The following is a 57,671-nucleotide window of genomic DNA, read 5'->3' on the forward strand; positions in this document are numbered from 1 at the left end:
CACACCGACTAGTCGGCGTTCGAGAAAGAGACCGAATGACACGTCATCTCACCCGTCGGGGCACCGCTGTGGCTCTCGGCGTCGCACTGAGCGTCACCCTGGCAGCGGGCTGCTCGAGTTCCGGCGGGGCTCCGGAGTCCTCCGGTGACGGCGGCGGCAACGCCGGCACGGCCGACACTCCCAAGGCGACCATCGCGATGATCACGCACGAGGTTCCCGGCGACACGTTCTGGGACCTCATCCGCAAGGGCGCCGAGGCTGCGGCAGCGAAGGACAACATCGAGCTGCGCTACTCCTCCGATCCCGAAGCACCCAACCAGGCCAACCTGGTCCAGAGCGCCATCGACTCCAAGGTCGACGGCATCGCGGTCACGCTGGCCAAGCCCGACGCCATGGCGCCGGCCGTCGATGCCGCGACCGCAGCGGGCATCCCCGTCGTCGCGTTCAACTCCGGGTACGACGCCTGGAAGGATCAGGGCGTCCAGCAGTACTTCGGCCAGGACGAGACCATCGCCGGCCAGGCAGTCGGTGAGCGCCTGACCACCGAGGGTGCGAAGAAGACGCTCTGCATCATCCAGGAGCAGGGTCAGGTCGCCCTCGAATCCCGCTGTGCCGGTGTGACACAGGGCTTCACCGGTGGTTCCACCGAGATCCTGAACGTCAACAGCAAGGACATGCCGTCCGTCGAGGCCACCATCACGGCCAAGCTGCAGCAGGATCCGTCCATCGACCACATCGTCGCGCTGGGCGCCCCGATCGCGCTGACCGCGGTGCAGTCGAAGGCTAACGCCGGCTCCGAGGCAACCGTCGTCACGTTCGACACCAATGCCGCACTCGTGGAGGCCATCCAGGGTGGCGACGTAGCGTGGGCCGTCGACCAGCAGCCTTACCTGCAGGGCTACCTGGCCATCGACTCGCTGTGGCTGTACCTCAACAACGGCAACACCATCGGTGGAGGCACCCCGGTTCTGACCGGACCGGCATTCATCGATTCGACCAACATCGACGCGATCGCGGAATACGCCAAGGGCGGCACCCGCTAGTCCCGTCACGCACATGGATCCGGTGCGGAAATATTCGCTGAGCGAACATTTCCGCACCGGATTTCTCGTGTCTCGGGCCGTCAGGCCATGTTCACGTTCCGGGTCTCCACCAGCGCCCGGGTACAGAACAGGCTCAGCACCGACAGCAGGGCGAGCATGACGCCCACGGCGATGCTGCCGAACTCCGCGGTCAGCGGGGCGGCGAGCAGCGGCGGGATCGCGCCACCGAGAACTCCGGCGAGGTTGTAGCCGAGACCGGCGCCCGTGTATCGGAATCGGGTCTGGAACAGCTCCGGCAGCATCGCTCCGGTCGGGCCGTACGCGATGCCGAAGATGGACAACGTGACGCACATGGCGACGACGTAGGCCGCGCTGGACCCGGTGTCCAGCAACGGGAACAGCACCAGCGACCACGGGACGGCCACCGCGCACGAGACCATGATGACGCGCCGCCGGCCGACCCGATCCGAGAACGTGGCGGACAGCGCGATGGTGATGCCGAAGATGACGGCGCCGACGATGCCGGTCCACAGCACGAACGGCCGGTCGAATCCGAGCGTCTTGGTGCCGTAACTCGTGAGATATGCAGTGCCCATGTAGAACAACGAGAACAGTGAGGCGAGAGCACCCGCCGCGAGCAGCACTTCCCGCTTCTGCACGTGCCACGCCTCGAGAACCGGTAGCTTGCCGGGCACCTTCTGTGCGGCCGCCGCCTGGTCCGCTCGGAAGATCGGCGTCTCCTCGATCGCGAGCCGCATGTACAGGCCGATCAGCACGAGGACGGCGCTGAACAGGAACGGGATGCGCCACCCGTAGTTCAGGAACGTCTCGTTGGTGTCGCCGAAGACGGCGCCGGTGGCCAGGAACGTCGCGCTGGACAGGATGAAGGCCGCCGACGGTCCCAACTGCGGGAACATTCCGTAGAAGCCGCGGCGCTTCGCCGGCGCGTACTCGGCCGTCAGCAGCGTCGCCCCCGCCCATTCGCCGCCGACCGCGAAGCCTTGGCCGAACCGCAGGACGACCAGGATGATCGGGGCCGCGACACCGATGGTCTCGGCGCCGGGCAGGAGACCGATGACGAACGTCGACACACCCATCAGCAGCAGTGTCGAGATGAGGGTCTTCTTGCGCCCGATGCGGTCACCGAAGTGTCCGAACAGCACGGCACCTGCCGGACGTGCGATGAACGCGACGGCAAAGGTCGCGAAGGATGCCACCGTCCCCGCCGTCGCCCCGAGCGCGGGGAAGAACACCGTCGGGAACACCAGGGCGGCAGCGGTTCCGTAGATGAAGAAGTCGTAGAACTCGATCGTGGTGCCGATGCCACTGGCAACCGCCACCTTGCGCACGCTCGTCCGCGGGGTGGTGGGTGGTGCTGCGACGCGCGCGGTCGCGTCGTCGGGCGAAACTGTGGTCATGGTTCTCCATCCGAGGTGAGGAACGTCCGAATGGTCGGACTTGCGAGGAACCGTATGTGACCTGAACCACTCCCACTACCCTCCGAAGAGGGGGTCGGCGACGGCGGGCGAGATGCCGCTCACAGCTACCCTCGACTGATGATCGTCGATGCACTGCTCGCCGAACTCCCCGCCGATCGGGTCGTCCTGGACCCCGACGTCATGGCGTCGTACCAGCACGACGAGGCGGAGTGGGCGCACTCCGTCGCTCCGCTCGCCGTCGTACGGCCCACCACCGCGGAGGAGGTCCAGGCGACCGTGCGCGCCTGTCTCGCGACCGGCACGTCGGTGGTGACTCGCGGCGCCGGTACCGGGTTGTCCGGCGGAGCGAACGCGAGCGAGGGATGCATCGTTCTCGCTCTCGATCGGATGACAACGATCCTCGAGATCGACCCGCTCGAGCGCTATGCCGTCGTCGAACCGGGCGTCGTGAACGATCACCTGCGCGCGGCCGCCTCCGAGGTCGGGTTGTGGTACCCGCCCGATCCCGCCAGCTCACCCTGGTCGACGATCGGTGGGAACGTCGCCACCAACGCCGGCGGACTCTGCTGCGTGAAGTACGGGGTCACCCGCGACTACGTCATGGGACTGCAGATCGTCACCGGGACAGGTGATCTGGTCCGACTGGGTCGCAAGACCGCGAAGGGCGTCGCGGGGTACGACCTCGCAGGTCTGATGGTCGGCTCCGAGGGGACGCTGGGCATCGTCACCGAGATCACCGTCAAACTCCGTCCGCTCCAGGATCCGCAGCGCACCGTCGCCGGATACTTCGACTCGATCGTCGACGCCGGGCGAGCCGTCGCCGCTGTCGCCGCCGCGGGCCTGACGCCGTCGGCTCTGGAACTGGTCGACAAGCAGTGCCTGCTCGCGGTGGACGCCTGGAAGAACATGGGTCTCGCCGTCGACGCCGAGGTGGTGCTGCTCGGCCGGGTCGACACACCCGGACAGGTCGGCGACCAGGAAGCGAAGACGATGATGGCGTGCTTCGACGAGGGCGGCGCCACCTGGTCGGCACTGTCCACCGACCAGGAGGAAGCCGACGCGTTGTTCGCGGCCCGCCGCTTGGCGTATCCCGCGATGGAACGTCTGGGGCCGGTGCTGACCGAGGACGTGTGCGTCCCCAAGCGGCACGTGCCGGAGATGCTCTCGCGCATCGAGAAGATCGGCATCGCCCACGACGTCGTCATCGCCAACATCGCCCACGCCGGCGACGGCAATCTGCACCCTCTGCTGATAACCCCGCGGGACGACGATGCGGCGCGCGCGCGAGCACAGGCGGCGTTCGCCGAGATCATCGACGCCGCACTGGAACTCGGCGGCACCGTGACCGGAGAACACGGCGTCGGACTGCTGAAGATGCACGGACTGGTGCAGGAGCTCGATCCGGTCGTGCTGGCCATGCACCGTGCGGTGAAGGCAGCTCTCGACCCGCGGGGCATCCTCAATCCCGGCAAGGTGTTCGACTAGGCTCGGCGCGTGACCGACACTCCCGCACCGCCCGTCATGCCCGATGATCTCCGCGAGTTCGCCGAGGCGGCAACGGGTTTCATGCCCGCCGACGAGGGTCTCGCACTGTTCGACGCGGCCGCCGAGTTCCTCGGGGACGGGGTCGCGGTCGAGATCGGGAGCTACTGCGGCAAGTCCACCGTCTACCTCGGCGCCGCCGCGCGCGCCACCGGTGGACGCGTCGTCACCATCGATCACCACCACGGGTCCGAGGAACACCAGCAGGGGTGGGAGTACCACGACGAGTCGTTGGTCGATCCGTCCACCGGATCGCTCGACACGTTGCCCCGGTTCCGGCGCACCATCGGCGGGGCGGGCCTCGACGACGTGGTCATCGCCGTCGTCGGACGCTCCAGCGAGGTCGCGGCGATCTGGCGGCAACCGGTCAGCGTCCTGTTCGTCGACGGTGGTCACACGGACGAGGCCGCCGCGGCGGACTACGAGGGCTGGGCTCCCTGGATAGCCGTCGGAGGCGCCCTGCTGATCCACGACGTGTTCCCGAATCCGGCCGACGGCGGTCAGGCGCCGTACCGAATCTACCGGCGGGCACTCGACAGCGGCCAGTTCACCGAGTTGCGAGTAGCCGGGTCACTGCGAGTGCTGACGCGTACGTCCGGTCAGCCCGGCACGCTCGCCGGATAGGACTCCCCCGCGCAGCCGCAGAGTCGGTGCGCGCCGGACAGTCCGACGGGCAGGTCGTCGCCGCGGAAGATACCGGAACCGGCGCTCGACCGGGACAGCGCGTCGGCCGCGAGGATCATCGCCCCGGTGGTCCACGTGGTCCGTTCGACCGGCCACCGCTTACCGTCCGCGTAGACGAGGCCGGTCCAGTAGGACCCGTCGCTCTCCCGCAGGTGCTGCATGTTCGCAAGCAAGGCGACCGCCGCGTCGCGACGGTCCATCGCGTCGAGGGTCAGTACCAGTTCGCAGGTCTCCGCTCCGGTGACCCAGGGGCGGTCGTCGACGCAGCGGATACCGAGCCCGTCCACCACGAAGTCCGTCCACCGCTCGTCGATACGCCGCAGAGCCGCGGGGCCGCGCACCGCGCCGCCCAGGATCGGGTAGTACCAGTCCATCGAGTAGGACGGCTTCGGAGTGAAGGCCGAATCATGATGCCGGAGAACGTGACCGAGTCGGCCGACCGCCACCTCCCAGTCCGGTTGGGGGTCGCCGATGTACGCCGCCAGTGCCAACGCGCAGCGCAAGCTGTGATGGATGCTCGCGTTCCCGGTGAGCAGCGCTTCCGCACGCGAGCCGTTCGGTCCGGCCGCCCAGGCGATCTCGCCGCGATCGGACTGCAGGGAGAGGACGAAGTCGACGGCGCGGCGCACGGTCGGCCACAGTGCGAGCGCGAAGTTGTCGTCGCCGGTGACGAGGAAGTGGTGCCACACCCCCACCGCGATGTAGGCGCAGAAGTTGGTATCGGATCCGGCGTCCTCGACGATCGACCCGCGCATCCGGATGGGCCACGTACCGTCGTCGCGCTGGGTTCGCCGCGACCATTCGTAGGCGGCGTCGGCCTCCTCGACCAGGCCCGCCGCGCTCAGAGCCATCGCTGCTTCGACGTGGTCCCACGGATCCAGGTGTCCGCCGTCCGACCACGGCACGGCCCCGGACCGCAACTGGACCGCCGCGATGCTCCGGGCGCTCTCCAGACACTGCTCGGCCGTCAGGACGTCGGGGACGGACGGGACCGCATGCTCAGTGAGCGCCACGCTCGACCTCCGGTCGATCGCGACGGGCCTCCGGCTTGCGCAGGTAGATCACGACGGACTTGCCGATGGCCGGGTTCAGCACCTTCTCGAGGATGCGGGTCGTCCGAGGGGCTTTCATCATGTCCCACACCAGCATCGAGTGATACCCGCGCACCAGTGGGTGGTCGTCGTTGCGCACCCCCACGGCGCACTTGAGCCACCAGTACGGCGCGTGGAGCGCGTGCGCATGGTGAGTGTGGGTGACCTCGAGGCCCGCATCGGTCAGCGATGTCGCCAACTCGCCGGCGCGATAGATCCGCACGTGCCCGCCCTCGTTGGCGTGGTACTCGTCCGAGAGGGCCCAGCACACACGCTCGGGCAACCACCGCGGGACACTCACCGCCACGGTGCCGCCGGGCCGCACGACGCGGGCGATCTCGGCGATGGCCCGCGCGTCCTGCGGGATGTGCTCGAGCATCTCGGAGACGATCACCCCGTCGAACCACTCGTCGGGGAAGGGCAGCGACAACGCGTCGCCGACGACGGTCTCCGCGGTCGCGGACTCCGGAACCTGCTTTTCCTCGGCCATCGCGCCGAACATGACCTTGACCTCGTCGAGTTCTTCCGCGTTCTGATCGAACGCCGTGACATGCGCTCCGCGGCGGTACAACTCGTAGGAGTGACGTCCCTGGCCGCAGCCGATGTCGATGACGCGATCACCCTCGCCGAACCCGAGTCGGTCGAAGTCCATCGTCAGCATGTTCTCACTCGATTCCGTCGTGGTCGGCGACCGTCGTCGATCGCCCTCTCGTACTGCTCGACCGTCGCTGCGGCCACAGCCGGCCAGCCGTAGGTGGAGGTGGCCCGTTCGCGTCCGCGTTCACCCATGGCGCGCCGGCGCGGCTCGTCGTCGAGCGCGCGAGTCAGTGCGAGGGCGAGTGCGTCGCTGTCTCCGGGAGGCACCAGATCGGCGCAGAGCCCGTCGGGCCCCACCACCTCGGGGATCGCCCCGGTGCGGCTCACCACCAAGGGCGTCGCGCAGGCCATCGCCTCGATCGTCGGGAGCGAGAAGCCCTCGTACAAGGACGGCACGCAGGCGACGTCCGCCGAGGCCAGGACGCGCGCCAGTTCGGCGTCGTCGAGGCCGCTGCGGGTCCGTACGATGTCGCCGATTCCGAGTGCGTCGATCAGGACCCGTGTCGGTCCGGCCGGGTCGACCTTCGACACCAGTTCGAGCTCCACGTCGCGCTCGGTGCGGATCTTCGCCACCGCCTCGAGAAGATGCCGCACTCCCTTGAGTGCGACGTCGGCGCTGGCGACCGCCACGATCCGCCCGGGAACTCGCGGCGCGACTCCCGGTGCGAACACCGTCGTGTCGACACCGAGAGGGACCACGGTGACCGCCGCGGGATCGACGCCGAAGGCTTCGACGATGTCGACGGCGGACGAGTGCGACACGGTCAGCAGGCGCGCGATGCGGCGCGCCACCCGCCTCTGCATGGTCAGGAAGCCGTACCAGCGACGGACGGTGATCTGTCGCCGCCACGGTGCTGCCGCGAGGTCGAGCGCGCGGTCCCGCGTGATCGGGTGATGGATGGTGGCCACGAGGGGCAGCGGAACTCGCAACAGCCCGTAGCTCAAGGACTGATTGTCGTGCACGACGTCGAACTCGTCGGCCCGCGCGCGAAGCAGTCGTGCGACCCGGGCACCGAACGTGCGGGGTTCGGGGAAACCCGCGGTCCACATCGTGAGCACTTCGGACACGTCCACGAGGTCTCTGATCTCGGACGGTTTCGGGGTGCGGAACGGATCGTCGTCCCGGTACAGGTCCAGACTCGGGACGCGGGTGAGGCCCACGCGTGGGTCGAGGTCGGGGTACGGCTGACCGGAGAACACCTCGACGCTGTGTCCTTGGTCCACCAGAGCCCGGCTCAGACGCGAGACGTACACGCCCTGTCCACCGACGTGGGGCTTGCTGCGGTAGGACAGCAGAGCGATGCGCACGTGGGTCCCCCGAGCTGTCGCGGCTAATGATGACCCGATGTGTCTACCACCTCCGCGGTTCCTCGAATCCGCGTGACCGTCCGGTAGCGCCTCCGCGGCGGCGGGCAGTGGTCCAGACTGGACGACATGACGGGAACTGCGGACAGGGCCCTGCACATCCACCTGCCGGAAGGCGTGCCGTTCATCGATGTTCGTCGTGAATTCGACGCGCCGGTCTCCGCGGTCTTCCGGGCCCACGCCGAACCCGAACTGGTCGCCCGCTGGCTCGGCCCGGCGGGGTACGAGATGTCGGTCGAGGAGTACGACTTCCGCGGCGGCGGGCGCTATCGCTACCTCCATCGTGATCCCGGTGGCGCCGAGTACGCCTTCCACGGCGTGTTCCACACCGTGCGCACCGACGAGTTCGCCGTGCAGACGTTCGAGTACGAGGGCTTCCCCGACGTGGTGAGCATCGAGTTCCTCACCTTCGTCGATCTCGGTGACCGGTGTCGGCTCGAGGGACATTCGGTCTACCCGTCCCTCGACGCGCGCGACGGGATGGCGGCGAGCGGAATGGAGAAGGGCATGCGCGAAGGGTACGAACGGCTCGATCTCCTCCTCGCCTGATCGGCTCGTCGCTCACTGGCGCAGCGCGGGATCCATCTTCTCGACGAGGGTGTCGAGACGGATGGGAAGGTCCCGCACCCGCACACCGCACGCGTGATACACGGCGTTGGCGATGGCGGCTGCCGATCCGACGTTGCCGATCTCGCCGATTCCCTTGCTGCCCATGGGATTGAGATCGTCGTCGTCCTCGTCGACCCAGATCGCCTCGATGTCGCGGACGTCGGCGTCCACCGGCACGTGGTACTCCGCGAGGTCCGCATTGAGGAATCCGCCGTGTCGGCGGTCCACGATGCCCTCCTCCATCACAGCCATCCCCAACCCGAAGATCATGCCGCCCATGAGCTGCGACCGCGCCAACCGCGGATTGAGCACGCGTCCCACGGAGAAGACACCGAGCATCCGGTTCACCCGCACCTCGCCGGTGTCCACGTCGACGTGCACCTCGGCGAAATGGGCGCCGAAGGCTTGGCGTGCCCTCTCGGCGCGCTCCTCGAGATCGTCGGCGGTGTCCGCCAGGACGCTCGCACCGGCGGCCGGGTCACCGTCGGCGACCAGTGCCCGGCAGGCCTTGGTCACCGCCCATCCCCACGACGACGTGCCCGACGATCCGCCGGCACCGGGTGCTGTCGGCAGCGAACTGTCGCCGACGTGGATGTGTACGCGGTCCAGGGAGACACCGAGGGCATCGGCGGCGATCTGCGCCAGAACGGTGCGAGCGCCCGTCCCGATGTCGGACGCGGCGATGGCCACGTCGACCGTGCCGTCGCCGCGAGCGGTCGCGCGCGCGGTGCTCGGAGACGTCATGGCCGGGTAGGTCGCCATCGCCACCCCGGTGCCGACCAGCGTCCGCCCCACCCGTCGGATTCCTGGACGCGGATCGCGCTCGGCCCACCCGAATCTGCGGGCTCCCTCGTCGAACACCCGGCGGACGGTCCGGGAGGTGTACGCCTGCCCGTCTGCCGGGTCGACCGACGGCTCGTTGCGTAGTCGCAGCTCGATGGGATCCATGCCGAGGGCATAGGCGAGTTCGTCGACCGCGCACTCGAGCCCGAACATGCCGGGGCACTCACCGGGAGCCCGCATCCACCGCGGCGTGCCGACGTCGAGCGCGACGGCGCGGTGGGTCGTGGACACGTCGGCGACGTCGTACACGTGCCGGCTGCCCTCCGAGGTCTGCTCGACGAACTCCATGACCGTCGACGTCTGCTGAAGGGAGTCGTGCAGAAGCGCTGTCATCGAGCCGTCGTGGTCGGCCGAGAGCCGGATGCGCTGGATGGTCGGAGTGCGATAGCCGACGAAGTCGAAGGTCGACCGGCGCGGCACGGGGAACGACACGGGCCGACCCACGACGGACGACGCCATCACCGCCACCACCGCGTTCGGCCGTGTGCTTCCCTTCGACCCGAATCCTCCCCCGACATGTTCGGCGACGACGCGCACTCGGCCGGGCTCGAGGTGGAAGAGTTCGGCCAGATCTCCGGCCACTCCCGACGGCGCCTGGGTGGAGTCCCACACCGTCAGCGTGGACCTGTCCTCGCTCCAGGACGCGATCGTGGCGTGCGGCTCCATCGGCGCGTTGTGCTCGGCCGGTGTCGTGTACCGGACGTCGACGCGGACCGGGGAGGCGTCGAATCGTGCCTCCGGCTCCCCCTTGACGACGTCGGTGTCGAAGCCCGCGTTGACCTGTTCGGGAGCGTAGATGCCGGGGTGATGTTCCCGTAACTCGTTGTCGCACTGCCTGCTCTCGTACGTCACGTCGACTGCCGACGCCGCGTCCTGGGCCTGCTCCAGCGTGTCCGCCACGACGACGGCGACGATCTGCCCGCGGTAGGAGACTGCGTCGGACTGCAGGACCTGGAGTTCGCCGTCCCCGGGGTCACCTAATGCCGGGGCGTTGCCGTACCAGAGCACGTCCAGAACACCCGGAAGCGCGAGTGCTGATGCACGATCGACGTCGACCACCCTCCCGGCAGGAACAGTCGCCCCGACGATGACCGCGTAGGCAAGAGATCCACCGACATCCTTGTATTCCGCCGCGTATCGTGCTGCGCCGGTGACTTTCTCGCGGCCCTCGAGCCTCACGACAGGCGTTCCCATGACGGTCATCGACGGGCCTCGTCTGCAGCGACGTCGGACAGGGACATCACGGTCGACGCCGCGGTCGATGCGACGAGCGACATCTTGTAGTTGTTGTCCGGGAACGTATGCGCGGCACCGAGCTCGTGTTCCATCGCCGCCACCACCGCGGCGCGGGACGGAATCGAACCGAGCAGATCGTTCTCGGCGATCGTCGCCCGCCACGGTTTGTGCGCCACACCGCCCAACGCGATCCGCACGGTCGTGAACACACCGTTCTCCACCACCACCACAGCGGCGACGGACACCACGGCGAAGGCGTACGACGCGCGGTCGCGCACCTTGCGGTAGGTCGAGCGCGCACCGGACGGGAGCGGCGGAATGTCGAGGTGGGTGACCCACTCCCCGTCCCGCAGTGTCGAGTCCCGTTCCGGGGTGGATTCGGGTAGACGATGCAGATCGGCGAATCGGATCTCTCGGATCCCGTCCGTTCCGACGACACCGACGGTGGGGTCGAGGACCGCGAGGCCCACTGCCATGTCCGACGGGTGGGTGGCGATGCAGTACTGCGACGCGCCCAGCACCGCGGCGTTGCGGCGATCGCCCTCGAGAGCGGAGCATCCCGACCCCGGTTCGCGCTTGTTGCACGCCGTGTCGACGTTCATGAAGTACGGGCAGCGGGTGCGCTGGAACAGGTTGCCACCGGTGGTCGCCATGTTCCGGAGCTGGCCCGACGCGCCCGACAACAGAGCGCGCGAGAGCACCGGATACTGCGAGCGCACGACCGGATCGGCGGCCAGATCACTGTTGCGCACCAGCGCTCCGACGCGCAGACCACTGTCCGCGTTCCACTGCGTGTCGGCCAGGGCGAGGCCCGTGATGTCGATCAGTCGATCCGGTGTCTCGACGCCCAGCTTCATCAGATCGACCAGATTGGTGCCACCGGCCAGCACACGCGTCGCTCCCTGTGCCAGTGCCGCCGCCACGGACGCCGCGTCCTCGGCCCTGTCGTAGGCGAATGTCTTCACGCCTCGACCCCTACGGTGGTGGCGTCGCGGGGCGGCATGTTCTCCCGCACCGCGGCGACGATGTTGGCGTACGCGCCGCAGCGACAGATGTTGCCGCTCATGCGCTCTCGTATCTCGTCGTCGGTCGAGACCGCCGCGCTGTCGAGGTCGTCGGTGACCGCGCTCGGCCACCCGCTCTTCATCTCGTCCACCACGGCGACCGCGGAGCAGATCTGACCGGGCGTGCAGTAGCCGCACTGGAACGCGTCGTTGTCGAGGAAGGACGCCTGCATCGGATGCAGGTCGTCGCCGTCCGCGAGACCCTCGACGGTCGTGATGTCGTCACCCTGCGCCGCGACGGCCAGGGTGAGACAACTGGTGATGCGGCGGCCCCCGGACAGCACCGTGCAGGATCCGCACTGTCCGCGATCGCAACCCTTCTTGGAGCCCGTCAGGCCGAGCCTCTCGCGAAGTGCGTCGAGGAGTGTCGTGCGGACGTCGCACTCGACCCGATGCTCCTCGCCGTTGACGGTGAGGGTGACGCTGATGTCCCGAGTGACCATAGCCTTCGGTCTACCCGGCGGACCCGAGGCCAAACCGTCTCACAAGGGCAGCGCGGTCTCCTTCACCGTCGGCGGCGCATCGACAGCGGGCACGATCCGGCGGAACCACTCGGTCCCGAAGGCCGATGCGAGATCCGCGTCGGACATCGGGATGAACGGGCCGAAGTCGCCGATCTGCGATTCGTGCACCACCATCGCCGCACGCTTGGCGGCCAGCACGCCCGTCACGTCGACGGCCGTGGTCAACTCCGACTCCGGAAGTCCGAAGGATTCGATGTCGAGCTGGGGCGCCTCGTCGTTCTCGGAGGGATCCCAATTGGGATTGGCCGCCATCATCTCGCGCATGCGGTCGCGGTTCATCGTCCCCTCGTAGACGAACGGCACCGAGGCGAGCTCCGCCGCACGAACTCCGACGTGATGCACCTGCACATGGTCGGGATGGCCGTAGCCGCCGTTGGGGTCGTACACCGTCAGCACGCGGGCCTGCTCCTCGTCGAGGACGTCGGCAAGACGACGAGCAGCCTCCTCCACCGACGCGTTGGCGAAGGCGATCGGGTTGTCGTTGCCGTCGGTTCCCGCCATTCCGGAGTCCGCGTATCCGAGCATGACCACTCGCTGGACACCGAGTATTTCTGCGGACCGCTCGAGCTCGAGTCGACGCCGATCGTGCAGCGATTCACCGTCCGCGAGCAGTCCTTCCGGAAACTCTCCCAGCGCACCGTCCGTGGCGGTCACCAGAACGACGCGGTGGCCGGCATCGGCCGCTGCACGCATGATGCCGCCGGTGCCGAACACCTCGTCGTCGGGATGGGCATGGAAGCACACCAACACACTCATCGCCAGATCGTCGCACGGAGCGCGCTGCGGCCCGCGATCAGACGGCGTATCTGCGCAGCCCTGCGATGCCGTCGCGCGGACTGATCCTCTCGTCGACCCGGATCACCTCGGCGTCGATGTGCAGCGCGCCGTACGGAACGGCCTCGTCGGCCCGCAATGTGCGGGTCGGTGACACGCCGAACGCCGACAGCGCATCGGGGTCCGGGGCGATCATGGTGGGTGACTCGTCCGAGACCACGGTGACGTCGGGAAGATCACCGATCAGCACCGTCGCGAGGCTGCCGTCGCGGAGCGCCGCGCAGACGTCGTCCACCCCGTCGATCGCCAGACCCGACCCACGACCGAGCTCCGCGGACCACGTCTGCGCGGCGTCGTCCATCGCGGCGAGACGTCGACGCTCGATCTCCTCGTCGATCGCGCGGCCGAGCTCCTCGCTGTGGTTACCGCTGCCGCGCGCCCCGATGTCCAGGTCGACGACGACGTCGGCCGTCCGCTCCGGGAGTGCGGCACGGAGATCGGACCGCGAGCGGAGCTCACCGGCGACGAACACGACATCGAGTGCCCGCTGGTCCACCAGCTCGGTCACCCGGTCCGCCACCGCGCCCACGTTGCGTCTCGCCGCGTCGTCGGTCCGACGCTGCGGGGTGCCGTACCCGGCGGACTCCGCCCCGGCGGCCTGGTGGATCGGTCCGGACACCGCGTCGACCGTCTCCTGGTGGGTTCCGCCGCTGCTCTGCACGGTGATGTCGGCCCCTGCATGGTCCACCCATGCGAGGAGGTAGCTCAGGTTTGCCGGCCCGTGATCGACCAACGGCACGAGGTAGGGCAACTCGGAGACCCGGACCTCGGTTCGGACCGGCGGGCCGATCAGTCGCTCGTCGATCAGCACCGTCGATCCCGCGGCGATCAATCCGCGACCGCTCCGCCCGACGGCCGGCGGCGCGTCCAGCACCGCGGCGCGGAGAGCGTCCACCGTCTCCTCCGGCGAGGACTTCCGTCGGAGCTCCTCCTCGATCCCCCGCCACGACAGTTCGAGGCGGGTCCGGCCGTCCTCGGTGTCGTGGGAATCCTCGAAGTAGACGGACACGAACGGTCCGCTCGACTCGGTCAACGTACGCAATGAATTCGGATGCATCGGTGCCTCCTACGGTCGAATGGTCTCGGCCGCATGGCTGCCCGTCACGCAACGAGTCAAACGGCGGCACTGCTCCCGGGCCAGGATTGCGACCCTCCGGTGCGGGGAACGTCCGGTCGATGACGGATACGAAGAAGAGCGGAACCCCCGACGGCCTGGACGACATCTGGGACGACTGGAACGACGCGGTGAACATGACCAGGAAGGAACTCTCGGACTGGTTGGCAACGGACGAATCCCAGTCGGTCGGTGACTCGAAGGACGGCGAGTCGACAGGACACGAGATGGGTCGACGGATCACCGACATCCTGGACACGAAGAAATCGGATCTGACCGACGACGACGTCAAGGCGATGCACAAGGTCGTCGGCTACGTCCATCGGCACCGCGCGCAGGGGCCGTCGAAGGACGTGGAGCACTCGCGCTGGCGCTACTCCTTGATGAACTGGGGTAACGATCCCCTGAAGTAGGGGGCAGGTATTCGGAGCAGGTAGTCCGGTCGGATGTTTTCTTCACACGATCCGGGTTATACCTCGGAGATGTCCGAATCCATGTCGGTGCTGCTGTGGCACGTTCACGGCTAGTGGGCGTGCGCGTCCTTCGCTGACGCCGACGACACGACTTTCCGACCGCTCGACCCGCACCACCGACAGAAAGGGACGTCGTTCAGTCACCAGCGACGTCTCGCAACCGTTGTTCCGAGGGACGGATTCCTCATGCGTATCGCCATGGTGTCTGAACACGCAAGCCCGCTCGCCGCGCTCGGCGGCATCGACGCGGGAGGCCAGAACGTCCACGTCGCGGCATTGGCTGCCGCTCTCGTCGACCGGGGCCACGACGTCTCCGTCTTCACTCGACGAGACTCGACCGACCTCCCCGACGACGTCACCGCCCCCGACGGCTACCGGGTCGTCCACGTGCCGGCCGGTCCACCCGCACCGATAGCCAAGGACGATTTGCTGCCGTTCATGGGCGATTTCGCCGCCGGTCTGTCCGAGCACTGGACGGCGGATCGTCCGGACGTGGTGCACGCACACTTCTGGATGTCGGGTCTCGCGACCCAACTCGCCGCCGGCCCCCTCGCCATCCCGACCGTCGTGACCTTCCGTGCGCTCGGTGTAGTCAAGAAGCGGCACCAAGGCACTCGGGACACCTCTCCCCTGAGCCGCACGAAGATCGAAAGGCTCATCGCACGCAGCGCGGACCACGTAATTGCCACCTGCTCCGACGAGGTGACGGAACTCGTCCGGATGGGCATCCCGCGACGCCGAATTTCGGTGGTGCCGTGCGGTGTCGACCTCGAACAGTTCCAACCCGCAGCGATAGCATCGGCCGACCCGACTCGCCGAGGACGCCTCGTCGCGGTGGGCAGACTGGTGCCGCGCAAGGGCTTCGACCTGGCGATCGCCGCGCTCGCGTCGGTCCCCGACACCGAACTGATCATCGCCGGCGGCGAGCGCAGCGACGTCTCCGACGATGCCGAGGCGAAACGCCTCAGGCAGATCGCCGTCGCTCACGGGGTGGCCGATCGAGTCCGCCTCGTCGGGCAGGTGTCGCACGAGTCGATGCCCGATCTTCTCCGGTCGGCGGACGTGGTTCTCTGCACACCCACCTACGAGCCGTTCGGCCTCGTTCCGCTCGAAGCGATGGCGTGCGGCATCCCGGTGGTCGCCACAGCGGTCGGAGGATTCCTCGATACCGTGATCGACGGTGTCACCGGTGTCCTAGTGCACCGCCGGACACCCGCCGCAGTGGCCGACGCCGTGCGTCGACTGCTCGCCGACGAGGGTCGCCGCACCGGGTACGGCATGTCGGCCGCCGACCGCGCCCACGCGCGCTACTCGTGGGAGCAGATCGCCGTGGACACCGAACGTGTCCTTCGATCACTGTTGCCGGAACCGGTTGTCGCGCAGCACGCCGAGATGGCCGAGGACGGAACGAGAGACGGTCGCCTGGACCTCGTGTGAGGCCGTGCTGCTATCCCACGTAGCGACGGGCCGCGGATCGGGACTGGGGTTCCTCGAGGAGGACGAGACCCCGTTCCACGGCCGGCGGTACGGGCTTGCGATGACGAATGACCCACCCGGCCGACATCATCGCCTCCCACACCGCCGATGCCGTCGCGCGGTCGCGGGGAGCCGACCGGAGCACCGCGACCGTTCTACGGACAGCGCTCCGAACGGGCCGCCGCAACCACAACGTCCACAGCGTGTTCCGGATACCGGGTTGGCGTCGACGGGTCGCATCCCGGCTGACCGACGGCTCGTGCTCGATGACCATGTGTTCTTCCCACACCATCCACCACCCGGCGGCAGCGAGATCGAGCGCGAGCAGTTCTTCCTCGCCGCCGAGCCACATCCTCTCGCAGAATCCACCCACCCGCCGGAACGCCGAGACGCGAATCATCGTCAGCCCCGCCATGATTCCGAGCAGCGCCGGCCCCGGCAGCCAGGAGGGTCCCTCGATCGGACTGTCCCGGAACTCGGCCGTGATCGGATCCTCGACCAGCGACGGGGCGACCAGACATTTTCCCGTGACCGTGGCGACGGCCGGTTAGGCGTCGAGACGCGCTGCCCCCAGGGACAGCGCACCCTCCTGCCATCGCGTGTCGTCGTCGCAGAACGCCACGTAGGGCGTCGTGACGATGTCGACGGCGCGGTTGCGTGCGACCCCGCCGAGGTTCTCCGACAGCGCCAGGAGCCGCACCTCGGGGAACAGGTCCCGGACCATCTCGACCGTGCCGTCCGTGGAGGCGTTGTCCACCAACACGATCGGAGCCTCGTCGGACAGCGAGGTCATGTGTTTCAGTGTCCGTTCCAGCTCCGCTCGACGGTTGTGCGTGATCATGACGACGGTGACGCGATCAGCAACCTCGGTCATGCGCGGACCTCCTCGGTCATGCTCGGGCCTCGTCGCTCGGTGGTGGCCCGCAGTCGCGGGCAGGGAGCCGGTCGACAGGACGGTGCTCCAGGCGATGTCCACGGGGTGACCGGGTCCGTGGGAGACAGTTCATCGCACGCCGTTACCCCCGTGACGGCCCGTCAAACCGGACGTGCGAGAGTTCGAGCCGGTGTGGCATCGGTCGGACTCGGCTGCTTGAATGGCCTTTCTGGACCGAACACCGAAAGGCAGGCATCCGATGTCGATCGCCGAGAACACCACGGACGCATTCCGTGTCGACACCGAATGGCACGACGACGCAGCCGTTCTGACTGTCGTGGGCGAACTCGATCTGGCCACCGCGCCGATACTTCAGGACGCGGTCGATGCCGTGCGCACCACAGCGTCGGGTGCTCTCGTCATCGATCTCACGGGCGTCGACTTCCTCGCGTCCGCAGGGATGACCGTGTTGGTCACCTCTCATCAGGCGGTCGGCGAGAACGTCGCTTTCGCGGTCGTCGCCCGCGGTGCGGCGACGGCTCGACCTCTGCAGTTGGTCGGTCTCGACGAGACCTTCCCGGTTCTCGACACCCGCGAGGCGGCCTTGGCGGCCGTCCGTTCGTCCGGGTCGCGCGCGACCGATCCCGCATGAGCGGTGCTCCCGGTGTGAGGACTGGTCACGCGTGGGGTACTCCTGCACCTGTGATCGACGACGCGACGACCGAGCACCGCCATCCGCCCACCCAGTTGTCGTTGACCGATCTGGACGCCGAGCCCCAGCGCATCACCGATGCTCGGGTGCGGTTCGGCGCCTGGCTCCGGCACACGCCGTTCGATTCGACACGGGCCTACGACATCGTCCTGGCCGTGTACGAGGCGATGGCCAACGTCGTCGAACACGCGTACGGACCGGCGGCCACGGGCCGCGGTCGACGCGTCTTCGATCTCCAGGCCACCTTCGATGCCCCACGCCTGGAGGTCGCTGTGCGCGACCACGGCACCTGGTCCGAGTCGTCGCCGGGCCCGCTACGCGGCCGGGGTCTGCCTCTCATCGAGACGCTGTCCGACGACGTGACGTTGTCTTCCGCGGATTCGGGAACCACCGTGACGATGGCGTGGGATGTCGACGCGGCACCCGGGAGATGAACACCGGGTGGGAGATCGACACCGGCGGCCTCGTCTCGTAGACTTCCCGTAACTGCTGAGGCCCCATACGGAGCCTTGTCTCCTCCAGCCCCGGGGAGAGCACCCTCGCTCTCGTTCTTCCGGAGGCCCCATGACTGCACTTCATCCCCGTCAGGTCGTCCCGGCCGATAACGCACCGTCGTCGAGGCCGATCTACGCCTCGCATCCGATCGACGCCGCCCATGTCTTCGACTCCCCGAGGCGTGCATCGTCGCGAACCGCGATGGAACCGATCGACCTCGGTCCCGATCCAGCGCATGCCGCCGAGCTGGCACGTCTCGCAGCACTGGCACGCTACGACGTCGAGCACACCGCCGCGGACGGCGCCTTCGCTCGCATCGCTCGCCTCGCCGCTCGGTGGTTCGACGCTCCGTACGCCTCGGTGTCCATCATCGACGCCGATCTGGTGCGCTTCACCGCCACCTACGGCGACGGACTGCCCGACCACACGGAGCGTCACGACGCCCTCTGCACGATGGCCATGACGCACGACGGCCCCTTCGTCGCAGCGGACACGCTGGCTGATCCGTCCACCGCCGGCAGCGCCTTCGTCCGTGGTGAGCTGGGCATCCGCTTCTATGCGGGCGCACCGATCGTCACGGCCGACGGATTCCGCCTCGGCACCGTCAACGTGTACGACGTCACTCCACGTAGCGTGTCCGACGATCGTGCGGATATCCTCATGGAGCTCGCCGACATTGCCATGGACGAGTTCGAGCTGCGCCTGTCCGCGGCGACGAAGGTCCGCGCCGAGCGCGAGTTGCGGACCAGAGCCGAATCGGATGCGGCGATCATCGGTGACTACGCCGCGGTACTCCAGCGCACGCTGTTGCCGCCGTCGCTCCCCACGATCGAGGGCCTCACGCTGGCGTCGCACTATCACGCGTCGTCGCCGTTGCAGGTCGGTGGTGACTTCTACGACGTCTTCGCGTTGGGCAACGACCGGTGGGCGTTCTTCCTCGGCGACGTGCAGGGTCACGGCGCCGGCGCTGCGGCGGTCACGTCGTTGGTGCGCTACACCCTGCGCGCGGCGGCACTGCACCACGAGGACCCCACCGAGGGACTCGCGGAGCTCAACCGCCTGCTCCTGATGGACACCTCGCACCAGCGCTTCTGCACGGTGCTGTTCGGCTTCATCACTCCGGACCCCCGCGGCGGGTTCCGCGTCACTCTCGCAACGGGAGGGCATCCGCCCGCCTTGCTGCTCGACCCTGCGCGCGGAGAAGTGCACGAGATCCGTTCCAGCACGGGCATGTTCGTCGGCGCTCTCGAGAACGCCACGTTCAGCTCGTGCAGTTTCCGGCTCGAGGAGGGGCAGACCCTGCTCCTCTACACGGACGGCATCACCGAGGCGCGCCCCGACGGCCGGACGATGTTCGGCGAGGACGGACTCGCACAGTTCACGCAGGCCCGCCTCGGCTTGTCCACGGCGAAGGTGGTCGAGGATCTGGTCGCCCTGATCCCCGACCTCTCCCCGATCGACGACATCGCGCTACTGGCTCTCGGAGCCTGACCGGGCGTGGTCGCGCAGCAGGCGTAGCGCACGTTCGATGGTCGCCGCGAGGACGTCCTTCGGGTCGCCCTCGAAAACGACGCGTTCCGCGCTGACGGTCCCGTGGTCGTCGACCCCGAACCAGACAGTGCCGGGGGGCACGTCCTCCATCGTCTCGGGTCCGGCCTCACCGGTGACGGCCACGGTGAGGTTCGCGCCGGTCGCGGATGCCACCCCGCTGGCCATGGCGGTCGCTGCCTCCTCGCTCACGACGGGGCCCCGCGGAACCTGCAGGAGCGTGTACTTGACCTCGCTCGCGTAGGCGACGACCGAGCCGCGGAACCAGGTGCCCGACGACGGGGCGCGACCCAGGTTGGCGGCGATGTTCCCGGCGGTCAGTGATTCGGCGGTGGCGATACGAAGGTCGCGCGAGAGTGCGAGGTCCGCTATCTCGGAACAGATCTCGGCGAGATCGTCGTCGGTGTCGACTCGCTGTTCCGGTTCGGCCGCGTCCGCCTCGATGAGCTCGTCGCTCTCGGTGTGTTGCGACATCTCTGGTCGATCCCCTCTGGAGAATGTGTGGACCTCCGGACATTCCCGGTCTCGTCGGCGGCAAACACTTCGTTCCCGCAGTGTCACATCGGGCGGATCGGCGCTAGCGTTGGTCTCATGCCGACTCTTCGCGACACCATCCGAACCGAACTCGAGGTCCGCCCGACCATCGATCCCGCAGCGGAGATCGACACGCGTGTGGGCTTTCTCGCCGATTACGCCGTCGCCACCGGCACCGCGGGATTCGTGCTCGGTATCAGCGGCGGGCAGGACAGCACGCTCGTCGGACGCCTGTGCCAACTCGCGGCGGAACGTGTCCGCGCGAGCGGAGGAAAGGCGGAGTTCGTCGCCGTACGGCTCCCCTACGGCACCCAGGCGGACGAGGACGATGCGACCATCGCACTCGACTTCATCCAGCCCGACACCACGGCGACGGTCGACATCAAGGCATCGGTGGACGGCGCCGCCGGTGCCGCGGCCGCAGCCCTGGGAGTCGATCGGCTGCGCGACTTCGTCCGCGGCAACATCAAAGCGCGGGAACGCATGGTCGCCCAGTACGCGCTGGCAGGCGAGCGCAATCTGCTGGTCGTCGGCACCGACCACGCGGCCGAGGCCGTCACCGGCTTCTTCACCAAGTACGGCGACGGCGGAGTCGACCTCACCCCGGTCACCGGTCTGACCAAGAGGCAGGGCGCTGCATTGCTGCGTGAGCTGGGAGCGCCCGAGAGCACGTGGAAGAAGGTTCCGACGGCAGACCTCGAGGACGATCGGCCGGCGCTTCCGGACGAGGAAGCCCTGGGCGTGACCTACGCCCAGATCGACGCCTATCTCGAGGGCGAGGATGTTCCGGACGACGCCGCTGCCACCATCGAGAACTGGTTCCTCAAGACTCGGCACAAGAGAACCACTCCGGTCACCCCCAGCGAGACCTGGTGGCGATGACGACGGTGTGAACCTGTCGCGATCGGGTAACCCCTGTCACAGCGCTCGAGAAGTGAGGCGTCGACACATCGAGGTGTTTCGACAGGAGTGGGAAGATGGATACCGAGACAGTCGTCTGGACCGATCCGAGTCCGCGGCAGGAATGGTGGGAAGCAGTCATGGCCCGGTGCGGAACCGGCAGAGTCTCCGACCGATCGGGCCGCGACACCGCGCCCGGCGACACCGGACCTCGCACCACCGTGACACGCAACTAGGCAGCACCCACGAGAAATGCCCCCGAGGAGTCGTCCTCGGGGGCATTTCTCATGTTCGGGGTCGATCAGGAGATACCGACGATGTCCTTCGCCAGGGCAGCCAGACGCGTCTGCGCTGCCGACACCACGGAGTGGCGGTTCTTGTTGCGCTCCTCGTAGGCGACCACCGTGCGGAGATCCGACGGGTCGGTCAATTCCTTGATCTCCGCGACCGCGGCGGAGACGTTCAAGGAGTCGTAGTCGTCGATCGGCAGTTCCTGCTCGTCGAGCGTTCCGCCGGCCGCACGCGTGCGGTGGATGGCGTCGGCGACGCCGGTGGCGCCGCCATCACGCGTCACGTCCTCGGCTGTCTCGAGAGCAGCGTCGCGGCTCGCGGTGACAGTGTCGACGGCGAGCTCGGTGGCACGCTGGCCTCGACCGATGAGAGTCGACACCTTGGCGGGGACGTCCTTTGCCGTGCCGACGACGCGGTCGACACCCCGGCTCGACCAGGTAACAGGGGTGTTGATCAGACGTACTGCAGCACCTGTCGCTGCCTGGATGGGCGTGCGGCGCAGGGCGGCGGGGCCACCCAGCGCATCTTCCGCGAGGACTGTAGTGAGCCACTCGACAGTTGCCGAGTGGGCGGTGACGAGGTCGTCGGCCAACGAGACCACCGCGGGCACGGAGGCAGTCGTGGCGAGCGCCTTCACGTAGCGCGAGCGGTCGAGGAGCTGGTGTTCGAGAGCGAGGTCTCCGAGAAGTGCCTCGTCGAACGGCTGTGCCTGCTCACCGATCGACTTCAGCAGTGCGGTGAGGCGTCCGACGACGGGTGCGACGACGCCGGGGAAACCGCCCAGGTCGCGGATGGTGGCATCGATACGAGCAGCGCGATCGCGACCGTTGGAGGCGTTCTGCAGCAGCTCGTCGCGGACCGCTTCGGTCCGAGCCTGCGCGACGCGAGTCTCTGCGACCTGCACCTCGGTGTTGGTGAGTGCGAGAAGCGCGCGCAGCTGGGCGACGAGCGTCGCCCGATCGGTGTGTGCGGTGGTGCTGACCATCTGTTGTCCCCCTGTGAGTGGTGGTGAGTGTTCGGTGCTAGAGCAGCCTGAACGACCGCCCCGCGTCATTCGGTGACATATGGCGGTTACCCGTCGGTACAACGGGGAAAACGTGTGACGGGGCACATGCCCCACGATCGAAGGAGATCTCATGGCAGACGAACTGGACGCGAAGCTCGACTCCGTACAGGAGAAGATCGACGAGGCGAAGCAGGCCGCGGGCGACATTCCGGAACGACGTGACGGCGGAGCCGACCAGGACGACCTGCACCACACCCCGGACGGCGCCGGTGAGCAGACGGGCGATGCGGCCGAGGCGACGCTCGACGAGTTCCGCAATTCCGACGGTGAGCGCGACGAAGGGATGACCGAAGGCGGCGGCGGAGGTCAGGGAGCCGCCTGAACACCGACCGAGTGCGGTACGGCGAGAGATGTCACCACCTCGGGCACGCTCGATCCCGCGGCGAGCATCTCTCGCTGGCGGCGTGCACCGTTCCCGCGCGCCAGTAGCGCGTCGATGTGGGTCTCCACCGACTCGAGGTCGCCGGTCACGGTCAGGGCGCCTCGCACATGCGCCACCAGATCGGCGAGTCGAGACGCGGCCGGCAGGACGATTCCGGTCGCGGGATCCACGGCGTCCCCGTCCAGTCCGTCGTGAGCGGCGAGCCAGTACGCCCGCCGCAATCTGCTGTCCGGAACGACGGGTGCATCGGCTGCGGGATCGACACTCATGACCAGAGCGCGGATCAGACGCGCGAGGAGAACGGTGTCGGCACTGTCGGCAGGAACATCCGCGACGCGGATTTCGACCGTCGGTAGACGCCGCGACGGTCGGACATCCCAGTAGACCATCCCGTCGTCGAGAATCGTTCCCGCGCGGATCATCTCGGAGACCTCACGGTCGTACTCCGCCTCGGACCGCAGGTGTGGAGGCGGGCCCGCGCTGGGCCATCGCGACCATTGGACCGATCGCCAACTGGCGTACCCCGTGTCGACTCCGTCGTAGATCGGGGAGTTCGCGGATACCGCGAGCAGTGTCGGCAACCACGGTCGGACAGCCGTAGCGACAGCCACCGCGTGGGCTCGGGACTGCACGGCCACATGCACATGGCATCCGCAGACCGCTGCTTGGTCGGCGATCGGCCCGAAACGCTCGGCGATGCGGCGATACCGCGAGTCGTCGGCCACGGTCGTCCGAACCTCCCCCGGCCGATGTACGGGGGCGACTCCCATCGGTACGGCCAGCGCGCCGTGTCTCGCCGACGCGTCCCCGACTGCGGCGCGAGAGGTGGCCAATGCCTCGGCCAAGTCGTCCAGGTCCGTCACCACCGGGCTGGTGGTCTCCACCTGGCACGCGGTCAGCTCGAGGTCCAGCGCGATGCCCGAACGCGACTCGCTCGTCGCGGCCACCTCGCGGTTGCAGTCCAGAGGCGACGCTGTCCGGGGGTCGAGGAGCAGGAACTCCTCCTCCGCCCCCACCGTAGGTACGTTCATGCGCCGAGCGATGCCCACCGAGGGACCGCGCAAACGCGTGACCTGCGTCTCAGGCCCCGCGGAGGTGCCGATCCAGTGCGTCGAGCAACGGACGTTGGCCCACCAGGATGCGCAGTCGAGCGGACTCGGAGTCGCACCACTCCACCCGATCGACCTCGGGAAACACCATCCGACGCCCCGATGTCGGGGGCCATTGCATCTCCACCTCGTTGCTGACGGCGGTCGACGGATCGAAATCGCCGCGTACGGCGAACGCGCGGACGGTCTTCGCGCGCGACTGTGTGACCGTTCCCAGGTCGATCCACTCCCCCACCGGGACCGGCGACCCCAACTCTTCCTCGAACTCGCGAACGGCCGCCGACCGAGCGTCCTCGGTCTCCGCGTCGTACTCGCCCTTGGGAACCGACCAGGCACCGGCGTCCTTCCGAGCCCAGAACGGACCACCGGGGTGCGCCAGCAGAACTTCCAGGTTCTCGGGCTCGCCGCGGAAGAGCAGAATTCCGGCGCTCGTCTTCATCCTGCCCATTGTTCGTGACGACGTTTTTCCGCCCGGAGGGCGGGTACGCGGTCCGTTGCACCGAACGAACACGACAGAGTCACGAGGGAGTCGAGCACATGACAGATGTTGCGTCGCAGGGATCTACACCCGACGACGACCGGGACATCCTGACCGATCGTCAGGGGCACCCCGTCTACGACAACCAGAACCAACGCACCGTGGGCTCGCGAGGCCCGGCGACACTCGAGAATTATCATTTCCTCGAAAAGATCAGCCATTTCGATCGCGAGCGCATCCCCGAACGCGTCGTCCACGCCCGCGGCGCCGTCGCCTACGGCTACTTCGAGGCCACCGGGAAGTGGGGCGACGAGCCCATCGAGAGGTATACCCGCGCCAAGCTGTTCGCCGAGGCCGGCAAGCGAACGGATCTCGCCATCAGGTTCTCGACCGTGATCGGCGGACGCGATTCGTCGGAAGCCGCACGGGACCCGCGCGGTTTCGCGATCAAGTTCTACACCGAGGACGGCAACTGGGACCTCGTCGGCAACAACCTCGGCGTCTTCTTCATCCGCGACGCCATCAAGTTCCCGGACGTCATCCACTCACTCAAGCCGGATCCTGTGACGTTCCGCCAGGAACCGGCGCGCATCTTCGACTTCATGTCGCAGACGCCCGAGGCGACGCACATGCTCGTGAACCTGTTCTCGCCCCGCGGGATTCCGGCCAACTACCGCACCCAGCAGGGCTTCGGCGTCAACACCTACAAGTGGGTCAACGCCGAGGGCGAAACCCGTCTGGTGAAGTACCACTGGATTCCGAAGGCCGGCGTCTCGTCTCTGACCGAGGCCGACGCTGCAGTCGTCCAGGGCCAGGATCTGGGCCACGCGAGCAAGGATCTGTACGACCACATCGAGAGCGGCGACTACCCGGAATGGGAATTGCGCGTTCAGCTCATGAGCGACGACGAGCATCCGGAGCTGAACTTCGACCCGTTGGACGACACCAAGGTCTGGCCGGAGAACGAGTTCCCGCCGAAGGTCGTCGGCCGCATGGTTCTCGACCGCAACGTCTCGAACCATTTCACCGAGAACGAGCAGATCTCCTTCGGCACCGGCGTTCTGGTGGACGGGCTCGATTTCTCCGACGACAAGATGCTCGTGGGTCGTACGTTCTCCTACTCCGACACCCAGCGCTACCGGGTGGGGCCGAACTACCTGCAGCTGCCGGTGAACCAGCCGAAGAACGCGTCCGTCGCCACCAATCAGCAGGGCGGCCAGATGCAGTACGCGGTGGACCGCAACGGCGGAAATCCCCACGTGAACTACGAACCGTCCATCACCGGCGGGCTGCGTGAAGCGCAGTACCCGACACACGACGAGCAGGGCCCGGAGATCTCGGGTCGCCTCACCCGCAAGCGGATCGATCGCACGAACGATTACGAGCAGGCCGGTCAGCGTTACCAGCTGATGGATCAGTGGGAGAAGGACGATCTGGTGGCGAACCTGGTCGCCAATATCTCCGAGGCGACCCGTGAGGTCCAGGAGCGCATGGTGTGGCACTTCCTGATGGCCGACGACGAACTGGGCGCGCGGGTCGGTGACGGTCTGTCGATCACCGCCGACGACGTCCGCGGACTCGAACCGCTTGCCTCGCAGACGCTCTCGGACGAGGAGAACGAGCGTCGAGGGAACCTGGGCAAGAACGGCCCCCGTGACGTGACCGGCCTGGAGATGACGCACTGCGTCCCGAACGAGCGTGACGTGAAGGCCGGCTGACGATCAGGTCGACGTCCTCTGGACAACAGGTGACGGCGGGGTTATCGTCGATTCTGCAAGCCACACGGATCGGTAGACGAACGTAAGGCAGGTGGTGCGTATCAACGAGGTGAAGCGAAACTACGTGTTCCTTCCATCGCGAGGCCGTCACTGTCCGTGATCGCGCCCGCATCATAATTGTCCGACAACCCCGGTGCCTTTCCCAGGCACCGGGGTTTCTCTTTGTTCCGGGCGCGTTCGTTCGCAGGGGAAACGGGTATGCCCCCGCCCATGACTGAAGTCGACAAAGCGCCGGTGAGCGAGCAGGGGAACGGCCTCCGCACGGCGATCTCGGGGAAGTTGCTGTTCGTGTTCATCCTCGGAGACGTCCTGGGGGCGGGCATCTATGCCCTCGTCGGGGAGATCGCCGGCGAGGTCGGAGGCGCCGTCTGGGTTCCGTTGCTCGTCGCCTTGGCGATGGCGATGCTGACGGCGTCCTCCTACGCGGAGTTGGTGACCAAATACCCCCGCGCCGGGGGCGCCGCAGTCTTCGCCGAGCGCGCCTTCCGTCGGCCCGTGGTGTCGTTCCTGGTGGGGTTCTCGATGCTGGCCGCCGGAGTGACCAGCGCCGCGGGACTGTCCGTCGCCTTCGCCGGCGACTACCTCGGAGCGTTCCTCGACGTCCCCACCGTCCCCGCGGCACTCGTCTTCCTCGCCGTGGTCGCGCTCCTCAACGCCCGAGGCATCAAGGAGTCGATGCGCGCCAACGTCGTGATGACGATCATCGAGGTCAGCGGCCTCGTTCTGGTGGTCGTGCTCGCAGGCATCGTTCTCGGTCGAGGCGACGGAGACATCGGCCGCACGATGGACTTCGCGGACGGCGTGAATCCGGCGGTGGCGATCCTCGCGGCAGCGTTGTTGGCGTTCTACTCCTTCGTCGGGTTCGAGACGTCGGCCAACATGGCCGAGGAAGTCCACGACGTGCACCGCGTCTATCCGCGCGCCCTGTTCCTGTCCCTGACCGTGGCAGGCGCGGTCTACGTCGCCGTGGGGCTCGCGGTCAGCGCCGTCGTTCCGGCGACTGATCTCGCGGACACGTCGGCGCCTCTCCTGGCAGTCGTGTCGGCAGCGGACGTCGGGATCCCCGACAAGCTCTTCGGCGCCATCGCCCTGATCGCCGTGGCGAACGGCGCGCTGTTGACCATGATCATGGCCAGCCGACTCACCTACGGCATGTCCAATCAGGGCCTGCTTCCCTCCGCCGCGGGACGGGTTCTGCCGCGCCGTCGTACGCCGTGGGTCGCCATCCTGGCCACGACCATCGTCGCCATGATCCTCGCCGCCACCGGGACGGTCGCCGCGCTCGCGGAGACGGTCGTGCTCCTGCTGCTGATCGTGTTCGTCAGCACCAATCTCGCCGTGCTCGTGCTGCGCCGCGACACGGTCGAACACCCGCACTTCCGCACCCCGGCAGTACTTCCGGTGCTCGCCCTCGTCAGCTGTGTCGTCCTGGCCACCCAGCAGAGTGCCGGGACCTGGCTCCGGGCCGCAGTGCTCCTTCTGGTGGGTGTGGTCCTGTATGCGGCGATGAGATGGACACGGAGTTTGAGAAGTCCGGAAATCGTCAACTCGTGATCCGTCTCCTGTAGAACGGGAGAGTTCGATGTGTGTCCGACGCCGGGCTACCGGCGTCCGGTCGTGACGAGTGAAAGGCAGTCGATGGCTATCAACGACGACGACATCACCACCTCCGGAGCAGCAGGCGGAGAAGGCCCCGCCGACGGCGGCTCCAACCCCGGCGGCCACGACGGCGGCGCGGACGGTTCCGCGAGCAGCGGTGAAGGGCCCGCCGACGGCGGCTCCAACCCTGACGGACACGACGGCGGCGCCGACGGTTCCGCAGGAGGAGAAGGGCCCGCCGACGGCGGCTCCAACCCCGCCGGCCACGACGGCGGTGCGGACGGTACGGCTTGAGCCGACAGTTCGACGAGCAACGCGGATCGGGAAACCGGTCCGCGTTGCGTCGTCTCATGAGCATCGAGGCTCGAACGTTCGCGGACGAGCACTGGGGTCTCGCTCCGCTGCTGACGCGGCGGGAGGACCTGTCGTCGACGTTCGAGGACCTGCTGTCGGTGGACGCCGTCGACGAACTCGTCTCCGAACGCGGAGTGCGGACCCCGTTCGCGCGCATGGCGAAGAACGGGTCGCTCACCGCGCGCGAGAACTTCACCGACTCCGGCGGATTCGGCGCCGAGGTGACCGACCAACTCGATTCCGCGGGGATACTCGCGGCCTTCGCCGACGGTCACACGTTGGTTCTGCAGGGTCTGCATCGACTGTGGCCGCCGCTGATCCACTTCGCCGGCGAGTTGGTGCGCGACCTCGGCCACCCCGTCCAGGTGAACTCCTACATCACACCGGCGTCGTCCCGCGGGTTCGATCCGCACTACGACGTGCACGACGTCTTCGTCCTCCAGATCTCCGGCGAGAAACGGTGGATCCTGCACCCGCCCGTGCATCAGCACCCCCTGTCGCACCAGCCGTGGTCCGACCGCAAGGACGATGTCGCAGCGATGGCGCGCACCACGCCGACCATCGACACCGTTCTGCGCGAAGGTGATTCGCTGTACGTGCCGCGCGGGTGGATCCACTCGGCACAGGCACTGGGCGACACGTCGATCCATCTGACCGTCGGAATGTCGGCGTTCACCCGATACGACCTGCTCCACCACCTCGTGTCGACCTTCGCCGAGGACGCACGGTTCCGCAGCCCACTCCCCGTCGGGATCGATCTCACCGACGCGGATGCGGTAGCACCCCATGTGCGCGCGCTGCTCGCCGATCTGGTCTCCGCACTGGACGAGAACGACGCTCCCGTGAATCGCGAGCATGCGGTCGCCGATCGGGTCGGACGGCGCTTCACCGAGGTCACGCGCCCAGCTCCCGTGCGGCCGCTCGCGACGATCGGGTCGATGGCGGCGCTGTCCGCGAACTCGGTCGTGGGATGGCGTCCGGGTCTGCACGCGCGGATCGTCGACGCCGACGACGCGGTCACCGTCACGACCCGGACGAAGTCGGTGCGGCTGCCTGCGGTGTGCGCCTCCGCCGTTCACCAGCTGCATTCCGGCAAGGACTGCGTCGTGGGAGAGCTGAGCGGACTGGACACCGACGACGCTCTCGTCGTGGTCCGGCGGCTGCTGCGCGAGGGCATCGTGGTTCCGCGATCGAGCCCTGTCCCACCGACCGACTAGAGTCGACGAAGGCATATTCGGACCGGGTCCGACGAAGCACTGTTGGGGAAAGAGAACGCGACGTGGAGCTGGTAGTACTTCTCGACGAGGACGGCCGGGCCATCGGGACCCACGACAAGGCCACCGTCCACCACGACGCCACGCCGCTCCACCTCGCGTTCTCGAGTTACGTCGTGAACCGGGACCGCGAGGTTCTGGTCACTCGTCGTGCTCACGAGAAGCGCACGTGGCCGGGCATCTGGACGAACACGTGCTGTGGGCATCCCGCGCCCGGTGAACGCCTGGACTCGGCCGTTCTGCGGCGCCTGGACCACGAGCTCGGTATCTCCGCCTCGAACGCGGAGCCCGTACTCCCCCGTTTCCGCTACCGCGCGGTGATGAGCAACGGCGTCGTCGAGTACGAGATCTGCCCGGTCTTCCTCGTTCTGCACGACGATCGGTCGGTGGATCCACGTCCGGACGAGGTCGCAGACTTCCGGTGGGAACCGTGGTCCGACTTCGTCGCGGCCGTGTTCGAGGGTCGCAGCGACCTCTCGCCGTGGTGCCAGGACCAGGTGCGCCAACTGCACGCGCTGGGGAGCGATCCGCTGGCGTGGCCTACCGGCGGCACGGCGTCGTTGCCGCCCGCTGCGCAGGTGGCGTGAGCACCTCCGGCGACGGCGCGCGTCAGCGTCGCGACAATGTCGCGATGAGGGCGATCGACCGGGTGTCCAGTGCTCTGGGGCGGTCCTCGATCTTCGACGACATCGATTTCGACGACACCCATCCCTGGTTCCTGACGGGCGAGGAGCGTGCCAACGCCGACACCCGCATCCGGCCGTGGACCGACGGGAACCTCTGCCGCGCACTCGTGCACGGCGACACGTACTTCCGTGTGCTGGACGAGCACGTCGCAGCAGCGGAGGTGGACGATCTGGTGCTGTTCACCGACTGGCGTGGCGACCCGGAGCAGGTACTCACCGATCACGGCCCGACCGTCGAGGGTGCGCTGACGCAGGCAGCCTCGCGCGGCGTCGTCGTCCGAGGACTGCTGTGGCGTTCGCACGCGGAATCGATCGGCTACACCGGCGGCAAGAACAGCGCGTTGGCCTCCGCTCTGGAGGAAGCCGGAGGTGAATGCGTCCTGGACCAGCGCGTCCTGAGCTTCGGGTCGCATCACCAGAAACTCGTGGTGATCCGTTCGGCCGAGCGATCCGACCAGAACGTGGCATTCGTCGGCGGCATCGATCTGGCGCGTGCCCGACGCGACGACATCCATCACCACGGCGACGCACTCAGTCGTCCGTTCCCGCCGGAGTACGGGGAAACCCCTGCCTGGCACGACCTCCAGCTCGAGGTGCGTGGACCGGCCGTCCGGGACGTGGAGGACACCTTCCGCGAGCGGTGGGAAGACCCGGCAGCGTTGTCCCGGCTTCCGTGGCACGTCGTCTCCGATATCGTCCGGCGACACCGACGCGAGCCGTCGGAGCTGCCCGCGCCCCTGCCGGATCCACCGACCGCCGGCACGTGCTCGGTACAGCTCCTGCGCACCTATCCTCGGCGACGTCCCGCCTACCCGTTCGCCCGCGACGGAGAACGCAGTGCGGCTCGGGCGTACGCGAAAGCACTGGGACGCGCGGAACGCCTTATCTACATCGAGGACCAGTACCTCTGGTCCGTGGACGTGGCACGTGTCTTCGCGCGCGCCCTCCGGCGCTCACCACGTCTGCGCATGATCGTCGTGGTGCCGCGCCATCTCGACGACGACAGCGCGATGACCATTCCTCCGGCGCTCCTCGGCCATGCCGCGGCCCTCGACCTGCTCCGCGACGCGGGAGCCGACAGGGTCCTGGTTCTGGACGTCGAGAACGACGACAGCGTGCCGGTCTACGTCCACTCCAAGGTTTGCATCGTCGACGACATCTGGGCAGCCGTCGGCAGCGACAACTTCAACCGGCGGTCGTGGACTCACGATTCGGAGCTGACGGCCGCGGTGGTGGACGAGACCCGGGACGAGCGGTCCCCCGTGGACCCGTCCGGACTCGGCGACGGGGCGCGAGTCTTCGCCCGCGACCTGCGCTTGGAACTGCTCACCGAGCATCTCTCTCGTGACCCGGGCGACGTGGACGACCTTCTCGACCCCGACGAGTGCTTCGACGCGGTGTCCGATCACGTGGCCAGGCTCGATGCGTGGCACGACGGCGGTCGAGACGGTGACCGGCCGGTCGGGCGCCTGCGCACGCACGCCATCGAGGTCCCACCCGTGTGGAAGCAACGCGTGTTCTCGGTGCTGTACCGACTGGTGGTCGATCCGGACGGACGCCCCCTGCGATTGAGACTCACGCGGCGCTTCTGACGCACGATCGGATTGGCCCGTCCAGTCCGGGGTATCAGGGCTCTCGTGAGTCCTTCGAGCGACACCGCGCACCGCGTCGACACCGCAGGGTCGGCACTCGGGTACACGGAACTTCATCCTGCGCAACGTGATTCGGTAGCGGCCCTCGCCGGGGGCCGGGACGTCCTGGCACTGCTCGCCAGTGGTTACGGCAAGTCTGCGATCTATCAGATCGCCGCCTCGATTCTCGACGGTCCTACCGTCGTGGTGACTCCGCTGATCGCTCTGCAACGCGACCAGGTCGAGAGCCAGCGCCGACGGACCGGCGAGATGCGCGCCGTCGCAGTGCATTCGGAGCAGACGACGTCGCAGAGCGACGACGCGTGGCGCTCGCTGGAGACCGGCGACGCGACGATGCTCTATCTCACTCCGGAATCGGCGTCTCGACCCGACACGTGGCGGCGACTGCGTGAGATGTCGGTCGCCTGTGTCGCCGTCGACGAGGCGCATTGCATCGCGGCATGGGGCCACGACTTCCGACCTGCCTATCTGCGCCTCGGCGACTTCGTCGACGCGATCGGGCGGCCGCCCGTCGTGGCGACCACCGCTACCGCCCCGCCGCCCGTTCGCGACGAGATCGTCGAGCGACTCCATCTCGTGGACCCCTTCGTCGCGGTGGGGTCGTTCGACCGGCCGAACATCCACCTGACCGTCGTCCGCCACCATCACGCGAGCGACCTGACCGACGCCGTGGTCGACGACGTCGTGGATCGGGTCGACGCACTGCGGTCCGGGGCCGTCGGCCTGGTGTACGTGGCCACTCGCGCGCAGACTCACGACTACGCGGACCTGGTGGGGCAGCGGGGAGTCGACGCCATCGCCTACCACGCAGGACTCTCCCGCCACGACCGCGAGGACGCGCATCGCGCCTTCCGAGACGGGACGGTGGACGTCGTGGTGGCGACGTCCGCGTTCGGTATGGGCATCGACAAGCCCGATGTCCGCTTCGTCGTCCACACGTCGCCGCCGGAATCCCTCGAGCGCTACTACCAGGAGTTCGGGCGGGTCGGACGAGACGGCGACGATGCCGCGGCGGTCCTGCACTTCCGCCCGGAGGATCTCGGCTTGTCCACCTTCTTCGCCACCCGGAATCCCCAGCGCGAGGCGCTGGCCGGGGTGTACCGGGCCATCTCCTCCACGACCGCGCCGATACCGACCGATTCCCTGGCAGCGCTCCCCTCGGTGTCGGGCCGCGCGGCGGAGTCGGCGGTGGAACTGCTCGATCGGGCCGGGGCAGTTCGGTGGCAGGACGGGGGGTGGACGGACTGCGGGATGGAGACGGCCGATGCGGTGGAGCGGGCCTGTGAGGCTGCGCATCGCGCGGAGACCGCCGCGCGCTCGCGTGTCGAGATGGTGCGGAAGTACGCCGAGACGACGCGGTGTCGACGACGCGTCCTGCTCGAGTACCTCGGCGAGGTGCCGTCCGGACCGTGCGGTCGATGCGACACGTGCGAATCCGGTGCGTCGACGGAACCGGACGACGGCGACGGTCGTTTCCGGCCCGGCGACGTTCTGCATCACCGTGAGTGGGGCACGGGGGACGTCGTGTCCGCGGAATCGGACCGAGTGACCGTCCACTTCCCCGATCAGGGGTACCGCACCCTGTCCACGGCCGTCCTCCTCGACGAGAACGTCGCCGAGTGACGGGGCGGCGAAACGAACGCGAGCCGCGCCACGGGGGCAGGTAACCGGCGCGCTACCCGGAGAGCTCCCCTCGCACCGGACACCGAGTAGGTTCGGCCCGCCAACCTGCCCGTTTGCGGCGCGAAGCTGCTGCGATGACCGTAGATTCGCGAGAGATGCGGTGTGTCGGGGGACCATGCCGCGTCCTATTCCTGCCGTCGAGTGTGAGGTTGCTACACCCATGACAGACCTGAAGCCCTTCTTCAAGAACGTTCAGTCGCACTACGACCTGTCCGACGACTTCTTCGCGCTGTTCCTCGACCCGACATGGACCTACAGCTGTGCGTACTTCGAGCGCGAGGACATGACGCTCGAAGAGGCTCAGCTGGCCAAGATCGATCTGGCCCTGGACAAGCTCGGACTCGAATCCGGTATGCGGTTGCTCGATGTCGGCTGCGGCTGGGGCACGGCCATGATCCGCGCGCGCGAACGATTCGACGTCGACGTCATCGGCCTGACGCTCAGTGAGCACCAGTTCGGCCGCGTGCAGTCCCGGCTCGACGACCTGCCCGGTACCCGCTCGGCCGAGGTCAGGCTGCAGGGATGGGAAGAGTTCGACGAGCCCGTCGACCGCATCGTCAGCATCGGCGCCTTCGAGCATTTCCGGCGTACACGGCACGTCCCGTTCTTCGAGAAGGCCAGCGCGATCCTGCCGGCCGACGGGGTCATGCTGCTCCACACGATCGTCGGTTACGGCCTGGACGATCTCGCCGAGAAGGGCGTCGCCGTCGACAAGCGCGACGCCGTGTTCATGCGCTTCATTCTCCGGGAGATCTTCCCCGGTGGTGAGCTCGAGCGGCCCGTCACCATCGAGGAGCGCGCCACGTCGGTCGGATTCTCGGTGGACCGCGTGCATTCGCTGCAGCAGCACTACGCGCGCACACTCGAGATCTGGACCGAGAACCTCGAGGCACGCAAGGACGACGCCATCCGTATCGCCGGCGACGTGGTCTACGACCGCTACATCAAGTACCTGAGCGGCTGCGCGCAGCAGTTCCGCCGCGGGACCATCGACGTCATGCAGTTCACGCTGTCGAAGTAGCGACAGCTGTTTGGTGCCGTACCGACGGGGAAGCCCCGTCGGTATGGCTACCGGCACCTACAAGTTCATCGGCAATGCGACGGGACTGCTGTCCTACCGGGACGTCACACTGCTGACGGACCCCAACTTCCTCCATGCCGGTGAACGTGCCTATCTCGGGCACGGCCTGTTCTCGACCAGGCGCCTGGATCCGGCGATCTCACTGGACGACCTTCCGCCGCTGTCGGCGATCCTGTTGTCGCACATGCACGGTGATCACTGGGATCGACGTGCGCAGGCGGGCCTGGACTCTGCGCTGCCGGTTCTGACGACGCCGCACGCCGCGTCGAAGCTGCACCACCGAGGCTTCGACGGCGCGGTCGGCCTCGACACCTGGCAGTCCCGACGCATCGAGGTCGGCGACACGGTTGCGACCGTGTCCGCGATGCCGGGACGACACGGACCGATGTGGGCACAGAAACTGCGAGTCCTGCCCCCGGTCATGGGGACGATGGTGGAGTTCTCGACGGCCGACGGTCCGGTGGATCTGCGGGTGTACATCTCCGGGGACACGCTGATGGTGGACGAGCTGCGGGAGATTCCGACGCGATTCCCGGAGATCGACACGGGGGTAGTGCATCTCGGCGGTACCACCCTTCCGTTCGGACAGAACCCGCGCTTCGGAGCGATGGTGACCATGGACGGACGGCAGGGCACCGATGCGATGGAGTGCATCGATCCGCGACAGGTGCTGCCCGTTCATTTCGAGGACTACGGCGTGTTCGCCTCTCCCCTGTCCGACTTCACCCGCGCGATGACGCAACGGGGTCTCGGAGATCGCATCACCCACGTCGGGCGTGGTGAGACGGTCACGGTCGGCTCGCGGTGAGGTCCGCCGGTTTCCCCGGTCACCGGGCGGGTATCTCTCGCCCACATCGCGAGAGAGGACGACCATGCCGAAGACCGATGACGACGGCAACGCCGTGAAGTCCGAACTGCCGTCGACGTTGCAGAAGTCCGACGAGAAGGCCCAGCGCACCTATGCCAAGGCTCTCGACTCGGCCGAGGACGAGTACGACGACGAGTCGCGCGCCCATCGTGTCGCCTACGCGGCCCTGAAGCACACGCACGAGAAGATCGGCGATCACTGGGAGCCGAAGGACGAGAAGGGCCCGTCGGACGACCGCGCCCGCAGCGGCGGCAAGAACCCGTCCGGTGAGAGCGCAGGCGGCGTCGACGCCAATGCCTCCAAGAAGCACCTCGAGCGTGTCGCGCGGGAACTCGACATCACCGGTCGGTCGACGATGACCAAGGACGAGCTGGTCACCGCCATCGACAAGGAGAACCGGAAGCAGACTGCGAAGAACCGGTGACGCAGGTCAGCGGAACGCTTGGTGCCCCGTGAGCGCCTTGCCGATCGAGAGCATGTGCATCTCGCTGGTGCCCTCGTAGGTCAACACCGATTCGAGATTGTTGGCGTGCCGCAGCGGCGAGTACTCGAGGGTGATGCCGCTTCCCCCGAGAATGGTGCGGCATTCACGAGCGATCGCGATGGCCTCGCGCACGTTGTTGAGCTTGCCCAGGCTGATCTGATCCGGCGAGATCTCGCCACGGTCCTTGATGCGTCCGAGGTGGACTGCCAGCAGGAACCCCTTGCCGAGCTCCAGGGTCATGTCCGCCAGCTTCTGTTGCGTCAACTGGAAACTGCCGAGCGGCCGGTCGAAGACTTCCCGTGAGTTCGCGTACGCGATGGCCGTCTCGAGACTGTCCCGCGCGGCGCCCAGCGCTCCGAACACGATGCCGAACCGCGCCTCGTTGAGGCAGGACAGCGGGGCACCCAGGCTCGTCGCGCCGGGCAACATCGCCGAGGCCGGCAGCCGGATGTCGTCGAACGCGAGCTCGGCTGTCACGGATGCACGCAGCGACAACTTCTTCCCGATGGCATGGGCCGTGAAACCCGGTGTGTCCGTGGGTACGAGGAACCCGCGGAACCCCTCGTCGGTGCGAGCCCACACGGTGGCGACGTCCGCGAGGGTTCCGTTGGTGATCCACATCTTCGAGCCCGACAGGATCCAGTCGTCGCCGTCTCGGCGGGCGCGTGTCCGCATTCCGGAAGGATTGGAACCGAAGTCCGCCTCGGTCAGCCCGAAGCACCCGATGGCGTCGCCCGCGGCGAGTCGGGGAAGCCACTCCTGCTTCTGCTCCTCCGAGCCGTACCGGTGGATGGAGTACATCGACAGCGACCCCTGCACCGAGACGAAACTGCGGAAGCCGCTGTCCCCTGCCTCGAGCTCCATGCAGGCGAGTCCGTAACTGACAGCGTTCGTCCCCGCGCATCCGTAGCCCTCGAGGTGCATCCCCATCAGTCCGAGGCTGCCGAATTCCTTGGCCAACTCCCGCGGCAGAGTGCCTGATTCGAACCAGTCCCCGACCTCCGGCTTGAGCCGCTTGTCGACGAACGCTCGGACCGTCGCGGCGATATCGCGCTCGTCCTGGTCCAGGAGCGACTCCGCGGCGAACAGGTCGAGCGGGCGCACCGGCGCGGGCGCGGTGCGGGGGGCTGCGTCACGTGGAGCGGTCGTCGTCATCGTGGTCCTCGCAAGATCTGCCGGGGTGTGCGGTCGACTCCGAACCTACCCGGCGACAGCTGTCGACTCGGCGGGTTCTTCGATCGGCGCCGGATCGTCCGGTCGGTACTCGATGAGCCGTGCACTGTTACCGACCACGATGATCGACGACGCGTTGTGCAGAATCGCGGCGAGGACGGGCGACAACGCTCCTCCGGCGCTCACCGCGAGACCGATGGCGTTGACCGCGATGGACATGCCGTAGTTCTGCCTGATCACGGCCACCGACCGGCGCCCCAGCGAACGCACGTCGAGCAACCTGGCCAGGTCGTCCCCGGCAAGCGCCACATCCGCGGTCTCGACGGCGACGTCGGTTCCGGCGGCGCCCATCGCGATCCCGATGTCCGCGGCGGCGAGGGCGGGCGCATCGTTGGTGCCGTCGCCGACCACTGCCACCACGTGGCCCGCCTCCTGCAACTCCCGCACGACGTCCAGCTTGTCCTCGGGCATGACCTCGGCACGCCACTCGTCGATACCCAGTTCGGCGGCCACTGCAGCCGCGGTGGCGGGGTTGTCCCCCGTGAGCATCACGATGCGACGGACGCCGTCCGCCCGCAACGCATCCAGTACCTCGGAGGCGTTGTGTCGGATCTCGTCCCGCAGACTCACCAGTCCCACCAACACGCCGTCGACGGCGAGAAGGAGAGGAGTCTCGGCGCGATGCTGAAGGCGAGTCATCCACCCCGTGGCATCTTCCGATACCGCGACGTTCTCGCGCCGGAGCAGAGATGCGCTGCCCAACAACAGCGTTCGACCGTCCGAGACGGTACGCATACCGAGACCCACCAGCACTTCGCATTCCTCGTGCGGCGGAATCTCGATACGTCGCTCTTCCGTACTCCGGATGACGGCCTCGGCCAGCGGGTGTCTGGAGTGGATCTCGGAGCTGGCCGCGTAGGCCAGAACCTGCTCCGGCTCCCATGCGTCGTCGAAGGCGATGACATTGGTGACCACGGGACGACCGACGGTCAGCGTTCCGGTCTTGTCGAAGACGAACGCATCCACCCGGCCCGCTTGCTCGAGGTGCGAGCCGCCCTTGATCAGAATGCCGCGGCGGGCACCGTTTCCGATGGCAGCACTGATAGCCGTGGGTGTCGACAACCCGACCGCACAGGGACACGCGACCAGAAGCATCGTCATCGCACGGCGAACGTCCCGAGTGACGACAAGCGTGGCAGCCGAGAGCAGGAACGATGCGGGCACGAAACGACGCGAGAAATTGTCGCCCACGGTCTGGATCGGTGCGCGGTCCTCCTGCGCCTGCTCCACCCGCGCGATGATGCGGCCGATGGCGGTGTCACGGCCGACAGCGGACGCCCGCACCACGACCCGTCCGCGGAGCACCACCGACCCTGCCGCGAGCCGACTTCCAGCGGCCACGGTCACCGGGAGTGTCTCTCCGGTGATGGCGGACTGGTCGACCACGGCGTCACCCTCGACGACGACGCCGTCGACGGGGACTCCGACATGGTCGTGCACCACGACCTCGTCGCCCACTTCGAGGGAATCGATGTCCACGGACACCTCGGTACCGTCGCCCGTGCGGATCCACGCTGTGTCGTGCGTGCCACTCAGGAGGTCGGAGATCGCACGCCGTGTGCGACGGAGAGTCAGATCCTGCAGGTACTCCCCGATATTGAGCAACCAGAGCACCGTCAACGCGACGACGTTCTCGCGCAGCACCAGACTCGCGACCGTGGCGGCCGAGACCAGGGCGTCGGTGCCGGCGCCGCGCCTACCCGCGATGGACCGCACCGCGCCCCGCAGGAACGGGTACCCCGTGAAGACTGTGACACCGGTGGCGACGAGTCGACTGGTCGACCCCAGGACAGGCGGTCGACGTAGGCCGTACCGCCGGAGCCCGAGCAGAACCAGCGCCGCAGCGCCGACGGTCAAGCGCAGCAACTCGCCCGTTCCCACATCCGCTGAGCGCGGCGTCCGCACCGGAACCTGCGCGGACGACGAGACGACAGTCGGTGTCGACGCCAGCGCGGTGGTCACGGTGTCGACATCGGTCCGCGTCCGTGAATACCAGACGACGACCGATGCAGTCCTCGGATAGGCATGTACCGCACGGACTCCCGGCACCGCGTCCAGTAGGTCCTCCACGGCGACCGCACGGGCGTCCTGACCGGCGATCCAGTCGAAGCGCAACCGGATGCGTCCGGCCCCCACGGACAGCAGCGTCGGTCGGGTCTCCGTCGGCGCGAGCATCTCAGTGATCGTGGCCGTGGCCGACGTCGGACGCGGCGGGCGGACGCGCTTCCTCCCCGAGTCGGTCCTTCGCCTCGGAGACGACATCCGAGACGGCGAGGCGTGCGGACTCCGCCTTGACCTCGGCTTTGCGCACCCCGCGCAAGCCGACCTCGGTAGCGCGGACGGCCGCTTCGCGGAGCGGAGCGCGGTCGACGACCTTCTTGACGCCGTTGTAGGCGGCCACACCGACGACGCCGGTCACGACGGTCGATGCCGCTTTGGCGATGAACGGGACCAACATCTCGCAGAACTCCTCACGGTCTGCTCGGCAGACACGGGTCGGGGGTACAGGTGACGCACGTGGCGGCGACCGTTGTCGCACCCGAACACTAGCCTTACCGAACATCGTTGTCGGCAATCGGTCGCTCGATCGGACTGTTTCCTGCCCGGCGACAGAGCGATCAGGCAGCAATCATCAGGTCTCGTCCTGTCAACGTCTCGGTCTCGTGGAGGATACGTGTGAAGACGTCGTCGCTGACGTGGTCGGCCAGCATGTAACGGTCCCACCACATCATGCGCGTGCGGTACCGCTCGTCGGGATACGCGGCGGGAGCGATGTTCTCGGCCACTCGGCCGCCGCCGGACTCCCACCGACGCAACACGTGGTCGGCCGCCGTGGCCATCACGTACCGCGCACCGGTGAACACCATCGTCGGAAGCGCCGTGCGGGAGAGCAGCGCGGACAATGCTCCCGGGTGGTCGGCGTCGGACGAGACGAACGCCGTCTTCATCTCGACGACACCGTCCGGAAGACGACCGTGGATCAGATCGGCGACATCGGACTTCGCGGAGTTGCCGTCCCATTCGACGAGCGCATGCGATTGCTCGGCGCTGATGTACGGGCCTTGCCCGCGCACACCCGCGACGACACGTCCGGCACGGTCCACCGCCGCGTAGAACACGGCGGTGTCGACCCCGTCCTCGACGCGCTCGAAGTCCAGGGCGACACCCACTCCGTGACGCTCGTACGACTTCTTGGCGCAGTCGAGGTAGTCGTTCCAGAGAGCGCGATCCTCCGACGGAGTGCTCATCACCAGAACCGTTCCACTATCACGATCGGCGAGCCGTGAGCGACCGCGCGTCACGAGCCGAGTAGGGGCTAGCAGTGTCGTCGTCATCGGACACCTCTCGAGAAAGAGTTGTCGGACCGCCGTCCGGCGCCCCGACCAACAGACCACGGACCCGCCGGACGACGAATCCACACAGTGATTGTCCCGCTTCCGGCGCGAAAAGTGGATTCCGCCCCGAAAGTCGTACGCGCAGGTGGCGCTGCCCTTTTCGCGGGCCGTTAACGAACCGCAGGTCAATAACTCGATTCTGGTGCAGTACCCGAGTTACTCGCTCGTATTCCCGGACAGTTCAGTGACAGGTTGCAGAGTTGAGCCAGTGAAACGGACCAAATTTCGTGAAAAGACACGAATGGTCCGAGGGCGTTTCGCGGCGCGAATGGGCACTGTCACGTCCGAAGAAACCGGTCGGTTGCCACAAAAAAGAATGCCGCACCCCGTTTCGGGGTGCGGCATCCATTGTCGACGGGTGGCTTCCGGCGTGTCGGCTACTTCCGCGCGGAACGCCGGAAGACCGAGCGACGCGTCGTCGAGGCGGTCGTGGACGAGTCGGCGAGAGCGTCCGCGAGGAGGAGGTCGACGGTGCGCTCCGCGTCGGCTTTGTTGTCGCCGATCCCGCCCGACGCACCGCGCTTCGCCCAGCCGACCACGTACGCGCCCGCGAGTGGATCGCCGTCCTCACCGATCACTCGTCCGTCGACGTTGCGCACCGTTCCGCGGTCCTCGTCGAAGGGAAGTCCGGGCAACGGTGATCCGCGGTACCCGGTCGCCTGCAGAACGAGGTCGGCCGCGATCGTCCGCGTGCCGTCGGCGTCGCGAACGTCCAGTCCGCGCACACCCCCGTCGTGCCGGATCGCCACCGGTGTCCGTCCGAACGAGAACACGATCCGTCGTGCGGTCTCGGAGGCCGCCGGCACAGACGCCACCGGCACCGTGGCCAGAGGGGATGCCGATGCGGACATCGGGAGAGAACCGAGAGCAGACACGATGTCGTCCGGCCCGTCGACGACCACGGGAACCGAACGACGGCTGACCAGCGCCTGGCATTCGGAGCGGGTGAAGGCGGCGAACTCCGGCCCACGACGGCCCAGCACGGTGACCTCGGAGACGGAACTGTTCCGCAGCGCCGCCAGCGCGTGCGGCGAGATGTCGGTGCCGACGAGGTCGTCGACATCGGCCGTGAGAATCCGTGCTGCATCGAGAGCGACGTTGCCGTTGCCGATCACGACGACACGCTCGACTCCGCTCAGATCGATCGCGTCGGCCGCGACATCCGGGTGTCCCGTGTACCAGCCCACGAGCAGGCGGGCGCTCACGGGGACGGCCTCGTCTCCCAGCGGGAGCGCTCTGTCGCGATCGGCACCCACCGCGTAGACGACGGCATCGAACTCGGCCGACAACTGCTCCGGGGTGATGTCCACCCCGACCTCCACGCCCATCCGCATCGTCACGCGGGAGTGGACGAAGAGGGAGCGGAAGTGCTCACCGATCCGGCGAGTACTCGTATGATCCGGCGCCACACCGTATCTCGCCAATCCACCCGCGGTGGGCAGTCTGTCGAAGAACGTGACGGTCGCGTCCGTCTGTCGCAGCAGGGCTGTCGCGGTGTAGCACGCGGCAGGCCCGGTGCCGACCACCGCGACCCGTCGCAGCGCGACCTTGCCGATGTCGGCGGGCGGGAAAACCGGTGCGCCCCAGGCGTGGTCGACCGGCCGGTCCTTGTAGTAGTCGGCGTTCAGCTCCGCGTACACCTGCTGGGACGGGGACAGCCGCGAGACTCGGGTGATGGCATCCACCGGGCACGCATCGGCGCACGCCCCGCAGTCGATGCAGGTCCGTGGATCGATGTACAGCAGGTCGGTCTTCCCGAAGTCCGGCTCGTCCGGTGTGGGATGGATGCAGTTCACCGGGCACACCGACAGACACGATGCGTCGTTGCAGCAGTTCTGGGTGATCGCGAAGGCCATGGAGGTATCAGACCATGTGGATGGTGCGGTACACAGCCGCAGCAGGCTTCGTCAGCAGACCGCAGTCACTGAGAAACGCCATCAGATGCTGGCTGCTGGTACGCATCATCACGTGATGGTGGGTGTTCTTCTTCGCCTCGCGCACCGCGCGATCGGTGTCCAGACCGGCGGCGGCGTATACGTCCTTGTTCACCATGTTGGACACGATGACGCGTGCTGCGATAGCGATGAGCAGCGCGGCGGACTTGCGTCGGGCGGTGGAGATGCCGTCCATGTGCTCGCGCATCTGCTGACGCGCGAACGTCATGTGGCGTGATTCCTCGACGACGTGGATCTTGCTCGTCGTGCGCACCAGCGGCAGGACGTTCTCCCCGCGCATCCAGTCGCGCTGCATGACGTCGAGCACTTCCTCCGCCACCAGGATGCCGCCGTACGCGGCCTCCGACACGGCGAGAGTCTTGAAGCCGCGACCGAGCTCGACGCTCAACCGGCGGGGGACGTAGGCCTTGATTCCCATGGTGCTGCAGGCGCGCGCGAACATCAGCGAATGACGGCACTCGTCGGCGATCTCGGTGAGAGCGAACTGGAAGTCGGACGAGGAGTAGTCGCCGCAGTACTGATCGCGCAGCACCATCTGCTGCAGGATCATCTCGAACCAGATACCCGTGCTCATGATCGAGCAGACCTCGTGGCGGGTGAGAGTGACGCGCTGCTCCGGCGTCATCTCCTTCCACAGATCGGTGCCGTAGAGGGTGCTCCACTCGGGGTTGAGACCGAACTGCTCCGGGTCGAGAGGGGCCTCCCAGTCGACCTCCTGCATCGGGTCGTAGGACAGCGCGGCGACGGAATCGAGCAACCGGGCGGAGACGTCCTCCATGTTCGAGGTCGTGAGATCGGTGTCGAGTGTGCTGGTCATCGCGTCGTCCTTCCGTGGGGCGGGTGCATGTCCGTGACTAACTGTGACAGAGGTTATCAGGTACCAAGCGTCACGGGAAGTGTGCGGACGGACGGACACGTCGGCGCCGCAGCTGTGACACGTGCGACGCCTCGGCCCGGGGACCGGTGTGACAATGGACCCGTGCGTCCATGGTTTCTGCTGGTCCTCGCCATCGCGAGCGAGGTCACGGGCTCACTCGCGCTCGCGGCGGCGGTGACGACACCGCCCTGGTACGCCGTGGTGGTGGTCGGATACGTGGCATCGTTCGTGTTGCTCGGTGCCGTGCTCCGCGCGGGCATGCCGCTGGGAGTCGCGTACGGAGTCTGGGGTGCGATCGGAGTGGCATCGACAGCGGCGTTGTCGAGCGTCATCTTCGACGAGAAGCTCACCGTCGTGACGATCCTCGGCCTGGCGCTGGTGATCGCCGGGGTGGTCGTGGTGGAATTGGGATCGCATCGCGCACGGACACCGCAGCCGTGATGTGGTTCCTGCTGGCCTGCGCCATCGCCTCGGAAGTGACGGCCACCCTCTCGCTGCGAGTCGCCGTCCACGGCAGGCGCGCGCTGTACGCCGTGGTCGTCGCCGGCTACCTCGCGTCCTTCGTCTTCCTCGCCCTCACGTTGTCGGCGGGGCTCGGCATCGGGGTCGCCTACGGGATCTGGGCGGCGACCGGCATCGCCGTCACCGCGATCGCGAGCCGTCTGCTGTTCGGCGAACCGTTGACCAGGACGATGTCCGCGGGAATCGTATTGATCATCGCCGGGGTGCTCCTGATCGAGACCGGCAGATCGCACACCTGACCGGTCACCTCGTGACGGTCGCCTGCCAGATTCCGACGATGGCGTCGACCAGATCGGTCCCGCTCGCCCGCCACAGTGCGGCGCGGTCTCCGTCGGACGCGGCGATCTCAGCTTCGCGCTCGGCCATGACGTGGACGAGCAACGTCCGAGCCATTCCGCCTCGGGCGACACGCACGTCGACGGGCATGGGAGGCAGGCACGAGTTCACGCCGTCCACCGTCTCGCGCAAACCCGGCGAGGACAGTGATTCCTCCACGAGGATCGTGCGGAGCGTCGGATCCGTCATCACCTGACTGGCGAACCGGGCGTACCAGGTGAAGTGTCCGACGTCGGCGAAGTACTCGGTGGACGGCCGTACGAGTGCCGACACCCACCCGCGAAGGTCGGGGCGGTCACCGAGGGCGGCGACATGCGACGCCCGGAACTGCTCGACCCCCGCGGATCGCCGCACCACGATGGCCCGGACGAGGTCTTCCTTGGTGCCGAAGTGGTACCCGACAGCCGCACTGTTCGCCTGACCGGCCGCATCTCCGACCTGCCTGTTGGACACCGACACCACGCCGTTCTCGGCGTAGAGGCGTTCGGCAGCATCGAGGATCGCTTCGCGTGTGCTCTCCGAACGCGCCGTGCGGACCCTGGTCACGACTGAAGAGCGTAGTCAGTCGACGGGCTGGACCGGTCGGACGCCGTGCGCGTCGACCGGACCGCCCACCACGTCCGAGGCCGCGTCGTCCGTACGACCGTGGGCGGGCAGGAACGACGCCAGCAGAACCGAGAGCACAGCGGCCCCTGCGGCCACGGCCATCACGACGCGGAACGCGTTCTGGGTGGGCACCTGCGCGGAGCCGAGTGTCACGGTCATCGATGCCAGGATCACGCCGGCGACAGCGCTGGCGAACGACGTTCCGAGAGAACGCATGAGCGTGTTGAAGCTGTTCGCCGCGGCCGTCTCGGTCGCCGGAACGGCGGACATGATCAAGGCCGGCATGGCGCCGTACGCCAGGCCGATTCCTGCGCCGATGATCAGCGAGACCACGACCAGCTGCCACACGGCGCCCATCAGGACGATGCCGGCGAGGTAGCCGACGGCGACGACACCGGCGCCCGCCATCAAGGTGGTCTTGGGGCCGCGCGTGGTGGTGATCCGCGACGACAACGGCGCGACTGCCATCATCACGAGGCCGGACGGCGCCATCACCAGACCGGCCACCAGAACGGACTTGCCGAGGCCGACTCCGGTCGCCGCGGGAAGCTGGAGAATCTGCGGCAGAACGAGACTGAGCGCGAACATGGCGAAGCCGAGCATGATGGACGCGGCGTTGGTGAACAGCACCTGTCGACGCATCGAGACTCGGAGATCGACCAGCGGCTGCGGTGAACGCAGCTCCCACGTCACCCACGCAGCGAACGCCACCACGGCCACGACCAGCAGTCCGAGTGTGCGCGCACTCGTCCATCCCCAGTCGGATCCCTTCGAGATGCCGAGCAGCAGAGTCACCAACGCGACCGACAGCGTTGCGGCGCCGCCGAAGTCGAACGCACCGCCGGTCCGTGCATCCGACTCGGGGATCACGGCGACGACGAGTGCCGTGACGATCAGCCCCAGAGCCGCGGCGGTCCAGAAGAGGAAGTGCCAGCTGGCGTACTCGGCGATGACCGCGGCGGCCGGAAGTCCCAGCGCTCCACCGACTCCGAGCGACGCACTCATCAGCGCGATGGATCCGGGCAGCTTCCGGCTCGGCAGGACGTCGCGCATGATCGAGATGCCCAGGGGAATGACACCGGCCGCCAGACCCTGCAGCGCACGGCCGATGATGAGCGGAATCAGGCTGGTGGCCAGGGCGCCCACCACGGACCCTGCCACGAGCAGAGCGAGACTGACCAGCAGCAGTCGGCGTTTGCCGAACATGTCGCCGAGTCGTCCCGTGACCGGCACGGCGACCGCACCTGCCAACAGAGTCGCGGTGATGGCCCACGCGGTGTTCGCGGCGGACGCGTTCACGAGCGTCGGGAGTTGCGGGACGATCGGGATGATCAACGTCTGCATGAGCGCGACCGTGATGCCGGCGAATGCGAGAACGCCGACGATCCGACCGGTGCCGGTCACATCCTCGTCGAGAGTGGCGGGTGCGGGTGTCGACATCACGAGCTCCATCAGCCGTAGCAGTTAAACCAGTTGATTTAAAACAACTGCTTCAAACTAGAGCTCCAGCCGCCCACCTGACCACCTTCCGACGACGGTTGTGGTGCAGCTCACGTCATTACCGGACGAAACGGTCGAGGAAGGCGTTGGAGAAGACCCGATCCGGGTCGAGACGGTCGACGACGTCTACGACCGTGTCCCATGTGCGATCGCCCTCGTACCCGTCCCGATACGACTGCGGGATCGCGCTACCGAGAGCCTCGGCATCCTCGTACGGCCGGTCTTCCGAGAACGCCCACCCTTTCGACCACTCCGGTCGGAACACCGAATCGACCCCATCGAAGCGCTGACGCATCCACTGCTCCATCTCCCGGTAGAAGGCGAACATTCCGGGCGTACCGGGAATGCCCAGCACGTTCAACCAGATCGCCGTGTCCCATTCCGGACGATCCGGCCGCGGACGCATGGCGGACAGCGTCGGCGCCCCTGCCGACTCCACGAGCACGTCGTCCTCCTGATCGAGTCCACAACACCGGATCTCGACCGGACCGTTGATCGGGTACCGACCGAGCGCGGCATAGTGATCCACCCGCGCGCGGAACCACTGCGTGAAGTCGTGCACGACAGTGGCAGCGTTCGCTCGCGACGTGAGCACCGCACCACCGCCCTCCGTCAACAGAAGCGTGCTCGGACGGATGTAGAACTGCACGTTCTTGGGATTGCCCCAGATGTCCGACGACGCGGTTGCCGCCAAGCCCGCCACGGTCGCCGCCAGGAACATCCTGCCGAGTCCGGGTGTCAGGTCGGTGCGGCCGGAGACGACGGCACCGATGACGTCCGAGACGGCCTCCGGCAAAGTGTCGGAGAACGGATAGTTGTACGGCTCCGTCACCTGTCGCGAACCCTGTGGTCGCATCGGGGCGAGGGACCAGACCTTGAGCCACGGCGTGTCCGTGAACGGATACCAGATCGCCTCCGCACGCCCGGCGCTGTCGAGGAACGACTCCATGGTTCGACCGGAAGACCCCGCGGTTGCGAACATCTCGGACCAGCCGATGTCGGTGAAACTCCGACACCGCATGGGCACCAGCTCGTGTGCCTGCAGAGTCACCTCGGTGACGAACGCCCGGCCGAGATGGGTAGCCAATGCCGGTGCGTCGTCGTCGCCCCGTGCCACCGTGCGAAGCTCGAAACCGTTGCTACCCTTGGCGACCACCCGCATCGACGTCACCAGATTGCTCAGCGAGCCGAGCGTCGAACCGGGCGCTCCGACTTCTCCCGTCGCGCGCAGTGCCGCACCGTGCGCTCCCACCGCGAGCGCTCCGGCGATGGACAGCACCCCCGGCGCGGGCACGCTCGACCACGCGAGGCCGTGAGTCTCCAAGGCCGAGAGGATCGCGTGCAGGGTGGCGCCGGCTCCCGCCGTGACGGTGGACCGTTCGACGTCCACGGACACCTCGGTCATCCCGGTCATGGTGTCCACCAACACGACCCGACTCAGGTCCTCCCCCACCTCGATCGTGAAGGGCGTCCACCCGTGCATCGCACCGCGAGGCCTGAGCCGGTAGCCGTGCTCGACCGCCCAGTCCGCGAGGGTGACGACGTCGTCCGCGTGTCGAGGTGAGCATGTCCAGACACCGTCGACGACGATCTCCTTCGACCAGTTCTGATATTTCTGGCGGAACAGCGCGATCCCGGCCGGAAAGTTCGGCGGCACCGACCCGGCGGCAGCAGAGTCGGCGGGAACGGCACCGGCAGGAACGGCGCGGGCAACGCTCGCGAAGGCCACGGCAGCAAGAGTGCCCGTGATGAACGTACGTCGGTCGTGGGTGAGCATGAGGCTCCAGAGGTCGAGGCGTGACAGTTCGACAGCGTCGCGCCTCGTGAGCGCTGATCAGTCCCCCGGATCGTGATCCCCCCGGATTGCTTACAGCTTTTACAGATGTGCCAAATTTGTCAAGCGCGTGGTCGGAGGTGCAACGAGGGAAGGAGCCGTCGCCGCAGGTAGCCCCTGAGATCCTCGTCGGATCGTGTTGCCGCGCTGTCCAACTGGATGAGGGACAGGAACAGACGGATGCAGAGATCGGCGATCTCGTCGTGCTCCGCAGCCTCGACGTCGACCAGCGCCGGCGCCAGGAAGGCCGACGCCATGGCGAGGACCGCGGGAGCGAACACCGTCTCGTCCGAGATGACCGAGCCGGGGCGCGGATGCACCAACGGCGCGAACGCAGGCGAGGAACGGAAACTCGATCGAGCAGCGACCATCGCCTCGACGAGGAACTCCGACGGAGACTTCGCGTCCGCCACGGCCTCCACGACGGCGGTGACCGTTCGCCCACTGACGACGCGGAGGGCCTCCGAGAGCAGTAGATCGCGAGTTCCGAAGTGCGCGTAGACCGTCGGCCGAGAGACCCCCGCTCGCTCGGCGACGGAACTGACGGATACCGAATCGACGCCGCCGGTCTCGAGGCAGGACACGGCGGCCGCGAGGATGCGGTCCTTCACCTCCACCGGGCGGACCATTCTGCGATGTCGACACCCATCGGTGTGGCCGGAGCCTCGTCGTAGAGCCATTCTCGTGCAATCCGGCCCCAGTTCCCCGTGGCCCGCAATTGGCCCAGGATGCCGAACGTCAGGAAATCCGCGCGCCGTGAGAACACGTGTTCCGGTGGCAGCCACTGCTTCGTCATCTCACCGAAGTTCCCGGAGCGAGGATCGACGGCAAGGAGGAAACATGCCCCCGCCATCTCCGGAGTGACTGTCACCTGCTCGTCGGTGAGGCTCAATTCTGCTGCGGCCTCGACATAGTCGAGGCAGTCCTGCCCCGTGACCCTCGCCGCGGGGTCGAGTATTCCGCGCGAGGACATCGCGGCCAGCAGGTCGTCTCCCCGCCCTTCGATGGCCGCACGCAAACAGTCCCGCTCGAAGGCGACATCCGCGGGAGTCATTCTCAGATAGAGCCCGAAGTCGATGAAGGTGACGCGGCCGTCCTTCGAGAGCAGCACGTTCCCGGGGTGCGGATCACCGCAGAACTCGCCGAGTGTGTGCAGCGACCCGATGTAGAAGCGGAACACCGTTTCTCCGACACGATCACGGACGTCGGCCGGCATCGCCCGGATGTCCTCGAACGACACCGCGTCGACGAAATCCGTCGTCAGGACCTCGGAACCGCAACGCTCCGGAACGGTGTCCGGAACGAAGAAGTGAGGATGCTCGCGATAGAGAGCGGCCGCCCGCCGGTGCGTCGCTTCCTCGGTGACGTAGTCGAGTTCGGCCTCGAGATTGCGCCGCAACTCGTCGACGACCGCACGCGAGGACAGCATCGGGATGCTCGTCGGCAGCAGCTTGAGATAGAACGACAGATTCTTGAGGTCGGCGCGGACAGCCTCGTCGATGCCGGGGTACTTCACCTTGACCGCGACGATCCGACCGTCGTGAAGTTCTGCGCGGTGCACCTGTCCGATGGACGCCGCCGCGAACGGTTCCTCGTCGATGTGGGCGAACAACGTGGACATCGGTGCACCCAGATCGGCCTCCACGACCCGCCGTATGTCCGCGAACGACACCGAGGGAGCCCTGCTCTGCAGGTCTGCGAGCTTGCGATGGAACTCCTCGCGGTGCTCGTCGGGCACGAAGGACAGGTCGAGCGTCGACAGCATCTGGCCCAGCTTCATCGCCGCGCCTCGGAGACCGCCGAGTACCGTCACGACCCTTTCGGCCGAGCGAACGGCTTCCTTCTCCGACAGGGCGGTGCGCAGCGCCTCGGTGCGGCCGGCCATCCGGATGCGGAGGGTGGCGTTGCGCGCGGTGCGGCCCGCGACGAGGCGACCCACCTCGGCGCCCCGGGCCACCCTGGACGTCGGCATCTTCTCCGGCACGCGACCAGTATCCGCCACCGACGCGCGCGCCCGATTCGCGGGACTTGCGACGACACGGATCTTCCTCGCAGAGCGGACTTTTCGGACTACGTATGGCACACATCACGTTTACTGCCATCTCGCCCGAACTACTCTTAGTTCGGGTAACGATATAAAACACGATCGGCATACCGAGGGGGAAATATCATGACCAGCACCATCACGCGGGAGCACGACCGGGCACGGAAAGTCTCCGAACGCATCTCCGAGCTCTTCTCAGGTGACGACGAGTTCCGCGCAGCGGCACCGGACCGATCGGTCTCGGACGCAGCCACGGAACTCTCGCCCGACCTGATCCGCATGGTGGACGAGGTCATGTCTCGATACGCCTCACGCCCTGCGCTCGGCCGGCGTGCACACGACATCGCCGAGGACGCCGACGGACGCCACGTTCGGTCCCTCCTCCCCCGCATCGACACCGTCACCTATGCCGACCTCTGGTCGGACGCACGCTCGCTCGCCACCGCCGTGTCCGACGTCGTGACACCCGGGTCGTTCATCGCGACTCTCGGCTTCGCCAGCGCCGAGTACGTGGTGGCCGAGCTTGCCACCGTGTGGTCGGGAGCGGTATCGGTACCGCTCCAAGCCGGCGCAGCCGCCCGACGCCTCGTCGACATCACCGCCGAGGTCGAGCCGGTCGTCCTGGTCGTCGACAGCGGGCACCTGCCGGTGGCGTCCCAGATCGTCGCCGCGTGCCCGACGGTCCGCCGAGTGGTCGTGCTCGATCACGACTCACGGGTGGACGACGACGCGGACCGTCTCCGGACAGCGCGCGAGGCGTCGGCCGACAGCGGCGTCGTGGTCGAAACGCTGGCCGATGCACTCCGGCGCGGCGCGGAGTCCGCTCCCGTACCCCACGCGGAATCCGGCGATCCCGAGCGCATCGCCACACTCGTCTACACCTCCGGCAGTACGGGCACCCCGAAGGGCGCGATCCACACGGAGCGGATCGTCGCACGCCAGTGGTCCACGGCCCACTGGTACAGCCGCTCGGACGACGATGCCGGCGAGAACACACCGCCCGTGATCACGCTCGACTACCTCCCCATGAGTCACCTCGCCGGACGCGCACTCGTGTTCACGACACTCGCGGCCGGTGGAACCGTGCACTTCACGGCGTCGAGCGACCTGTCCACCCTGCTCGAGGACTTCTCGCTCGCCCGACCGACCGTGGCGATGCTGGTCCCGCGCGTCTGCGACCTGCTCCGCCAGACAGCACTCGGTCGTGTGGACAAGGAAGCACGCCGCACCGGCCGCAGCGCGGACGACGTGCGTTCGGAGGTGCTCGCGGACATGCGCTCCACGACGCTGGGCGGACGCATCCTCTCGGCAGTGGTCGGAACCGCACCGACGTCCCCGGAAGTCGTCGAGTTCATGTCCGAACTTCTCGAGACGCAGGTGCAGAACAACTACGGGTCGACCGAGGCCGGCATGGTGCTCTTCGACGGTGTCGTCCAACGGCCCCCGGTCACGGAGTACCGACTCGACGACGTTCCCGAGCTGGGGTACCTCACCTCGGATCGACCGCACCCTCGCGGCGAACTGCTGCTCAAGACGACCTCCCTCATCCCCGGGTACTACAAGCGGCCCGACGTGACCGCCGAGATGCTCAGCGACGACGGTTTCTACCGCACTGGTGACGTCGTCGAGGAGACCGCGCCGGACCATCTGGTGTACCTCGATCGCCGCAAGAACGTGCTGAAGTTGGCGCAGGGCGAGTTTGTCGCGTTGTCCAGGCTCGAGTCGATCTACGCATCCGCGGATGCGGTGGACCAGATCTTCGTGCACGGGAGCGGCGAGCGTGCGTACCTGCTGGCCGTCGTGGTTCCGACCGACGGCGCCGACGCCCGTGAGGTGCTGGCGTCCGTGCAGCGGGTCGCCCGTGCCGAGGAGCTCGAGTCCTACGAGATTCCCCGCGACATCATTCTGGCCGACGAGCCGTTCACGGTGGCGAACGGTCTGCTCTCCGGCGCGAACAAGCAGCTCCGTCCGGCGCTGACCGACGCGTACGGCGATGCCCTCGAAGCGCGCTACCGCGACATCGACGAGGGGCAGAGCACGAAGCTCGGCGAGCTCCGCCGCCGTGGACCCGGTGCACCGGTCGCCGAGACCGTCGCCGAGGCAGCCGCGGCGCTGCTGGGGTGCGCCGACACCGACGTCGAGCCCTCCGCACGTTTCATCGATCTCGGTGGGGACTCGTTGTCCGCGTTGACCTTCGCGACGGTCCTGCACGACATCTTCGACATCGACGTCCCGGTGTCCGTCGTCATCTCGCCGACGTCGGACCTCGCAGCCGTGGCCGCGTACATCGAGAAGACGGTCGCCAGTGATTCCGGGACCACGACGTTCGCGTCCGTCCACGGGCGCGGGGCGACCGAGGTACGCGCCGACGACCTCCGTCTGGACGCGTTCTTCGATGCGGAGTTCCTGTCCGCGGCGGAGTCCGCCGACCCGGTTCGCACCGAGGTGAGCACGGTTCTGCTCACGGGCGCCAACGGGTACCTCGGACGCTTCCTGTGCCTGGAATGGCTCGAGCGCATGGCTGCCGTCGACGGCACGCTCGTGTGTGTCGTCCGTGGTCGCGACGCCGACGATGCTCGGGCTCGCCTGGATGCCGCCTTCGACAGCGGCGACGACGCGCTGACGGCTCGCTACAGGGCCCTCGCCGAGACGACTCTGCAGGTGGTCGCGGGCGATGTCGGCGATCCGATGTTCGGGATGTCTCCCGAGGCATGGACAGCACTGTGCACCGGGGTGGATCGCATCGTGCACCCCGCCGCACTGGTCAACCACGCGCTGCCCTACGAGCAGTTGTTCGGCTCGAACGTCGTGGGTACCGCCGAGGTGATCCGTCTGGCGCTGACCGACCACGTCAAGCCGGTGACCTATCTGTCGACGGTGGCCGTGGCTGCCGGCGTGGCCGATTTCGTCGAGGACGGGGACATCCGTGACGTCAGCCCGAGCCGCCCTGTCGACGAGTCCTACGCCAACGGATACGGCACGTCCAAGTGGGCCGGAGAGGTGTTGCTGCGCAACGCGTTCGACAGGTTCAGCCTCCCGGTGACGGTTTTCCGGTCCGACATGATCCTCGCGCACCCGCGATGGACCGGTCAGCTGAATGTCCCCGACATCTTCACCCGCACGATTCTGTCCGTCATCGCGACCGGAATCGCACCGGAGACGTTCTACCGCACCGACACCGGCGTCCCGACGGACGATGCAGGTCGCCCGCGCGGACACTACGACGGGTTGCCGGCCGACTTCACGGCGTCGGCCATCACCGAGCTGGGACGCCGCGGAGTCGACGGGTACCGCACCTTCGACATCATCAACCCACACGACGACGGGGTGTCCCTCGACACCGTCGTCGACTGGATCATCGACTCGGGCAGGACCATTCGCCGCATCTCCGACCACGACGAGTGGTTCCGGGAATTCTCGGACGCACTCGCCGCGCTGCCGGCGTCGCAACGGACGCATTCCGTGCTCCCGTTGGTGCACGCCTACGCGCACCCGGATACCCCGACCGCGGGATCCCCTCTTCCCGCCGAGGTGTTCCGCGCCGCGGTGAAGGAGGCTGGACTCGGCGACGCAGGTGAGATCCCGCATCTGACGCAGGATCTGATCGAGAAGTACGTGCGTGATCTCGAGTCGCTGGGTCTATTGTCCGCCCGCTGAGGCGCGTCGGACGACACGGTCCACGACGGCGAGGACAGTCGACAGGTCCTCGCCGTCGCGGGGTGCGTACAGGAACACGTAGGAGTACGGCAGGCCCAGCATCCGTCGGCCGGCGAGCGGATGCCGCTCACCCCAACCTCTGCTCACGATGACCTCCGCATCGCCCGGATCCGCCACGACGTGCAGGGAGCCCTGCCCCGCGTGGACATGCGCCAACTCTCCACCGGCCTGTCGAATCCACGGCGGTGCCGCTGAGATGTCCGTGAGGAACAGCGCATCTCCTCGGCGCTCGAACCTGCTGCGTGCCGTCCTGAAGGACGAGTCGTCGGCGAAGGACGAGAGGTGCCGTTCGAGGACGCGGACGGTGGCCGGTTCCGCATCCAGGGCCACCTGCCGGTGCGGAATGGGGTGCGGCGCTACCGCCGGGCGCTCACCCCGGCGGACAGGCAGGTCCAGATCGGACGCACCGTCGGCCGCCGCGACGGTCCCGTCCCTGCCGAAGGGACGCAGGAGCGTCGCGCACGCCCATCCCACCGGATTGGCCGGCAGACCGCCCGGCCCCAGATTCCTCCACGCTCGATAGTCGTCTCGCACTGCACGCATCTACAGCCTCCCCGCCGAGAATCTCCCCCCGAGATTCGCTGAGGGGAGGTTACGCGCCCGACGTCGGTCCGCCGCGGAAAATTCGCACGATCGGACCGACCACGTATCGACGCACCAGAGACAACACGCCGGCCATGCGCGACGACGCGGCCGCCGACGGTGCGCCTGCCGGTCCTCGTCGCTTGGCACGCACTGCGTCGATTCCGTTGCGCTGCAGAGACGACACGAGCGTGCGGGTGATCGGCCGAGCCGGATCCGGCTCCTTGCCCGCTCCCATGCGGTGCAACTGATCGGTGTGCCACTGCAGGTCGAGCAATCCGTCGAGCGACCGGACGGACCGCGTGGTGGCGAATCTGGCGGGCACCGGGACGGAGATCGACGGGCTGGGCAGGGTGTCGATGCGACCGGAGAGAACGTCGCGCGCCGCGTCGGGAGCTACCGCGGTCGGTCGACCGAGCCCCACCACGTGGCAGGCGCTGGACGCGATCGCGTCGTCCATGCCCGCACGGGTGCGGAAGCCGCCGGTGACGGCCAGCGGGATGTGCGGGGCGATGTCGCGGACGGTCACCGCGTACTCGAGGAAGTACGCCTCTCTCGACGCCGTGCTCGCCGACACCGACTTCCCCATCATGGCCGGGGATTCGTAACTGCCGCCGCTGATCTCGATCAAGTCGACCGGGAGGTCGCCGATCATCGCGATGACGGCGCGCGACTCGTCCTCGCTGAATCCACCACGCTGGAAGTCGGCCGAGTTGAGCTTGACGCCGACGGCGAACCCGGGACTCACGCGTGACCGGACTCGACGGATGACCTCGAGCAGGAATCGTGCGCGGCCGTCGATGTCGCCGCCCCACTCGTCGGTACGCACGTTCGACAGCGGTGACAGGAACTGACTGACGAGATACCCGTGTGCCGCGTGGATCTGGACTCCGTCGAAACCGGCTTCCTCCGCGAGTGCCGCGGTCACCGCGAAACGTTCGATGATCGACTCGATCTCGTCGGTCGTCGCCGCGCGTGGGGCAGGTATTCCGGGGATGTCGAGACCGACCGCCGACGGCGCGATGGTGCCCCCGACCGTCGTGACCGGGTTGCCCTGCCTACCGGGGTGGTTGATCTGCATCCAGATCGGCGTGCCGCCGTCCTGCGCCGTCTTCGCCCAGCGGGACAGTGCGTCCATGTCGCGGCGGTCCTCGACCGCGACGTTGCCGGGCTCACCGAGGTGGCGATGATCGACCATCACGTTGCCGGTGACCAGCAGGCCGTAACCGCCCTCGGCCCACCGTCCGTACAGACGTGTCAGGCGGATGTCGGGTGCGTTGTCGGACGTACCCAGAGCCTCGCTCAGCGCGGACTTCATGATCCGGTTCGGCAGGACCTGGCCGTTCGGCAGCGTCAGGGGGCTGGACAGGGACCGGGGAGCATCGGGTGTCTCCGGGACAACGGACATCGGGGCTCTTTCCAGTGGGGTACGCGCAGTGGGCTGTGTCGGTCGAGCCAGTAGATCATCCGGCCCCGTCCGTGGTGTGATGGTGCCCGAGTGTGATGATGCCTGTCATCACATGCTGGAAGGAGCTCGCGACGTGCCCAGCTTCACGGTCGTCATCATCGGTAGCGGATTCGGCGGACAGTGCGCCGCACTCGAACTCCTCCGTCGAGGGATCGACGACTTCGTCATCCTGGAACGACGCGACTTCCCTGGCGGCACCTGGCGACAGAACTCCTACCCCGGCGCGGGCGTCGACGTCCAGAGCCCGCTGTACTCGATCGCGTCCGAGCCCTACGACTGGTCGCGGATGTTCGCCGAGCAGCACGAACTCGAGGAGTACACCACCCACGTCGTGACCAAGCACGGGCTCGCCGACCGCACCGTGCTGGGCGCCACGGTCGAGCGCATCGAGTGGATCGACGACACCTGGCACATCTCGACGAGCGCGGGCGAGTACTCCGCTCAGTTCGTCGTCAATGCGACCGGCCCGTTGAGCACGCCCGTGATTCCGCCGTTCCCCGGCCGGGACACCTTCGGCGGCGACCGGTTCCACACCAACGAGTGGGACCACGACGTGGATTACCGGGGCAAACGGGTCGCGATCATCGGCAGCGGCGCGAGCGCCGCGCAGATCATCCCGGCGATCCAGCCCGACGTCGCGTCGCTCCACGTGTTCCAGCGGTCCCCGCACTGGGTGATGCCGCGACCGGACCGCACGTTCAGACCGTGGCAGCGTCGACTCCTGACGATCGGGCCCGTGCACCGCGCGCTACGCGCCGCCGTCTACTGGAAGCTCGAGACCAGGATCATCGGGTTCAAGTACTCGCGGGCAGGTCTGTGGCTGTTCGCGGAAAGACACGCGCGCAAGCTGCTCGAGACCCAGGTCGCCGACCCCGAACTGAGGGCGGCCCTGACTCCCGACTACACCATCGGGTGCAAGCGGATCATCCTGTCCAACACTCTCTATCCGGCCATTGCGGCGCCGAACACGACTCTGCACGATCGGAACGACGGCATCGCCGAGATCACGCCGAGCGGGATCACGACCACCGGCGGACATCGCATCGACCTCGACCTCATCGTGTTCTCCACCGGCTACGACGCGACCGACGGCGTGATCTCCTACCCCGTGATCGGGCAGGACGGGACGACCCTGCGGGACGTGTGGGCGGACTACCCACGCGCGTACCTCGGAACGGCCGTGCCGCGGTTCCCCAACCTGTTCATCGTGACCGGGCCCAACACCGGTATCGGCCACACCTCGGCGATCTTCGTCATCGAAGCTCAGATGAGGTACATCATGGATGCGATCACCCACACGATCGGCCGCGGCGCACGCAGCATCGAGGTCACGACCGAGGCCGAGGCCGAGTACACGGAGATGGTGCACCGCGAGATGACCCGAACCGTGTGGAAGACCGGCGGGTGCACCAGTTGGTACCAGTCGAAGTCGGGTCGGGTCATCGCGATGTTCCCCGGTTTCAGCTTCACCTATCGACGGCTCGCCTCCCGCTTCCGTCGTGACCACCACCGTCTCCGTCCCGTCACCAGCCACGAGAGGACCGCAGTCGCATGATCGGTCGACACAGCAGGCTCCCCATCCGAGGCGCCGTCGCCGTCGTGACGGGCGCGGGTGGGGGCATCGGATCCGCGGTGGCGCGTGAACTCGCTCGCCGCGGCGCGTCGGTGGTCCTCCTCGACGTCGCGCCCGCGGTCGACGACGTGGCCCGCGAAATCGGAGGCGACGCGACGGCGCTCCGGGTGGATGTGACGTCGCAGGCCGACCTCGAGGCCATGGCCGCGACGGTGCGCGAACGTTTCGGTCGGATCGACATCGTCCA

Annotated in this window: 55 protein-coding genes (1 of these 55 cut by a window edge); 27 read left to right on the forward strand and 28 right to left on the reverse strand. The window is 67.6% G+C overall.

Features of this window, described 5'->3' with window-relative positions; all coding sequences use genetic code 11:
- Nucleotides 1-35 precede the first annotated feature (35 nt).
- Nucleotides 36-1,043, forward strand: coding sequence for a substrate-binding domain-containing protein (locus RU01_RS06075; RefSeq protein WP_042573630.1), 1,008 nt, complete (start codon nt 36-38; stop codon nt 1,041-1,043).
- Between the two features lie 80 nt (nt 1,044-1,123).
- Here RU01_RS06075 and RU01_RS06080 read toward each other — a convergent pair whose 3' ends face one another.
- The gene (locus RU01_RS06080; RefSeq protein ID WP_042573631.1) at nt 1,124-2,461 is read right to left on the reverse strand and encodes an MFS transporter; all 1,338 of its coding nucleotides are present in this window, start codon (nt 2,459-2,461) and stop codon (nt 1,124-1,126) included.
- 138 nt (nt 2,462-2,599) lie between these two features.
- Between RU01_RS06080 and RU01_RS06085 the strand changes: the two genes are divergently transcribed.
- The gene (locus RU01_RS06085) at nt 2,600-3,967 is read left to right on the forward strand and encodes an FAD-binding oxidoreductase (RefSeq protein ID WP_042573632.1); all 1,368 of its coding nucleotides are present in this window, start codon (nt 2,600-2,602) and stop codon (nt 3,965-3,967) included.
- Nucleotides 3,968-4,003: 36 nt separating this feature from the next.
- Nucleotides 4,004-4,648 carry a class I SAM-dependent methyltransferase gene (locus RU01_RS06090; protein ID WP_042573686.1) on the forward strand — a complete coding sequence of 215 codons (645 nt, stop codon included), beginning with the start codon at nt 4,004-4,006 and terminating at the stop codon, nt 4,646-4,648.
- Here RU01_RS06090 and RU01_RS06095 read toward each other — a convergent pair.
- The 3 genes from RU01_RS06095 to RU01_RS06105 are packed head-to-tail and all read right to left on the reverse strand — an operon-like array spanning nt 4,624 to nt 7,704.
- Nucleotides 4,624-5,721: a prenyltransferase gene (locus RU01_RS06095; RefSeq protein ID WP_042573633.1), complete on the reverse strand. Its 1,098-nt coding sequence runs from the start codon at nt 5,719-5,721 to the stop codon at nt 4,624-4,626. The genes RU01_RS06090 and RU01_RS06095 overlap by 25 nt on opposite strands.
- Nucleotides 5,708-6,460: a class I SAM-dependent methyltransferase gene (locus tag RU01_RS06100; RefSeq protein WP_042573634.1), complete on the reverse strand. Its 753-nt coding sequence runs from the start codon at nt 6,458-6,460 to the stop codon at nt 5,708-5,710. The genes RU01_RS06095 and RU01_RS06100 overlap by 14 nt, the downstream gene beginning before the upstream one ends.
- The gene (locus tag RU01_RS06105) at nt 6,454-7,704 is read right to left on the reverse strand and encodes a glycosyltransferase family 4 protein (protein WP_042573635.1); all 1,251 of its coding nucleotides are present in this window, start codon (nt 7,702-7,704) and stop codon (nt 6,454-6,456) included. The genes RU01_RS06100 and RU01_RS06105 overlap by 7 nt, the downstream gene beginning before the upstream one ends.
- Nucleotides 7,705-7,830: 126 nt before the next feature.
- Here RU01_RS06105 and RU01_RS06110 point away from each other — a divergent pair, with 126 nt between their 5' ends.
- Nucleotides 7,831-8,310, forward strand: a complete 480-nt coding sequence (locus tag RU01_RS06110; protein ID WP_042573636.1) for an SRPBCC family protein — start codon at nt 7,831-7,833, stop codon at nt 8,308-8,310.
- Between the two features lie 12 nt (nt 8,311-8,322).
- On the opposite strand, the gene RU01_RS06115 is transcribed toward RU01_RS06110, so the two are convergent.
- From RU01_RS06115 to RU01_RS06135, 5 genes are read right to left on the reverse strand one after another with little or no spacing between them, the layout of a single operon-like run.
- Entirely contained in the window at nt 8,323-10,416 is a 2,094-nt protein-coding gene (locus tag RU01_RS06115) for a xanthine dehydrogenase family protein molybdopterin-binding subunit (protein ID WP_042573637.1), read from the reverse strand.
- The gene (locus tag RU01_RS06120) at nt 10,413-11,414 is read right to left on the reverse strand and encodes an FAD binding domain-containing protein (protein WP_042573638.1); all 1,002 of its coding nucleotides are present in this window, start codon (nt 11,412-11,414) and stop codon (nt 10,413-10,415) included. The genes RU01_RS06115 and RU01_RS06120 overlap by 4 nt, the downstream gene beginning before the upstream one ends.
- Complete coding sequence (locus RU01_RS06125; protein WP_042573639.1) at nt 11,411-11,956, reverse strand: 2Fe-2S iron-sulfur cluster-binding protein; 546 nt, start codon at nt 11,954-11,956, stop codon at nt 11,411-11,413. The genes RU01_RS06120 and RU01_RS06125 overlap by 4 nt, the downstream gene beginning before the upstream one ends.
- A 39-nt stretch (nt 11,957-11,995) precedes the next feature.
- Entirely contained in the window at nt 11,996-12,793 is a 798-nt protein-coding gene (locus RU01_RS06130) for a PIG-L family deacetylase (RefSeq protein ID WP_042573640.1), read from the reverse strand.
- Between the two features lie 37 nt (nt 12,794-12,830).
- Complete coding sequence (locus RU01_RS06135) at nt 12,831-13,928, reverse strand: Rv2629 family ribosome hibernation factor (RefSeq protein ID WP_042573641.1); 1,098 nt, start codon at nt 13,926-13,928, stop codon at nt 12,831-12,833.
- Between the two features lie 119 nt (nt 13,929-14,047).
- Here RU01_RS06135 and RU01_RS06140 point away from each other — a divergent pair, with 119 nt between their 5' ends.
- Entirely contained in the window at nt 14,048-14,398 is a 351-nt protein-coding gene (locus RU01_RS06140) for a DUF3140 domain-containing protein (protein WP_042573642.1), read from the forward strand.
- A 246-nt stretch (nt 14,399-14,644) separates the two neighbouring features.
- The gene (locus tag RU01_RS06145; RefSeq protein WP_042573643.1) at nt 14,645-15,895 is read left to right on the forward strand and encodes a glycosyltransferase; all 1,251 of its coding nucleotides are present in this window, start codon (nt 14,645-14,647) and stop codon (nt 15,893-15,895) included.
- Between the two features lie 10 nt (nt 15,896-15,905).
- Here RU01_RS06145 and RU01_RS23315 read toward each other — a convergent pair whose 3' ends face one another.
- Together RU01_RS23315 and RU01_RS23320 are read right to left on the reverse strand one after the other, a co-directional pair.
- Complete coding sequence (locus RU01_RS23315; protein ID WP_231568610.1) at nt 15,906-16,349, reverse strand: glycosyltransferase family 2 protein; 444 nt, start codon at nt 16,347-16,349, stop codon at nt 15,906-15,908.
- A 132-nt stretch (nt 16,350-16,481) separates the two neighbouring features.
- Nucleotides 16,482-16,808, reverse strand: a complete 327-nt coding sequence (locus tag RU01_RS23320; RefSeq protein ID WP_231568611.1) for a glycosyltransferase family 2 protein — start codon at nt 16,806-16,808, stop codon at nt 16,482-16,484.
- Nucleotides 16,809-17,067: 259 nt separating this feature from the next.
- Here RU01_RS23320 and RU01_RS06155 point away from each other — a divergent pair, with 259 nt between their 5' ends.
- From RU01_RS06155 to RU01_RS06165, 3 genes are all read left to right on the forward strand, one after another.
- The gene (locus RU01_RS06155; RefSeq protein ID WP_042573644.1) at nt 17,068-17,460 is read left to right on the forward strand and encodes an STAS domain-containing protein; all 393 of its coding nucleotides are present in this window, start codon (nt 17,068-17,070) and stop codon (nt 17,458-17,460) included.
- A 50-nt stretch (nt 17,461-17,510) separates the two neighbouring features.
- Entirely contained in the window at nt 17,511-17,954 is a 444-nt protein-coding gene (locus tag RU01_RS06160; protein ID WP_052493142.1) for an ATP-binding protein, read from the forward strand.
- 130 nt (nt 17,955-18,084) lie between these two features.
- Nucleotides 18,085-19,506: a PP2C family protein-serine/threonine phosphatase gene (locus RU01_RS06165; protein ID WP_231568612.1), complete on the forward strand. Its 1,422-nt coding sequence runs from the start codon at nt 18,085-18,087 to the stop codon at nt 19,504-19,506.
- Here the strand turns inward: RU01_RS06165 and RU01_RS06170 are convergent.
- Complete coding sequence (locus RU01_RS06170) at nt 19,486-20,037, reverse strand: CinA family protein (RefSeq protein ID WP_082042931.1); 552 nt, start codon at nt 20,035-20,037, stop codon at nt 19,486-19,488. The genes RU01_RS06165 and RU01_RS06170 overlap by 21 nt on opposite strands.
- Before the next feature lie 117 nt (nt 20,038-20,154).
- On the opposite strand from RU01_RS06170, the gene nadE reads away from it, so the two are divergent.
- The gene (gene nadE / locus RU01_RS06175) at nt 20,155-20,979 is read left to right on the forward strand and encodes an ammonia-dependent NAD(+) synthetase (RefSeq protein ID WP_042573645.1); all 825 of its coding nucleotides are present in this window, start codon (nt 20,155-20,157) and stop codon (nt 20,977-20,979) included.
- Between the two features lie 95 nt (nt 20,980-21,074).
- Entirely contained in the window at nt 21,075-21,233 is a 159-nt protein-coding gene (locus RU01_RS23080; protein ID WP_197074697.1) for a hypothetical protein, read from the forward strand.
- Nucleotides 21,234-21,298: 65 nt separating this feature from the next.
- Here RU01_RS23080 and RU01_RS06180 read toward each other — a convergent pair whose 3' ends face one another.
- Nucleotides 21,299-22,273 (reverse strand): hypothetical protein, encoded by a 975-nt coding sequence (locus RU01_RS06180; protein WP_042573646.1) that lies wholly within the window; start codon nt 22,271-22,273, stop codon nt 21,299-21,301.
- A 151-nt stretch (nt 22,274-22,424) separates the two neighbouring features.
- Here RU01_RS06180 and RU01_RS06185 point away from each other — a divergent pair, with 151 nt between their 5' ends.
- The gene (locus RU01_RS06185; RefSeq protein WP_042573647.1) at nt 22,425-22,676 is read left to right on the forward strand and encodes a hypothetical protein; all 252 of its coding nucleotides are present in this window, start codon (nt 22,425-22,427) and stop codon (nt 22,674-22,676) included.
- On the opposite strand, the gene RU01_RS06190 is transcribed toward RU01_RS06185, so the two are convergent.
- Nucleotides 22,661-23,767 (reverse strand): carboxylate-amine ligase, encoded by a 1,107-nt coding sequence (locus tag RU01_RS06190; RefSeq protein ID WP_042573648.1) that lies wholly within the window; start codon nt 23,765-23,767, stop codon nt 22,661-22,663. The two genes, RU01_RS06185 and RU01_RS06190, sit on opposite strands and share 16 nt — an antisense overlap.
- A 49-nt stretch (nt 23,768-23,816) precedes the next feature.
- Complete coding sequence (locus tag RU01_RS06195; RefSeq protein ID WP_197074698.1) at nt 23,817-24,284, reverse strand: NUDIX domain-containing protein; 468 nt, start codon at nt 24,282-24,284, stop codon at nt 23,817-23,819.
- Between the two features lie 98 nt (nt 24,285-24,382).
- Between RU01_RS06195 and RU01_RS06200 the strand changes: the two genes are divergently transcribed.
- From RU01_RS06200 to RU01_RS06245, 10 genes are all read left to right on the forward strand, one after another.
- Nucleotides 24,383-26,041 carry a catalase gene (locus RU01_RS06200; protein ID WP_042573650.1) on the forward strand — a complete coding sequence of 553 codons (1,659 nt, stop codon included), beginning with the start codon at nt 24,383-24,385 and terminating at the stop codon, nt 26,039-26,041.
- Nucleotides 26,042-26,311: 270 nt separating this feature from the next.
- Nucleotides 26,312-27,655, forward strand: coding sequence for an APC family permease (locus RU01_RS06205; protein ID WP_042573651.1), 1,344 nt, complete (start codon nt 26,312-26,314; stop codon nt 27,653-27,655).
- Between the two features lie 84 nt (nt 27,656-27,739).
- Nucleotides 27,740-27,994, forward strand: coding sequence for a hypothetical protein (locus RU01_RS06210; protein WP_042573652.1), 255 nt, complete (start codon nt 27,740-27,742; stop codon nt 27,992-27,994).
- 56 nt (nt 27,995-28,050) lie between these two features.
- Entirely contained in the window at nt 28,051-29,271 is a 1,221-nt protein-coding gene (locus tag RU01_RS06215) for a cupin domain-containing protein (protein WP_042573690.1), read from the forward strand.
- A gap of 62 nt (nt 29,272-29,333) precedes the next feature.
- Entirely contained in the window at nt 29,334-29,915 is a 582-nt protein-coding gene (idi, locus tag RU01_RS06220; RefSeq protein ID WP_042573653.1) for an isopentenyl-diphosphate Delta-isomerase, read from the forward strand.
- A 44-nt stretch (nt 29,916-29,959) separates the two neighbouring features.
- Entirely contained in the window at nt 29,960-31,606 is a 1,647-nt protein-coding gene (locus RU01_RS06225; RefSeq protein ID WP_042573691.1) for a phospholipase D family protein, read from the forward strand.
- Between the two features lie 45 nt (nt 31,607-31,651).
- Nucleotides 31,652-33,289, forward strand: a complete 1,638-nt coding sequence (locus tag RU01_RS06230) for a RecQ family ATP-dependent DNA helicase (RefSeq protein ID WP_042573654.1) — start codon at nt 31,652-31,654, stop codon at nt 33,287-33,289.
- Nucleotides 33,290-33,509: 220 nt separating this feature from the next.
- Nucleotides 33,510-34,370, forward strand: coding sequence for a cyclopropane mycolic acid synthase family methyltransferase (locus RU01_RS06235; RefSeq protein ID WP_042573655.1), 861 nt, complete (start codon nt 33,510-33,512; stop codon nt 34,368-34,370).
- 43 nt (nt 34,371-34,413) lie between these two features.
- A complete protein-coding gene (locus RU01_RS06240; protein WP_042573656.1) occupies nt 34,414-35,238 on the forward strand; it encodes an MBL fold metallo-hydrolase in 825 nt (274 codons plus the stop codon).
- Between the two features lie 64 nt (nt 35,239-35,302).
- Nucleotides 35,303-35,722: a ChaB family protein gene (locus RU01_RS06245; protein ID WP_042573657.1), complete on the forward strand. Its 420-nt coding sequence runs from the start codon at nt 35,303-35,305 to the stop codon at nt 35,720-35,722.
- Nucleotides 35,723-35,728: 6 nt separating this feature from the next.
- On the opposite strand, the gene RU01_RS06250 is transcribed toward RU01_RS06245, so the two are convergent.
- From RU01_RS06250 to RU01_RS06275, 6 genes are all read right to left on the reverse strand, one after another.
- Complete coding sequence (locus RU01_RS06250; RefSeq protein WP_042573658.1) at nt 35,729-36,937, reverse strand: acyl-CoA dehydrogenase family protein; 1,209 nt, start codon at nt 36,935-36,937, stop codon at nt 35,729-35,731.
- A 45-nt stretch (nt 36,938-36,982) separates the two neighbouring features.
- Nucleotides 36,983-39,190: a heavy metal translocating P-type ATPase gene (locus RU01_RS06255; protein ID WP_042573659.1), complete on the reverse strand. Its 2,208-nt coding sequence runs from the start codon at nt 39,188-39,190 to the stop codon at nt 36,983-36,985.
- A gap of 1 nt (nt 39,191) precedes the next feature.
- Nucleotides 39,192-39,473, reverse strand: coding sequence for a DUF1490 family protein (locus tag RU01_RS06260; RefSeq protein WP_042573660.1), 282 nt, complete (start codon nt 39,471-39,473; stop codon nt 39,192-39,194).
- 160 nt (nt 39,474-39,633) lie between these two features.
- The gene (locus RU01_RS06265; protein ID WP_052493147.1) at nt 39,634-40,263 is read right to left on the reverse strand and encodes a hypothetical protein; all 630 of its coding nucleotides are present in this window, start codon (nt 40,261-40,263) and stop codon (nt 39,634-39,636) included.
- Between the two features lie 524 nt (nt 40,264-40,787).
- On the reverse strand, nt 40,788-42,266 hold the full coding sequence (locus RU01_RS06270; RefSeq protein ID WP_082042933.1) for an FAD-dependent oxidoreductase: 1,479 nt from the start codon (nt 42,264-42,266) through the stop codon (nt 40,788-40,790).
- A 7-nt stretch (nt 42,267-42,273) separates the two neighbouring features.
- A complete protein-coding gene (locus RU01_RS06275; RefSeq protein ID WP_042573662.1) occupies nt 42,274-43,182 on the reverse strand; it encodes an AurF N-oxygenase family protein in 909 nt (302 codons plus the stop codon).
- 162 nt (nt 43,183-43,344) lie between these two features.
- On the opposite strand from RU01_RS06275, the gene RU01_RS06280 reads away from it, so the two are divergent.
- Nucleotides 43,345-43,683: a DMT family transporter gene (locus RU01_RS06280; RefSeq protein ID WP_042573663.1), complete on the forward strand. Its 339-nt coding sequence runs from the start codon at nt 43,345-43,347 to the stop codon at nt 43,681-43,683.
- Nucleotides 43,683-44,003 carry a DMT family transporter gene (locus tag RU01_RS06285; protein ID WP_082042934.1) on the forward strand — a complete coding sequence of 107 codons (321 nt, stop codon included), beginning with the start codon at nt 43,683-43,685 and terminating at the stop codon, nt 44,001-44,003. Before RU01_RS06280 ends, RU01_RS06285 begins: the two co-directional genes overlap by 1 nt.
- 4 nt (nt 44,004-44,007) lie before the next feature.
- Here the strand turns inward: RU01_RS06285 and RU01_RS06290 are convergent, their stop codons facing one another.
- The 5 genes from RU01_RS06290 to RU01_RS06310 form a co-directional block, all read right to left on the reverse strand.
- Nucleotides 44,008-44,646: a TetR/AcrR family transcriptional regulator gene (locus RU01_RS06290; RefSeq protein ID WP_042573665.1), complete on the reverse strand. Its 639-nt coding sequence runs from the start codon at nt 44,644-44,646 to the stop codon at nt 44,008-44,010.
- A 15-nt stretch (nt 44,647-44,661) separates the two neighbouring features.
- Entirely contained in the window at nt 44,662-46,146 is a 1,485-nt protein-coding gene (locus tag RU01_RS06295) for an MFS transporter (RefSeq protein ID WP_042573693.1), read from the reverse strand.
- A 118-nt stretch (nt 46,147-46,264) separates the two neighbouring features.
- Nucleotides 46,265-47,983, reverse strand: coding sequence for a cholesterol oxidase substrate-binding domain-containing protein (locus tag RU01_RS06300; RefSeq protein WP_042573666.1), 1,719 nt, complete (start codon nt 47,981-47,983; stop codon nt 46,265-46,267).
- 119 nt (nt 47,984-48,102) lie between these two features.
- Complete coding sequence (locus tag RU01_RS22050) at nt 48,103-48,657, reverse strand: TetR/AcrR family transcriptional regulator (protein WP_197074699.1); 555 nt, start codon at nt 48,655-48,657, stop codon at nt 48,103-48,105.
- Nucleotides 48,648-50,024: an ABC1 kinase family protein gene (locus RU01_RS06310; protein ID WP_042573667.1), complete on the reverse strand. Its 1,377-nt coding sequence runs from the start codon at nt 50,022-50,024 to the stop codon at nt 48,648-48,650. Before RU01_RS06310 ends, RU01_RS22050 begins: the two co-directional genes overlap by 10 nt.
- 186 nt (nt 50,025-50,210) lie before the next feature.
- Between RU01_RS06310 and car the strand changes: the two genes are divergently transcribed.
- Entirely contained in the window at nt 50,211-53,741 is a 3,531-nt protein-coding gene (gene car / locus RU01_RS06315; RefSeq protein ID WP_042573668.1) for a carboxylic acid reductase, read from the forward strand.
- Here the strand turns inward: car and RU01_RS22055 are convergent.
- Together RU01_RS22055 and RU01_RS06325 are read right to left on the reverse strand one after the other, a co-directional pair.
- Nucleotides 53,724-54,344, reverse strand: a complete 621-nt coding sequence (locus tag RU01_RS22055) for a luciferase domain-containing protein (RefSeq protein WP_052493144.1) — start codon at nt 54,342-54,344, stop codon at nt 53,724-53,726. The two genes, car and RU01_RS22055, sit on opposite strands and share 18 nt — an antisense overlap.
- Before the next feature lie 49 nt (nt 54,345-54,393).
- Nucleotides 54,394-55,791 (reverse strand): NADH:flavin oxidoreductase/NADH oxidase family protein, encoded by a 1,398-nt coding sequence (locus tag RU01_RS06325; RefSeq protein ID WP_082042936.1) that lies wholly within the window; start codon nt 55,789-55,791, stop codon nt 54,394-54,396.
- Between the two features lie 133 nt (nt 55,792-55,924).
- Here RU01_RS06325 and RU01_RS06330 point away from each other — a divergent pair, with 133 nt between their 5' ends.
- Together RU01_RS06330 and RU01_RS06335 are read left to right on the forward strand one after the other, a co-directional pair.
- Nucleotides 55,925-57,406: a flavin-containing monooxygenase gene (locus tag RU01_RS06330; RefSeq protein ID WP_042573697.1), complete on the forward strand. Its 1,482-nt coding sequence runs from the start codon at nt 55,925-55,927 to the stop codon at nt 57,404-57,406.
- Nucleotides 57,403-57,671, forward strand: the 5' end (the start) of a protein-coding gene (locus RU01_RS06335) for an SDR family NAD(P)-dependent oxidoreductase (RefSeq protein ID WP_042573669.1). 589 nt of this gene lie beyond the right edge of the window; 269 of the gene's 858 nt are visible here — the first part of the coding sequence; it begins with the start codon at nt 57,403-57,405; its stop codon lies off the right edge, out of view. Before RU01_RS06330 ends, RU01_RS06335 begins: the two co-directional genes overlap by 4 nt.

This window comes from Rhodococcus sp. MEB064 (genome assembly GCF_000834565.1).
Classification (GTDB): domain Bacteria; phylum Actinomycetota; class Actinomycetes; order Mycobacteriales; family Mycobacteriaceae; genus Rhodococcoides.

Coding starts and splice junctions, on each gene's coding strand:
- RU01_RS06075 (WP_042573630.1), top strand. CDS start 36: ATGACACGTCATCTCACCCGTCGGGGCACCGCTGTGGCTCTCGGCGTC.
- RU01_RS06080 (WP_042573631.1), bottom strand. CDS start 2,461: ATGACCACAGTTTCGCCCGACGACGCGACCGCGCGCGTCGCAGCACCA.
- RU01_RS06085 (WP_042573632.1), top strand. CDS start 2,600: ATGATCGTCGATGCACTGCTCGCCGAACTCCCCGCCGATCGGGTCGTC.
- RU01_RS06090 (WP_042573686.1), top strand. CDS start 4,004: ATGCCCGATGATCTCCGCGAGTTCGCCGAGGCGGCAACGGGTTTCATG.
- RU01_RS06100 (WP_042573634.1), bottom strand. CDS start 6,460: ATGCTGACGATGGACTTCGACCGACTCGGGTTCGGCGAGGGTGATCGC.
- RU01_RS06110 (WP_042573636.1), top strand. CDS start 7,831: ATGACGGGAACTGCGGACAGGGCCCTGCACATCCACCTGCCGGAAGGC.
- RU01_RS06115 (WP_042573637.1), bottom strand. CDS start 10,416: ATGACCGTCATGGGAACGCCTGTCGTGAGGCTCGAGGGCCGCGAGAAA.
- RU01_RS06125 (WP_042573639.1), bottom strand. CDS start 11,956: ATGGTCACTCGGGACATCAGCGTCACCCTCACCGTCAACGGCGAGGAG.
- RU01_RS06130 (WP_042573640.1), bottom strand. CDS start 12,793: ATGAGTGTGTTGGTGTGCTTCCATGCCCATCCCGACGACGAGGTGTTC.
- RU01_RS06135 (WP_042573641.1), bottom strand. CDS start 13,928: ATGCATCCGAATTCATTGCGTACGTTGACCGAGTCGAGCGGACCGTTC.
- RU01_RS06140 (WP_042573642.1), top strand. CDS start 14,048: ATGACGGATACGAAGAAGAGCGGAACCCCCGACGGCCTGGACGACATC.
- RU01_RS06145 (WP_042573643.1), top strand. CDS start 14,645: ATGCGTATCGCCATGGTGTCTGAACACGCAAGCCCGCTCGCCGCGCTC.
- RU01_RS23315 (WP_231568610.1), bottom strand. CDS start 16,349: ATGGCGGGGCTGACGATGATTCGCGTCTCGGCGTTCCGGCGGGTGGGT.
- RU01_RS23320 (WP_231568611.1), bottom strand. CDS start 16,808: ATGACCGAGGTTGCTGATCGCGTCACCGTCGTCATGATCACGCACAAC.
- RU01_RS06155 (WP_042573644.1), top strand. CDS start 17,068: ATGTCGATCGCCGAGAACACCACGGACGCATTCCGTGTCGACACCGAA.
- RU01_RS06165 (WP_231568612.1), top strand. CDS start 18,085: ATGACTGCACTTCATCCCCGTCAGGTCGTCCCGGCCGATAACGCACCG.
- RU01_RS06170 (WP_082042931.1), bottom strand. CDS start 20,037: ATGTCGCAACACACCGAGAGCGACGAGCTCATCGAGGCGGACGCGGCC.
- nadE (WP_042573645.1), top strand. CDS start 20,155: ATGCCGACTCTTCGCGACACCATCCGAACCGAACTCGAGGTCCGCCCG.
- RU01_RS23080 (WP_197074697.1), top strand. CDS start 21,075: ATGGATACCGAGACAGTCGTCTGGACCGATCCGAGTCCGCGGCAGGAA.
- RU01_RS06180 (WP_042573646.1), bottom strand. CDS start 22,273: ATGGTCAGCACCACCGCACACACCGATCGGGCGACGCTCGTCGCCCAG.
- RU01_RS06185 (WP_042573647.1), top strand. CDS start 22,425: ATGGCAGACGAACTGGACGCGAAGCTCGACTCCGTACAGGAGAAGATC.
- RU01_RS06190 (WP_042573648.1), bottom strand. CDS start 23,767: ATGAACGTACCTACGGTGGGGGCGGAGGAGGAGTTCCTGCTCCTCGAC.
- RU01_RS06195 (WP_197074698.1), bottom strand. CDS start 24,284: ATGAAGACGAGCGCCGGAATTCTGCTCTTCCGCGGCGAGCCCGAGAAC.
- RU01_RS06200 (WP_042573650.1), top strand. CDS start 24,383: ATGACAGATGTTGCGTCGCAGGGATCTACACCCGACGACGACCGGGAC.
- RU01_RS06205 (WP_042573651.1), top strand. CDS start 26,312: ATGACTGAAGTCGACAAAGCGCCGGTGAGCGAGCAGGGGAACGGCCTC.
- RU01_RS06210 (WP_042573652.1), top strand. CDS start 27,740: ATGGCTATCAACGACGACGACATCACCACCTCCGGAGCAGCAGGCGGA.
- RU01_RS06215 (WP_042573690.1), top strand. CDS start 28,051: ATGAGCATCGAGGCTCGAACGTTCGCGGACGAGCACTGGGGTCTCGCT.
- RU01_RS06225 (WP_042573691.1), top strand. CDS start 29,960: ATGAGGGCGATCGACCGGGTGTCCAGTGCTCTGGGGCGGTCCTCGATC.
- RU01_RS06235 (WP_042573655.1), top strand. CDS start 33,510: ATGACAGACCTGAAGCCCTTCTTCAAGAACGTTCAGTCGCACTACGAC.
- RU01_RS06240 (WP_042573656.1), top strand. CDS start 34,414: ATGGCTACCGGCACCTACAAGTTCATCGGCAATGCGACGGGACTGCTG.
- RU01_RS06245 (WP_042573657.1), top strand. CDS start 35,303: ATGCCGAAGACCGATGACGACGGCAACGCCGTGAAGTCCGAACTGCCG.
- RU01_RS06250 (WP_042573658.1), bottom strand. CDS start 36,937: ATGACGACGACCGCTCCACGTGACGCAGCCCCCCGCACCGCGCCCGCG.
- RU01_RS06255 (WP_042573659.1), bottom strand. CDS start 39,190: ATGCTCGCGCCGACGGAGACCCGACCGACGCTGCTGTCCGTGGGGGCC.
- RU01_RS06260 (WP_042573660.1), bottom strand. CDS start 39,473: ATGTTGGTCCCGTTCATCGCCAAAGCGGCATCGACCGTCGTGACCGGC.
- RU01_RS06265 (WP_052493147.1), bottom strand. CDS start 40,263: ATGAGCACTCCGTCGGAGGATCGCGCTCTCTGGAACGACTACCTCGAC.
- RU01_RS06270 (WP_082042933.1), bottom strand. CDS start 42,266: ATGGCCTTCGCGATCACCCAGAACTGCTGCAACGACGCATCGTGTCTG.
- RU01_RS06275 (WP_042573662.1), bottom strand. CDS start 43,182: ATGACCAGCACACTCGACACCGATCTCACGACCTCGAACATGGAGGAC.
- RU01_RS06285 (WP_082042934.1), top strand. CDS start 43,683: ATGTGGTTCCTGCTGGCCTGCGCCATCGCCTCGGAAGTGACGGCCACC.
- RU01_RS06295 (WP_042573693.1), bottom strand. CDS start 46,146: ATGTCGACACCCGCACCCGCCACTCTCGACGAGGATGTGACCGGCACC.
- RU01_RS06300 (WP_042573666.1), bottom strand. CDS start 47,983: ATGCTCACCCACGACCGACGTACGTTCATCACGGGCACTCTTGCTGCC.
- car (WP_042573668.1), top strand. CDS start 50,211: ATGACCAGCACCATCACGCGGGAGCACGACCGGGCACGGAAAGTCTCC.
- RU01_RS22055 (WP_052493144.1), bottom strand. CDS start 54,344: ATGCGTGCAGTGCGAGACGACTATCGAGCGTGGAGGAATCTGGGGCCG.
- RU01_RS06325 (WP_082042936.1), bottom strand. CDS start 55,791: ATGTCCGTTGTCCCGGAGACACCCGATGCTCCCCGGTCCCTGTCCAGC.